This window comes from Microbacterium sp. CFSPD4_SD4, assembly GCF_057364585.1.
In genome coordinates this window covers 56,821-112,737 of record NZ_JBNFOC010000006.1, presented here as the reverse complement: position 1 = coordinate 112,737, position 55,917 = coordinate 56,821, and the positions used below count along the sequence as shown (strand labels likewise).

The following is a 55,917-nucleotide window of genomic DNA, read 5'->3' as shown; positions in this document are numbered from 1 at the left end:
GCGCTCCGCCGCCTCGATGAGGGCGCAGTCCGGCGCGTCGGGGAGGTGGGTGCAGCCGCGCGGGCAGTCCTCGGCGATGACGGCGAGCTCGGTGAAGGCGGCGAGGATGTTCGCGGGGTCGACGTGCCCGAGGCCGAAGGAGCGGACGCCGGGGGTGTCGATGACCCAGCCGGAGCCGTCGGCGCTCTCGTAGCGTAGCGAGACGGTGGAGGAGGAGGTGTGTCGCCCGCGGCCGGTGACCTGGTTCACGTGTCCGGTGGCGCGGCCCGCGGTCGGCACCAGGGCGTTCACCAGCGTCGACTTGCCGACACCGGAGTGTCCGACGAACACCGTCGAGTGGCCGATGAGTGCGGCGCCGATCTCGTCGACCGGCATCTCGTCCTGTGCGCTCGTGAAGACCCGGAGATCGAGGCCCTCGAAGTGCGCGAGGAACGGCGCGGGGTCGGCGAGATCGGTCTTCGTCACGACCAGGAGGGGACGGATGCCGGCGTCCAGTGCGGCGACGAGGTAGCGGTCGACGAGCCGGGCGCGGGGCTCGGGGTCGGCCGCCGCGACGACGACGAGCATCTGGTCGGCGTTCGCGACGATCACCCGCTCGACCTCGTCGGTGTCGTCGGCGCTGCGGCGGAGGAGCGAGGTGCGCTCGACGATGCCCACGATCCGGCCGAGCGTGCCCTCGTCGCCCGAGGTGTCGCCGACGACGCGGGCCCGGTCGCCCGTGACGATCGGCGTGCGCCGCAGCTCCCGCGCGCGCGCTGCGGTGATCGTGCGCTCCTGCGGGGTGTCCTCGTCGAGGAGCACGGAGTACCGGCCACGGTCGACGCCGAGGACGCGGCCGATCTGCGCATCCTCGTGCGCAGGACGGCGTTTGGTGCGCGGCCGGTTGGCCTTCGGGTTCGGACGCGTGCGGATGCTGCTCTCGTCGTAGTCCTCGAAGTCGTCCTCGAGGTCGTCGTCGTTCAGCCAGCTCACCCGTCAGCCTCGCAGCATCCGCTCCCAGAGCATGGTGAACTCCGGGAGGGTCTTGGCGGTGGTGCCGATGTCGTCGATGACCACGTCGGGGACGCGGAGGCCGATCAGCGCGCCGGTCGTCGCCATCCGGTGGTCGTGGTGCGCGGCCCAGGTGCCGCCCCGGAGTGGACCGGGAACGATGCGGATGCCGTCGGGGAGCTCCTCGGCGGTTCCGCCGAGCGCGCGCAGGTTCCCGACGAGCGCCGCGATCCGGTCGGTCTCGTGAAGACGGATGTGGCCGATGCCGCGGATGGTCGTGGGGCCGTCGGCGAAGGCCGCGAGACCGACGAGGGTCGGCGTCAGCTCGCTGGCGGCGGAGAGATCGAGATCCAGTCCGCGGATTCCGGAACCGGCCCGCACGGTGAGCACGCCGCCGTGACGGCTGACGTGTGCACCCGCTGCCTGCAGGATCTCGGGGAGCATCGCTCCGGGCTGGGTCGAGTGCGCCGGCCAGCCGGTGATCGCGACGGAGCCTCCGGCGACGAGGGCCGCCGCCAGGAACGGGGCGGCGTTGGAGAGATCCGGCTCGATCGGGATCTCCTTGGCGCGGGGGACTCCGGCCTCCACCAGCCATTCGCCCACCGCGGGGCGCTCGATGCGGATGCCGCGGCGGCTCAGGGCCTCGATGGTCATGTCGATGTGCGGCAGGCTCGGCAGCCGCTCGCCCGTGTGCACGAGGTGCAGGCCGACGTCGAAGCGCGGGGCCGCGAGCAGCAGCCCGGACACGAACTGGCTGGAGGCCGACGCGTCGATCTCCACGCGACCGCCGCGGATGTGGCCGTGGCCGCGGATGGTGAACGGGAGGGCCCAGGTGCCCTCGTCGTCGATGTCGACGCCGAGGTCGCGCAGGGCGCTGATGAGCCCGCCCATGGGCCGGTGCAGAGCCGTCTCGTGCGCGGTGAGGTGGACGTCCTGTTCCGCGAGGCCGGCCAGCGGTGCGATGAAGCGCATGACGGTCCCGGCCTGGCCGCAGTCGATCGTCGTGCCGCCGCGGAGCTTGCCGGGCGTGATCACGAGGTCGGGACCGAACTCATGACCGGCGTCGACCTCCTCGATGCCGACGCCGAGCGCGCGGAGGGCCTCCACCATGCGCTGCGAGTCGTCGGAGTGCAGCGGCGCGATCAGGCGGCCGGGGCCGTCCGCGATTGCCGCGATGAGGAGCTCGCGGTTCGTGAGGGACTTGGAGCCGGGGATCGTGAGCTCGGCGTGCACCGGGCCGTCGATCGTGGGCGCGGGGTAGGCGCCCTGCACACGGGTGGGGGAATACCTTTTGGCGCTCATCGGTTCTCACCTTAGTAAACGCAACGCCGTCCTCGTGAGAGGCGGCCCCCGTGCGAAGGGAAGAGGATGCCTGCGACGCTGGAACGCGAGGTGATCGACCTCAGCCGCCTAGACTGGCCGGTGATGGACGACACCGCAACCGCAGCCACCGTCGGCGACCCTCGGCGCGAGTTCGAGGAGCAGGCGCTCCCCTTCATGGACCAGCTCTACGCCGCCGCGATGCGCATGACGCGCAATCCCGCTGACGCTGCCGATCTCGTGCAGGAGACCTTCGTCAAGGCCTACGGCTCGTGGTCGACCTTCGCGCAGGGCACGAACCTCAAGGCGTGGCTGTACCGCATCCTCACCAACACGTACATCAACATCTACCGCAAGCGGCAGCGCGAGCCCTTCCAGGGCACCATCGACGAGCTCGAGGACTGGCAGCTCGGCGGCGCGGAGTCGACCACCGCTTCGCACAGCCGGTCGGCAGAGGCGGAAGCCATCGACCGCATGCCGGCGTCGGTCGTGAAGGACGCCCTGCAGGCGGTTCCGGAGGACTTCCGGCTCGCGGTGTACCTCGCCGACGTCGAGGGCTTCGCGTACCAGGAGATCGCCGACATCATGAAGACCCCCATCGGCACCGTGATGAGCCGTCTGCACCGTGGCAGGCGGATGCTGCGGGAGCTGCTGGCCGACTACGCCGCGGAGCGGGGAATCGCCGCGGCTGACCCGAGGAGCAAGAAATGAGCGACTGCGGCTGCGACAAGGCCCGTCAGGATCTGGAGGAGTACCTCCGCAACGAGGTGTGCAAGACCGAGCACGCCGAGATCCGCGAGCACCTGGAGAACTGCCCGGCGTGCCGGGACGAGGCTCTGGTGGCGACGACCCTCACCGAGGTCATCGCCCGCGCCTGCAAGGAGACCGCTCCGGAGGAGCTGCGCGACCAGGTGTTCGCCCGGCTCCGCGAGGTCCAGGCCGCGCAGCACTGAGCGCCCCGGGGCGCGGAGCGTCGGAGACCGCCCGTAGGCTGTGTGCATGGCCCTCATCGATGCGCGCGGGATCCCCGCTGACCAGACGTCCGTCGACCGCCTCGCGGGGGAGGGCCTCGAGTACCGGGTCCTCGATACGACGGATTCCACGCGCGTCGCCGCCTTCCAGCGGGCGATGGCCCGCGGGTTCCTCGGCGCCGACCCCTCGGAGGCGGCTCGTGAGGAGGGCGTGGGCACGCTGAGGAGCCGGCGCAACATCGGCGTGTACGAGCCCGACGCCCCGGCCGACCGCTTCCCGGTGGCGACCATCGACTCCTGGGTGACGCCGCTGACGATCCCCGGCGGCGAGATCGGGATGTGGGCGATCAGCGGGGTCACCGTAGCCGGCACGCACCGCCGCCGTGGCATCGCGCGCGCCCTGCTGGAGGGCGAGCTGCGCGCCGCCGTCGATGCCGGCCTCCCCGTCGCGGGCCTCACGGTGTCCGAGGCGACGATCTACGGCCGGTACGGCTTCGGCTCCGCCGTCCCCGTGGCGCGGTTCACCGTGGATGTGCGCCGCGCCGGCTGGGCGGGCCCCGTCCCGGCCGGCCGCGTGGAGTACCTCGAGCGCGAGGAGCTCGCCGAGGCGCTGGCGGAGGCGCACGAGCGCGCCCGTACCGCGCGGTCCGGTCAGGTCCCGGGGTGGGCGGCCCGCTGGGCGGGCATCAGCGGGCTCGCGAGCACCGACACCGACCGGGATCGGGTGCGCGGCGTCCGCTATCGCGACGAGTCCGGTCAGGTGCGCGGCGTGATGGCCTTCCACCTCAGCGAGCGCGGCGGCACGTTCCGGTTCGCAGCGCACGTGCGCCTGCTCGTCGGCGAGACGGCGGAAGCGACGGCTGCGCTGTGGCGGTTCGCGCTGCAGCACGACCTCGTCGACGAGGTGACCGCCGATCTCCGACCGCTCGACGACGCCCTGCCGTGGCTGGTCGCGGACCCGCGCGGCGTCACCCAGGAGGTTCACGACCACGGTTGGCTCCGCGTCCTGGACGTCCCCGCCGCGCTCACGGCCCGGACCTACGCCGCGCCCCTGGACACCGTGCTCCGCATCGAGGACCCCCTGGGATTCGCCGCGGGCACCTGGCGCCTGCGCGTCGACCCAGAGGGGCGGGCGCACATCGAGGACGCTCCGGGCGCCGAGGCGGACCTCGTCCTCGACGTCTCCGCGCTCTCGTCGATCTACGCCGGCAGCATCCGCGTCGCCGCGCTGCACGGAGCGGGCCGGATCACGGGCCCGGTGGACGCCGTCGAGGCACTGGACCGTGCGTTCGTCGCCTTCCCGGCGCCCTCCCTCGACATCTGGTACTGACCCACGGACCGAGAAGGGCGCCCCGGCCGAAGCCGGGGCGCCCTTCGTCGTCAGAGAGGCGGTCAGCCCAGGGTGACCGCCGCGCGGATGAGCGCGGCCTGCTCGGTCGCGTGCACCTTGGACGATCCCGTCGCCGGCGAGGCCGACGCCGGACGCGAGACCGGGCGGAACGAGCGGTCGCCGGGGACGTCCGCGAAGGCCAGAGCCAGGAACGGCCAGGCGCCCTGGTTCTCCGGCTCCTCCTGCACCCACACGAGCTCGGCGTTCGGGTACGAGTCGGTGATCTTCTTCAGCTCGTCGATGGGCGTCGGGTAGAGCTGCTCCAGACGCACCAGGGCGATCTCCGGGTTCGGGTTCTTCTCCAGCTCGGCGCGGAGGTCCCAGTGCACCTTGCCGCTGTGCACGAGCACGCGCTTCACGGCGGAACGGTCGAGACCGCGGTCGTCGTCGAGGACCGGCTCGAAGCGGCCCCCGGTGAACGCCTCCACCGGGCTCGTCGCGCCGCGCAGGCGCAGCATGGCCTTCGGCGTGAACACGATGAGCGGCTTGCGCGGACGGGCGTAGGCCTGCCGGCGCAGCAGGTGGAAGTGCGACGCCGGGGTCGATGGACGGGCCACGATCATGTTGTCCTGCGCGCACAGCTGCAGGAACCGCTCGATGCGTGCGGAGGAGTGGTCCGGTCCCTGGCCCTCGTAGCCGTGGGGGAGCAGGAGCGTGACGCTGGACTGCTGACCCCACTTCTGCTCCGCGGCGGAGATGTACTCGTCGATGACCGACTGGGCGCCGTTGACGAAGTCGCCGAACTGCGCCTCCCACAGGACCAGGGCCTCCGGCGCCTCCACGGAGTAGCCGTACTCGAAGCCGAGCGCGGCGTACTCGCTGAGGAGGGAGTCGTAGACGAAGAAGCGGCCCTGCGCGTCGGACAGGTTCGACAGCGGCAGCCACTCCTGGCCGTTCGCACGGTCGTGGAGCGCCGCGTGCCGCTGCACGAAGGTCCCGCGTCGCGAGTCCTGGCCGGCGAGGCGCACCGGGGTGCCCTCGACCAGGAGCGAGCCGAAGGCGAGCAGCTCGCCGAAGCCCCAGTCGATGTTCCCGTTGCGGCTCATGTCCAGGCGCTTCTCCAGCAGCTGCTGGATCTTCGGGTGCACCGTGAAGCCCTCGGGCTTGTTCACGAACGCGTCGCCGATGAGGCGGATGACCTCGGCGGGGACACCGGTGACCTCGGGGGCTCCGACCTGGTCCTCGACCTGCGGGGCCTCCTCGGGGGCGATCGGGGTCGCGCCGGTCTCGGCGGCGTGCGTCTCGGCGAAGGCGATCTCCAGACGGTTCTGGAAGTCGGCCTTGGCCTCGTCGTACTCCTCCTCGGTGATGTCGCCGCGACCGACGAGGGACTCCGTGTACAGGCGGCGGACGGAGCGCTTCGCCTGGATGAGGTCGGTCATCAGCGGCTGCGTCATCGAGGGGTCGTCGCCCTCGTTGTGCCCGCGTCGGCGGTAGCAGACGAGGTCGATCACGACTCGCGGTGGAAGCGCTCGCGGTACTCGAACGCGAGCTGCGCGACGTGGATGACGGCCTCGGGGTCGTCGCCGTTCACGTGGAAGACCGGCGCCTGGATCGTCTTGGCGACGTCGGTGGCGTAGACCGAGGTGCGGGCGTCGCTCGGCGTCGTGGTGAAGCCGACCTGGTTGTTGACGACCACGTGGATCGTGCCGCCCGTGCGGTAGCCGCGCAGCTGCGACATCTGCAGGGTCTCGACGACGACGCCCTGGCCGGCGAAGGCCGCGTCGCCGTGGACGAGGATGGGCAGCCAGGCGAAGGTGCCGATGGGCTTGCGGTCCTGCTTGGCGCGGACGATGCCCTCCAGCACGCCGTCGACCGTCTCCAGGTGGGAGGGGTTGGCGGCGAGGTACACCGGCAGCGCGGAGCCGTCGTCGGCGACGAACGTGCCCTCGGTGCCCAGGTGGTATTTCACGTCGCCCGAGCCGCGCTGGTTGCCGGGGGTCTGCGTGCCCTCGAACTCGCGGAAGACCTGGCCGTACGTCTTGCCGGCGATGTTGGTGAGCACGTTCAGGCGGCCGCGGTGGGCCATGCCGATCGCGGCGCCCTCCAGACCGGCCGTGGCCGCGCCCTGGAGGATCTCGTCGAGGAGGGGGATCAGCGACTCGCCGCCCTCGAGCGAGAAGCGCTTCTGGCCGACGAACTTCGTCTGCAGGAAGGTCTCGAAGGCCTCGGCCTCGTTGAGCTTGCGCAGCACGCGCAGCTGCTCGTCATGGCCGGGCTTCTGGTACTTGACCTCGACCTTCTCCTGGAACCAGCGGCGCTGCTCCGGGTCCTGGATGTGCATGTACTCGATGCCGAGAGTGCGGCAGTACGAGTCGCGCAGCACGCCGAGGATGTCGCGGAGCTTGGCGACGCGGCGTCCGCCGAACCCGCCCGTGACGAACTCGCGGTCGAGGTCCCAGAAGGTCAGGCCGTGGCTCTCGATCTCCAGGTCGGGGTGCGAGCGCTGACGGTACTCGAGCGGGTCGATGTCGGCCATGAGGTGGCCGCGCACGCGGAAGGAGTTGATGAGCTCCTGCACGCGCGACTGCTTGTCGACGCGCTCGGCGAGGTCGACCGCGATGTCGGGGTTCCAGCGGATGGGCGCGTACGGGATGCGCAGCGCCGCGAAGATGTCGTCGTAGAAGCCCCGCTGCCCGATGAGCAGCTCGTGCACCTTCTTCAGGAACTCGCCGGAGCCGGCGCCCTGGATGACGCGGTGGTCGTAGGTGCTCGTGAGCGTGATGGTCTTGCCGATCGCGAGCTCGTTGAGCGTCTTGTCGCTCGCGCCCTGGAACTCGGCGGGGTACTCGAGGGCGCCGGCGCCGATGATGCAGCCCTGGCCCTTCATGAGACGCGGGACCGAGTGCACCGTGCCGATGCCGCCCGGGTTGGTGAGCGAGACCGTGGTGCCCTGGAAGTCGGCGGCGGTGAGCTTGTTGGCGCGGGCGCGGGTGACGAGGTCCTCATAGGCGGCGAGGTACTCGGTGAAGGTCATGGTGTCGGCACGCTTGATGCTCGGGACCATGAGGGCGCGGGTGCCGTCCGGCTTGGGCAGGTCGATCGCGATGCCGAGGTTGACGTGCGCCGGGGCCACGACGGAGGGCTTGCCGTCGATCTCGGCGTAGAAGACGTTCTGGCTGCGGAACTCGTCGAGGGTGCGGATGAGCGCCCAGCCGATGAGGTGGGTGAAGCTGACCTTGCCGCCGCGCGTGCGGGCCATGTGGTTGTTGATGACGATGCGGTTGTCGATCATCAGCTTGGCCGGGACCGTGCGGACGCTCGTCGCGGTGGGGACGGTGAGCGATTCGTCCATGTTCGCGGCGAGGGTCTTCGGCAGACCGCGCAGCGGGGTGACCTTGTCCTCTTCGGACGGCTGCTGCGTCTCCTTGGACTCCTGCTTCGGCTTCGGCGCCTGGGCGGGGATCGGCGCGGCCGCCGCCGGCTTCGCGGTGGTGCGGGCGACGGGCTGTGCTCCGATCACGGGGATGGGAGCGGTCACGGGGTGCGCCGGGGCCGCGGTCGCGGCGGGAGCGGCAGCGCCTCCGGCGGCCGTGGTCTCGGAGTGGTACTTCTCCAGAATGGGCCACCACTCCTTGTCGACCGAGTCGCGGTTCTCCTTGAACTGCTCGTAGAGCTCTTCGACGAGCCAGGAATTGGCTCCGAACCCCCCGTCGCCACCGACGCCGGTCACCTGGTTCGACACGCTCTATCGCCCTCTTTCATCGCTGAAGATCTCCGATGCGGACGCACGACGCAGGATGCGCTCGGGCCCGCACACTCTCGACCACCAAGCCTAACCTGTTTCGACCGAGGAGACGTCGAACAGCACGACCCGTGGCGCGCCGATCTGGGTACCGTGGAGACATGGAGTTCTCAGGTGCGCAGCCGACCGTCGATCTGACCTACTCGGACGTCTTCCTGGTGCCGCGCCGCTCGGCCGTCACCAGTCGCCTCCAGGTCGATCTCGCTCCGCACGACGGCACCCCGGCGACGCTGCCGCTCGTCGCCGCGAACATGAACTCGGTGACCGGGCCGCGGATCGCCGCCGTGCTCGCGCGTCGAGGGGCGCTGGGCGTGCTGCCGCAGGACCTCCCGCTCCAGGAGCTCGACGCCGCGATCCGCGACGTGAAGGGGCAGCCGGTGCTCTGGGACACGCCGCTCGTGCTGCCCCCGGAGGCGACCGTCGCCGACGCCCTCCGCCTGCTCCCCGCCGCCCCCGGCCACGGCATCGTCGTGGCCTCCGGCGCGGCGCCGATCCCCGTCGACCGCATCGTCGGGGTGCTCCCGGCCACCCGTCTCGCGACCGCGCTGCCCGACGCGCAGCTCGGCGACCTCGTGCACCGGGGCACGCCGTCCATCGACGCGGACGACATCGGCTCCGAACGGCACGCCTTCGACGTCATCACCGAGGCGGACGTCGAGGTCGTCACGGTCGTCCACCACGGCCACCTCGTCGGGACGCTGAGCGCCCGCAGCGCCCTCCGCGCCACGCTGTACCGGCCGGCCGTGGACGCCGGCGGGCGCCTCGCCGTCGCCGCGGCGGTCGGCATCAACGGCGACGTCGGGGCGAAAGCGAAGGCGCTCGCGGCGGCCGGGGTGGACGTGCTCGTCGTCGACACCGCGCACGGCCACCAGGAGGGCATGCTCCGGGCGCTGCAGGAGGTCGCGTCCCTCGGGCTCGGGCTCCCCATCGTCGCGGGGAACATCGTCACCGCGGACGGCGTGCGGGATCTCGTCGACGCGGGCGCCTCGATCCTCAAGGTCGGCGTCGGACCAGGGGCGATGTGCACGACGCGGATGATGACGGCGGTCGGTCGTCCCCAGTTCTCCGCGGTGCTGGAGACCGCGCAGGCCGCCGCCGAGGCCGGAGCGCATGTCTGGGCCGACGGCGGGGTGCGCTACCCGCGGGACGTCGCCCTCGCGCTCGCTGCCGGTGCGGCCTCCGTCATGGTCGGCTCCTGGTTCGCCGGGACGATCGAGGCCCCGGGCGAGCTCCAGCGCGACACGGACGGTCGTCTGTTCAAGGAGTCGTGGGGGATGGCCTCGACCAAGGCCGTGCAGGCGCGGTTCGGTCGGCTCGACGCCTACGAGCGCGCGCGCAAGGAGCTGTTCGCCGAGGGCATCTCCTCCTCCAGGATCTACCTCGACCCGCTGCGCCCGGGCATCGAGGACCTGCTCGACATGATCACGTCGGGCGTGCGGTCGTCCTTCACCTACGCCGGGGCCGCGACCGTGCCGGAGTTCCACGACCGCGCTCTCGTCGGACTGCAGTCGGCGGCGGGCTACGAGGAGGGCAAGGCGCTGCCGGTCAGTTGGTGATCACCTGCCGCGACCACAGTCCGCTTCTGTAGAATCGAGCGCACTATGGACGACCCTCCCAGTTGCCGAACATCGCCCCACCGTCCCGTTCTCTCCCCGGAGAGGAAGATCTGATGGACTACATCATGTTGGGCGTGGGGCTTCTGCTCACGGTCGGCACCGGCCTCTTCGTCGCGAGCGAGTTCGCCCTCGTGAACCTCGACCGCGCGGATCTGGAAGCGCGGCAGGCGCGAGGCGAGTCTCGCCTCTCGCTGACGATCAGCGCCCTGCGGCACACCTCGACGCATCTCTCCTCCGCACAGCTCGGCATCACGCTGACCACGCTGCTGACCGGATACACGATGGAACCGGCGCTGTCCAACCTCCTGCGCCCCACGCTGGTTGCCTGGAACATCCCGGAAGCTGCCGTCGCTCCCATCGCGACCGTGGTGGCGATGTTCGTCGCGACGGTGCTCTCGATGATCCTCGGCGAGCTCGTCCCGAAGAACTTCGCGCTGGCGCTGCCCCTGGCCACGGCGAAGCTCGTCGTCCCGTTCCAGATCGCCTTCACGACCGTGTTCAAGCCGGCGGTGGTCGTGCTCAACGGCAGCGCCAACGGGGTGCTGCGCAGCATGGGCATCGAGCCCAAGGAGGAGCTCTCCGGCGCCCGTAGCGCGGAGGAGCTCTCCTCCCTCGTGCGACGGTCGGCGAGCGCGGGAGTGCTGGAGGCCGACACCGCGACGCTGCTGGACCGCACGCTCACGTTCTCGCGGCTCACCGCGGCCGACGTCATGACGGCGCGCCCGAGCATGCACGCGATCGCCGCCGGCGACTCGGTCGACGACGTGATCCAGCTGGCGCGGCGCACCGGCCACAGCCGCTTCCCGGTCTTCGACGAGGACCTCGACGACATCACCGGCGTCGTGCATCTCAAGGCCGCCATCTCGGTGCCGCGGGAGCGCCGGGCAGAGGTGCCCGTCGGTGCTCTCGCGACCGATCCGCTGCGCGTGCCGGAGACCGCCCACGTCGACGCGCTGATCTCCGACCTCCGCGGTCGCGGATATCAGCTCGCGGTCGTCGTGGACGAGTACGGCGGGACGGCGGGGATCGTGACGCTGGAGGACCTCGTGGAGGAGCTGGTCGGCGAGGTGTCCGACGAGCACGACCGGACGAGGGCCGGCATCATCCGCAACCGCGACGGGGTGACCTTCCCCGGCGAGCTGCGTCCGGACGAGCTGCGCAGCCGCGCAGGCGTCGAGGTGCCGGAGGGCGATGTGTACGACACGGTCGGCGGCTACGTCATGAGCGTCCTCGAGCGGGTGCCGGTCGTCGGCGACGAGGTGCCCCTGGAGAGCGGCACGCTGCAGGTGGTCCGCATGGACGGCCGCCGCGTGGATCGGGTGCGCTACGTCCCGAGACCGGATGCCGTCGTCATCGAGGGGGTGTCCCTGTGAGCGATTGGGGAGGCCTCGCCTGGCTCGTCGTCCTGCTGGCGGCGAACGCGTTCTTCGTCGGCGCCGAATTCGCGGTGATCTCCGCGCGGCGCTCCCAGATCGAGCCGAAGGCGGAGCGCGGGTCGCGCCCGGCCAAGACGGCGCTGTACGCCATGGAGCACGCGACGCTCATGCTCGCGAGCTCGCAGCTCGGCATCACGATCTGCTCGCTGCTCATCCTGAACGTGTCCGAGCCCGCCATCCACCATCTGCTCGCCGTGCCGCTGCACGCGCTGGGCTGGTCGGACGGCGCGGTGGACGTCGTGTCGTTCACGATCGCGCTGCTCATCGTGTCGTTCCTGCACGTCGTGTTCGGCGAGATGGTGCCGAAGAACCTCGCGTTCTCGATTCCGGACCGGGCCGTGCTGCTGCTGGCGACGCCGCTGGTGTGGGTGTCGAAGGTCTTCATGCCGGTGATCTGGCTGCTGAACGCGGCGGCGAACGGCGTGCTGCGCCTCTTCCGGGTGGAGCCGAAGAACGAGGCGGCGTCGACGTTCACCCTCGATGAGGTCGCGACCATCGTCAACCAGTCGCGCCGCGAGGGCGTGCTCATGGACACCGCGGGCACGGTGACGGCCGCGGTCGAGTTCACCGACAAGAAGGCGCGCGACGTGGCCGTTCCGCTGAGCGACCTCGTCACGCTGCCGCAGACGACCACGCCCGACGACATCGAGAAGGCGGTGGCCCGCTACGGGTTCTCGCGCTACGTGATCGTCGACGACGAGGACGTCCCGATCGGCTACGTCCACCTCAAGGACATCCTGCGGGCCTCGGAGGGCCCGGATGCCGAGGCCAAGGTGCTCGAGCCGATCCCCGGCAAGCGCATCCACCACATGGTGCCCGTGCAGGAGGACACCGATCTGGAGGACGCGCTCGCCGTCATGCGACGGGCGGGTCGCCACCTCGCCAAGGTCCGCGACGCCCGCGGGGAGACCACGGCCGTGCTGTTCCTGGAGGACATCCTCGAGGAGCTCGTCGGCGAGGTGCAGGACGCGACCCGTCGCGTCCGCGGCCACTGACATCCGGATACGCGAAGGCCGCCGGCTCCCTCGGGGACCGGCGGCCGTCGTCGTGGGCGTCAGCGCCAGTGCGCCCGCTCGTACTGCGGCGGCCAGGCGACCTCGTCGCCCAGCTCGTGCGCGGCCCGGAGCGCGAAGTGCGGGTCGCGCAGCCACTCCCGTCCGGCGAAGATCGCGTCGGCCGCCCCGTCGGCGAGCACCTGCTCGGCCTGGGCGGCGGCGGTGATGAGACCCACGGCCGACACCGGGATCCGCCCGCCCTGGCGGACGGTCTCGGCCAGCGGGACCTGGTAGCCGGGGGAGACGCTGATGCGCTGGTGCGCGACGAGGCCGCCGCTGGAGACGTCGATGAGGTCGGCGCCGCGCGCGGTCGCCCAGCCGCCGACCGTCGCCGCCTCCTCGGGCGTGAACCCGCCCTCGGCGTGATCCGTCGCCGAGATCCGGACGAAGACCGGCACACCCTCGCCGGCTGCCTCGCGCACCGCGTCCACGACGCGCAGCAGCAGCCGGGCCCGGTTCTCCAGCGAGCCGCCGTACTCGTCCTCGCGGAGGTTCGACAGCGGCGACAGGAACTGGTGCAGGAGGTAGCCGTGGGCACCGTGGATCTCGATGACGTCGAAGCCCGCCTCGAGCGCCCGACGGGTCGCCGCGGCGAACCCGTCGACCACGCGGTCGATGCCCTCCGCGTCCAGCGCGACCGGCGCGGCGAACCCCTCGTAGGCCACCGCGGACGGGGCGGTGGTCGTCCACCCGCCCGCGGCGGCGGGGACCGAGCCGCGCTCGTCGGCCCAGGGCCACCAGGTGGAGGCCTTCCGCCCCGCGTGCGCGAGCTGGATGCCCGCGGCCGCCCCGCGGTCGTGGATCGCTCGGACAATCGGGCCGAGGGCGTCGCGCTGGGCGTCGTCCCACAGCCCGAGGTCGCGCGGGGAGATGCGCCCCTCCGGCACGACGGCCGTGGCCTCGGCCACGATGAGCCCGGCGCCGCCCGAGGCGAACTGCGCGAGGTGGGTGTGGTGCCACTCCTGCGCCACGCCGTCGACGGCGCTGTACATGCACATGGGGGAGACCCAGAGGCGGTTGCGGAACGTGGTGGACCGGATGGTCAGCGGGGAGAAGAGAAGACTCACCGTTCGACGGTACCGCCGACGCGGACGGGACAGGGCCGTCGGGCTAACGTGGAGTCATGAGCGACGTGCGCGAGTGGTCCCGCAGCGACGCGGCGCGTTTCTTCCGCGCGCCGACCGCCGAGGACGACAAGTACTCGCGGGGCGTCGTGGGCATCCGCACCGGATCGGCCGCCTACCCCGGCGCGGCGGTGCTGGGCGTCGAGGCCGCCTGGCGCACCGGCGCCGGATTCGTCCGCTACGTCGGCGCGCCGCCGGCGGTGGCGGCGGTGCTCGCCCGGCGCCCGGAGACCGTCGGTGGGCCAGATGCCGGACGCACGCGGATCGGCGCCTGGGTGATCGGCTCCGGGACCGATCCGGACGACCGGAGCGCCACGGAGGCGCAGGCGCTCCGGGAGATCGTCGACGGCGACGTCCCCGTGGTCATCGACGCCGGAGCGCTCGATCTGGCGCCGACCGCCCGCGCCCCGTTCGTCGCCACGCCGCACGGCCGCGAGTTCGCGCGACTGCGCGAGCGTGTCGGCATCGACGGGACCTCGGACGACCTCGCCGACGTCCGCGACGTGTCCGCCGCGATCGACGGCGTGGTGCTGCGCAAGGGCGCGCGCACCGTCCTCGCCGCACCTGACGGCACGCTCATCGCCGTCGAGGCGGGGACCGGCTGGCTCGCGACGGCCGGGACGGGGGACGTGCTGGCCGGGATCGTCGCCGCCGTGATCGCCGCGAATCCGGACGGCCCGCTCGTCGAGTCCGCCGCGGCGGCCGTCTGGCTGCACGGGCACGCCGCCCGCCTCGCCGCCGCGGCGACCGCGGGTGCGAGCGGTCATCCGATCGTGGCGCTCGACGTCGCGGAGGCGCTGCCCCGCGCGGTCGCGGACCTCCTGTCGTGAGGACCACGGCCCGGGGGAGCGTGCTCGCGCTGTGGATCGCCTTCCTCCTCGTCCACGTCCTCACCGCATGGCTGGGCTGGGTCTACCCGAGCCAGCCCATGGGGGACGTCGTCCTGGTCTACGAGCCCTGGGCGACGGCCGCGTGGAGCGGCGGGGAGATCGTGGGCGTCACGGAGTCCTGGGTGTATCCGCAGCTCGCGCTCCTGCCGATGATGCTCGCGGCCGTGCTCGCCGCCCCATTCCTCCCGCTGCTCGGCGTCTCCGGCGCCTACCTGATCGGGTGGGTGCTGCTGGTCACGGTGCTCGACGCCGTCGCCTTCGCCGTCCTCGTCGGGCGTGGACACGTGCGGTCGCGGCGCACCGCCGCGTGGTTCTGGTGCGCCGCGCTGCTGCTCCTCGGACCCATCGCGCTGTACCGCATCGATGCCGTCACCGTGCCGATCGCCGTCGTGGCCGGCCTCTGGCTGGTGACCCGCCCGACCATCGCCGCGGCGCTGCTGGCCATCGGCGCCTGGATCAAGATCTGGCCCGGTGCGCTCCTCCTCGCGGCGGTCGTGGCCGGGAGGGCGCGGCTGCGGATGCTCCTGGCCGCCGCGGTCGTCACCGCCGGTGTGGTGGTGGTGCTCCTGCTGCTCGGTGCCGACACCGAGATCCTCGGCGTCCTCACCGCGCAGACGGGCCGGGGACTCCAGATCGAGGCGGTCGCCGCGACCCCGTTCCTCTGGATGGCCGTGACGGGGGCCGCCCGCATCGAGTACAGCTACGACATCCTCACCTTCCAGATCGTCGCGCCGGGCGCGGAGGCCCTCGCGACGATCCTCACCCCGCTCCTGGTGCTCGCCGCCGCCGTCGTCACCGTCGTCGGCGGGGTCAAGGCCGTCCGTGGGGCGTCGTTCGCGCGACTCTTCCCGCCGCTGGCCCTGCTCCTGGTGACGGTGCTCATCGCCCTGAACAAGGTCGGCTCGCCGCAGTTCCAGACCTGGCTGCTCGCCCCCGTGATCCTGTGGCTCGTGCTCGACCGCCGCCGGGCGCGCACCGCCGCCGCCCTCGTGCTCGCCCTGTGCCTGCTCACCTGTCTCGTGTATCCGCTGAGCTATGACGGGCTGCTGCGTGCCGAAGCCGCCCCCGTCCTGCTGCTCACGATGCGCAACGTCCTGCTCGTCGTCCTCGCCGCCGTGAGCGCCGTCGCGCTCGCGCGGGTCCCCGCCGTCCGTCGTCCCCGAACCCAGGAGTGAACCCATGCTGATCGCCTTCTCCGTCGCCCCCAGCGGCACGCCCGCCGACGGTGCCGAGCGCACCGATGCCTCCGTGCACGACGCGGTCGCCGCGGCCGTGCGCGTCGTCCGCGCGTCGGGCCTCCCGCACCGCACGACGAGCATGTTCACCGAGATCGAGGGGCCCGACTGGGACACCGTCATGGACGTGGTCAAGCGCGCGACCGAGGCGGTGATGCCGTTCGGCTCCCGGGTGTCGCTCGTCCTCAAGGCGGACATCCGCCCCGGGTACACGGGAGAGCTCGACGCCAAGGTCGAGCGCCTGGAGGCGGCGATCGAGGAGTCCGACGACCGGTAAGCTGAACCGGTGAATCCCTCGACACCTTCGAGGGGTGCGGCGAAGTGGGCGCTCCTCTCCCTCGCCATAGGCAGTTTCGGCATCGGCATGACCGAGTTCGTGGTCATGGGCCTGCTGCCGAACATCGCCGCCGACCTCCTCCCGTCCGTCTGGGCGTCGAGCCAGGAGGAGGCACTGAGTCAGGCCGGCTGGCTGATCTCGCTGTACGCACTCGGCGTGGTCATCGGCGCCCCGACCATCGCCGGCTTCGTCGCCCGCTATCCGCGGCATCGGGTGATGATCGTGCTCGCCCTCGCGCTGACCGTCTTCAACGCCCTCACCGTGGTGCTGCCGACGTTCGAGCTCGTCGGGGTCTCGCGCTTCCTCGCCGGGCTCCCGCACGGCGCGTACTTCGGCATCGGCGCGCTGGTCGCCGCCGACGTGATGGGGCCGGGAAACCGTGCCAAGGGCGTCGCGTTCATCCTCACCGGTCTCACGGTCGCCAATGTCGTCGGCGTGCCACTGGGCACCTACCTCGGCCAGGAGTGGGGCTGGCGGGCCGCCTTCGCGGTCGTCGCGCTCGTCTTCGCGCTCGCCACTGTCTTCATCGCGCTGTTCGTGCCCGCGCACCCGGGGAACCCCGGACGCACGATGCGAGCGGAGCTCGGGGTGTTCCGCATCGGTCAGGTCTGGTTCACGCTCGGCGTCGGGGCGATCGGCTTCGGCGGGTTCTTCGCCGTCTACAGCTACATCGCCCCGCTCGTGACGGAGGTGGCCGGATCGCCGGACTGGGTCGTGCCGATCGTGCTCGTGCTCATGGGGCTCGGCATGACGGGCGGGAACCTCGTCGGCGGTCATCTGGCCGACATCGACCTCCGCCGGACGCTGCTGCTGGGCCTCGCCGCGATGGCCGTCGTGTTCGCCCTCCTCGCCGTGCTCTCGTTCTGGATCGTGAGCCTGAGCCTCGTGGTCGTCCTCGTGGGGTTCGTCTCGTCCGTGCTCAGCCCGACGATCCAGACGCGGTTGATGGACGTGGCCGGCGACAACCAGTCCATCGCGGCGGCCATGAACCACTCCGCCCTGAACCTCGGCAACAGCCTCGGCGCCTTCCTCGGCGGCATCGTGATCGCGGTCGGCTGGGGCTACACGGCACCGGCGTGGACCGGGGCAGTGCTCGCGGTGGCCGGACTCCTCATCGCCCTGGTGTCGTACCGCGTGGAGGCACGGCGGATCGCGCAGACGCCGGTCCTCGCGTCGTAGAGTGACGGGGTGACCGCTCCCGACGACGACCTCCCGCTCGCCGGAACCGTCGTGCTGCTGCGCCCGAGTCCCGGGGGCTTCGAGGTGCTGCTGCTGCGCCGTCCGTCGCGCGGCTCCTTCGCGGACGCCTGGGTGTTCCCCGGGGGGAAGGTCGAGCCGGAGGATCGGCGGGCGGGCGCGGCGGACGTCGAGGACGCGCGCCGGGCCGCCGCCCGGGAGACCGCGGAGGAGGTCGGACTCGTCGTCGACGACCTGGTGCTTCTGTCGGAGTGGCGCCCGCCCGCGGAGGCGCCCGTGCGGATCCGCACCTGGTTCTTCCTCGCCCTCGCGCCGGACGTCGAGCCGTCGCCTGCCGCCGACGAGGTCGTCGAGCTCGCCTGGGTGTCACCGGACACGGCCTTCGAGCGGCACGCGGCGGGGGAGTGGCGGCTCTTCCCGCCCACCTGGCTCACGCTGCACCGGCTCTCCGCCTTCACCGACGTCGAGGCCGCGCTGGCCTCCGGCGGGGCGGTCGAGCTGTTCCAGACGGAGGTGCGCGACGGGGGCCGGGCGTTCGGCTGGGCGCAGGGGACCCTCCACGCCCACACCCTGCCGTGGCGGTTCGACCCGGCCTGACGCGGGTCAGGCGTCGAGCAGGCGCCGCAGGTGCGTGCCGACGGCCTCGGTCTCGATGAGGAACCCGTCGTGGCCGAAGTCGCTCGTGAGCACCACCGCCTCGCCGTCGATCACGTTCCGGATGCTCCGGGCGATCCGCTGCTGACCGTCGACGGGGAAGAGGCGGTCGCTGTCGATGCCGAGGACGAGGGTCGTCGCGGTCACCGCCTTCAGGGCCTCCTCCACGCCGCCGCGGCCCCGGCCGACGTCGTGCGAGTTCATGGCCTCGACGAGGGCGATGTAGCTGTTGGCGTCGAAGCGGCGCGTGAACTTGTTCCCGTGGAAGTCGAGGTAGGACTCGACGGCGAAGCGTCCGCCGTGGCCGAGCGGCGATACGTCCGACTGCCAGGAGCGCTGGAAGCGCTGGTTGAGCTCGATCGGGCTGCGGTAGTTCAGCAGCGCCATGCGGCGGGCGAGGGCCAGGCCGCGGTGCGGGCCGTCGCCGTCCGCGAGGTCGTAGTACTCGCCGCCCTGGAACCGCGGGTCCATGCGGATGGTCTCGAGCTGCACGGTGTTGAGCGCGATCTGGTCGGCGGTCGTGACCGGAGGCGAGGAGAGCACGGCGAGGCGCTGCACGCGGTCCGGCTGCGTCACGGCCCACTCGAGCGCATGCATGCCACCCATCGAGCCGCCGATCACCGCCGCCCAGCTGTCGATGCCGAGCGCGTCGGCCAGGCGCACCTGCGCGGCGACCTGGTCGCGGATGGTGAGGTAGGGGAAGCGCGACGCCCACTCGTAGCCGTCCGGGGCGATGCTCGCGGGGCCGGTCGATCCCTGGCAGCCGCCGAGCATGTTCGGCGCGATCACGAACCACTCGTCGGTGTCGAGCGGCGCACCGGGGCCGACGACGTCCTCCCACCAGCCGGCGGTCGGGTGGCCGGCACCGGCCTCTCCGCGCACGTGGCTGTCCCCGGTGAGGGCGTGCAGGACGAGCACGGCGTTGTCGCGTGCGGCGTTGAGCTCGCCCCAGCTCTCGTACGCGAGGCGGATGCCGGGGAGCTGGGCTCCGCTCTCCGTGTCGAAGGCGCCGAACGCGGCGAACCGGCGGCCGCCGACGGGGTCGCCGTCGCGCCAGGCGCCGGTGGCCGGTGGCCGGGCACGGAGCAGCCGGACGTCGGCCTCCGTCACCGGTGCCGACGGCACCGTGTCCTCGGAGGTCGTCTGCCAGTCCATGTCTCCATTCTCGCCTGGCCGGTCGGTCCCGGCCCGCAGGTTACGACACCGGGACGACGAAGGCCCCGGACCGTGCGGTCCGGGGCCTTCGCGGAGAGGGTGCTCAGGCGCGCGCGGCCTCGGAGACGGCGCGGGCGGCGGCGAGTGCCTGGTCGAGATCGGCCTTGAGGTCCTCGATGTTCTCGAGTCCCACGGACAGGCGCACGAGGCCGGGGGTCACGCCCGCGGTGAGCTGCTGCTCCGGGGTGAGCTGGGCGTGCGTCGTGGAGGCCGGGTGGATGACGAGCGAGCGCACGTCGCCGATGTTGGCGAGGTGGCTGAACAGGGAGAGGCTGTTGACGAACTCGCGTCCGGCCTCGACACCGCCCTTGAGCTCGAACGACAGCACGGCGCCGACACCCTTCGGGGCGTACTCGTTCGCCTTGGCGTACCAGGGCGAGGACGGCAGGCCGGAGTAGTTGACCGCGGCCACGTCGTCGCGGCTGTCCAGCCACTCGGCGATCTCCTGGGCGTTCTGCACGTGGCGCTCGATGCGCAGCGACAGCGTCTCGACACCCTGGATGAGGTTCCACGCGCTCTGCGGGGCGATGGCCGAGCCGAGGTCGCGGAGCAGCTGGACCCGGGCCTTGATGATGTAGGCGAGCGGGTCGCCGACCGCGGCCGTGTAGCTGGCGCCGTGGTACGACGGGTCCGGCTCGGTGAGTCCGGGGAACTTCTCGACGTTCTCCGACCACGCGAACGAACCGCCGTCGATCACGACGCCGCCGATCGTGGTGCCGTGGCCGCCGAGGAACTTCGTGATCGAGTGGACGACGATGTCGGCGCCGTGCTCGAACGGACGGATGAGGTACGGGGTGGCGATCGTGTTGTCGACGATCAGCGGGACGCCGTTCTCGTGCGCGATGTCGGCGACCGTGCGGATGTCGAGCACGTTGATCTGCGGGTTGCCGATGGTCTCCGCGAAGAACAGCTTCGTGTTCGGGCGGACGGCGCGACGCCACTCCTCCGGGTCGTCCTGGTTCTCGACGAAGGTGACCTCGATGCCGAGCTTGGCGAGGGTGTACTTGAAGAGGTTGTAGGTGCCGCCGTAGATCGAGCTCGACGCGACGAAGTGGTCGCCGGCCTGCGCGATGTTGAGGATCGCGAAGGTCGAGGCGGCCTGGCCGCTGGAGAGGACGAGGGCGCCGGTGCCCCCTTCGAGCGCGGCGAGGCGCTGCTCCAGGACGTCCTGGGTCGGGTTCTGGATGCGGGTGTAGATGTTGCCGAACTCGGCGAGCGCGAAGAGGTTCGCGGCGTGGTCGGCGCTGTCGAACACGTAGGACGTGGTCTGGTAGATCGGCGTCGCCCTGGCCTTGGTGACGGGGTCGGGGGCGGCGCCCGAGTGGATCTGCTTGGTCTCGAAACGCCAGGTCTCGGGTGCGGACATGTGTTCCCCCTGGAACGGTCGGAAGGTCGGATGGGCTGGTGCCCTTGCAGCGAGAGTACGGAATATCGGTCCGTGTCAACAACGACCGGGAAATGTGACGTAACACGGCGAGGGGGCCGGGAACGGGCGGAACCCGCGCGGACATCGTACGGTGGAGGACATGGCCAACAGACGTGCAGTGGTGACAGGTGCGAGTTCCGGGATCGGTCAGGCGACGGTGCGGGTGCTGCGGTCGCGCGGGTGGGACGTCGTCGGCGTCGCGCGCCGTGCCGACCGGCTCGCCGCGCTGTCCGCGGAGACGGGGGCGTCGACCATCGCCTGCGATCTGACCGACGACGCGGCGGTGGCGGCGCTCCTCGGGGAGCTCGAGCGCACCGGACCCGTGCACGCCCTCGTCCAGGTCGCCGGTGGCGCGCGGGGGACCGACCGCGTCGAGGATGCCGCGCTCGCCGACTGGCAGTGGATGTACGACGCGAACGTCCTCGCGACCCAGCGCCTCGTCGCCGGATTGCTCCCGATGCTCCGTCGCACCGCGGACGTGGACGGCCATGCCGACCTCCTGTTCGTGACCTCGACGGCCGCGCAGACCGCCTACCCGGGCGGCGCGGGCTACAACGCGGCGAAGGCGGCCGAGGCGATGCTCGTCCGTGCGCTGCGTCAGGAGCTGAACGGCGAGCCGCTCCGGGTGGCCGAGGTCGCTCCCGGGATGGTGCACACGGAGGAGTTCACGCTGAACCGGCTCGGGGGCGACGCCGTCGCCGCGGAGGCCGTGTACTCCGGGGTCGAGGCGCCCCTTCGCGCCGAGGACGTGGCGGACGTGATCGCCTACGCTCTGGACGCGCCGGCCCACGTGAACCTCGACCTCGTCACGATGCGGCCCGTCGCCCAGTCGGCGCAGCACCTGCTCGCGCGAGGCCCGCTGCGGGTCCGGCCGGTCGAGTGAGCGGAGGACGCACCCTCGCGGAACTCGCCGACGAGGGACTGATCGACGCGGGATGGGCGGAGGCGCTGGCCCCGGTGCAGGACACCATCACGGCGCTCGGCGAACGGCTGCGCGCCGAGCGCGCGGCCGGGCACGGATATCTCCCGCGGGGCCGAACGTGCTGCGCGCCTTCCAGCGTCCACTCGCCGACGTGCGTGTGCTCATCACGGGCCAGGACCCCTATCCGACTCCCGGGCACCCGATCGGGCTGTCGTTCGCCGTGGACCGCGATGTGCGGCCCCTGCCGCGGAGCCTGACGAACATCTACAAGGAGCGGGAGGCCGACCTCGGCCTCCCGCCCGCACCGCACGGAGACCTCACCGCGTGGAGCGATCAGGGCGTGCTGCTGCTCAACCGCGTCCTGACGGTGCGCCCCGGAGCGGCCGCCTCCCACCGCGGCTGGGGATGGGAGCAGGTGACGGAGCTCGCGATCCGTACCCTCGTGGCCCGGGAGCAGCCGCTCGTCGCGATCCTCTGGGGGCGTGACGCGGCGAACCTCCAGCCCCTCCTCGGCGACACCCCCGTGATCGCCTCCGCGCATCCGTCCCCTCTCTCCGCGAGCCGTGGCTTCTTCGGCTCCCGGCCCTTCTCCCGCGCGAACGCGCTCCTGGAGGGACTCGGCAGTGCTCCGGTGGACTGGAGGGTGGAGGGCGAGGGGTCCGGCTCTCTAAGCTGAGCGCATGCAGTTCGAGCCGGGGGACCGCCGCCGCGTTCTCCCGCGTCATCTGCGACCGACGACCGCGCCGGACACGTTCTCCTACGTCATCAGGCCGGCACGCGCGGCGGATCTGCCGCACGTGCGGGAGATCTACAACCATTTCGTCAGCAATTCGGCCGTCACCCTGGACGAGCGCCGCAGCAGCATCCCGTACTGGCGGGACAAGTTCACCCTGCTGGAGCGGCTCGGGCTGCCGTTCCTCGTGGCGGTGTCGCCCTCAGGCGCCATCCTCGGGTATGCGCTCGCGCAGCCGTGGGCGGGCAAGAACGCGTACCGGTACACGGTCGAGGACTCGATCTACCTCGGTCCCGGCGCGGCCGGCAAGGGCCTCGGGTCGGCCCTTCTGCAGGCGCTGATCGCGGCGTGCGAGCAGCGGGGGCTCCGGGAGATGGTCGCCGTCATCAGCGACCAGGGTGCGGAGGCCTCGATCCGGCTGCACGAGAAGCTGGGCTTCGTGGAGGCCGGTCGCATGGGGCGCGTCGGCCACAAGTTCGGCCGCGACCTCGGCACCGTCTACCTGCGCCGGGTGCTCCGCCCATCCCGCCCTCGCCGTCGCCTCTCGCTCTTCCCGCGCTGACCCCTCGCCCCACCCCCTTGCGTGCCTCCCACCCCGTTGCGGGCGCACGCAAAGGGCCGGGGTGGCCGCAAAGGGGTGGGTCGGCGATCAGGCGTCGGGGATGACGGGGATCGCGGAGAGCAGGGTGCGGGTGTAGTCGGCGGTCGGGTGGAGCAGCACGTCGCGCGTCGGACCGCGCTCGACGATGCGGCCGTCCTTCATGACGACGACCGTGTCGCAGAGGTTCTGCACCACGCCGATGTCGTGCGACACGAGCAGCAGCGTGAGCTCGTCCGCGACGCGGAGTTCCGCGAGGAGCTCGAGGATCTGCGCGCGTACCGTGACGTCCAGCGCCGACAGCGGCTCGTCGCCCACGAGGATCCGCGGACGATGGACGAGAGCGCGGGCGAGAGCGATCCGCTGCCGCTGTCCGCCGGAGAACTCGTGCGGATAGCGATCGCCCATCTCGGGGTCCAGGCCGACCCGGGCGATGACCTCGCGCACCCGTGCCCGATGGTCGCCGTCGATGCCGAGGGCCCACAACGGCTCCCGCACGATCTGCCTCGCCGTCATCCGAGGGTCGAGCGAGGCATAGGGATCCTGGAAGACGAGACCTGTCTGCCGGCGCAACCAGTGCAGCGATCGCGCGGAGGCGCCGGCGTCGACGATCCGGCCGTCCACCGACACGGTGCCCGCGGTCGGTCGGTCGAGGCCCAGCAGGAGTCGCACGAGCGTCGACTTCCCTGAGCCGGACTCGCCGATGATCCCCAGGGAGGCGCCCTCGGGCACGTCGAGGTCGGTCGGCTGGAGCGCCGTCTGCCGCCGCGTGCGCTCGAACGCCGTCCGCTTCGGCACGACGAAGTCCCGTCGCAGCCCGCGCGCTTCGATGAGGCTCATGCCTCTCCTCCCTCGGGCCGCCACAGCGTCGCGGTCGCGTCCCGCAGCAGCCCCTGCGTGACAGGAGAGGTCGGCGCGGTTAGCAGCCGCGACACCGGTGCGCTCTCGACGACCCGACCGTGCTCCAGCACGACTCCCTCGGTCGCCACCTGGGACAGCACCGCGAGGTCGTGCGTGATGAACAGGAGCGACATGCCCTCGTCGGCGACGAGCCCGAGCAGCAGCGACAGGATCTCGGCCTGGATCGTCACGTCGAGGGCCGTCGTGGGCTCGTCCGCGATCAGCAGCCGCGGACGGCAGGCGAGGGCCATCGCGATCGCGACGCGCTGCCGCTGGCCGCCGGAGAGCTGGTGCGGATACCGGTCGACGATGGTCTCCGGGTCGGGGAGTCGCACGCGGGCGGCTTCCGCGATCGCCCGGTCACGGGCCTCGCGCCGGCCCAGGCCTTCGTGGATGCGGATGGACTCCGCGATCTGGCGGCCCACCGTCCGGATCGGGTTGAGCGCCGTCCGGGGTTCCTGGAACACGATGCCGATGTCGTCGCCGCGCAGCCGGGCGAGTTCACGGTCCGGCATCCCGATCAGCTCGGTGCCGTCCCACCGGATGCTCCCGCGTGCCGTCGCCCCCTCCGGCAGCAGCCCGAGCACGGCGAGCGCCGTGAGGGACTTGCCGGAGCCCGACTCGCCGATCACCCCGAGGCGGGTGCCGTCGGGGACCTGGAGCGAGACGCCGTCGACCACGCGGCGTCCGTCGATCTCGATGACGAGATCCTCGACCGTCAGACTCATGCGACCACCGCCGGTGTGTGCGTCTCGGCGGCGCGGTGCCGCAGGGTGGGGTCCGTGGCTTCGCGGAGCCCGTCGCCGAGCAGGTTGAGGGCGAGTACGGTCAGGGTGATCGTGAGCCCGGGCCAGATCACGGTGAGAGGGTGCACGCCGATGTAGCGCTGGAGATCCGCGAGCAGCAGCCCCCAGCTCGGTTCCACGACCGAGGCCCCGAAGCCGAGGTACGACAGGCCGGCCTCCGCGAGGACGGCCACGGCCATCGACCACGAGAGCTGCACGATGAACACCGGAGCCACGTTCGGGAGGAGATGACGGACGAGGCTCTGCGCGGGGGTGAGGCCGGACGCGCGCGCGGCGAGCACGAAGTCGCTCTGCTGCACGCGGCGGAGCTCCGGCCGCGTGACCCGCGCGATGTTCACGCCGAACCCGATCCCCACCGCCCAGATCACGACCCAGAGCGATCCGCCCCACACCGACGAGATCATCATCGCGATCAGCAGCACGGGGAAGGCGATGAGGATGTCGACGAACACGGCGACCGTCTCCCGCACGAGCCGGGTGGTCAGGGCGCCGAGGGCGGCGAGGGCGATGCCGACGACGGTGGCCACGAGTCCCGCGCCGACACTGACGAAGACCGTGGTCCGCGCGCCCGCCATGAGCAGGCTCAGGATGTCGCGTCCCGTGTCGTCCGTCCCGAGCAGGTGCGGCCAGCCCGGCGGCAGCCAGCGGTCGCCGATGTTCGAGGCCCGCGGGTCGAACGGCGTCCAGAAGAGGGACACGACGGCCGCCAGGGCGACGATGGCGATGACGATCAGTCCGAAGCGGCCGGTCGAGGTCCGCCAGAGCCGAGGGTACCAGCGCGCGCTCATGCGGCCTCCCGCTGTCGAGGGTCGATCGCCCGGTGCAGCAGATCCACGAGGAAACCGACCACCAGCACGAAGCCGGTCAGCACGAGCAGCTCGCTCTGCACCTTGACGAGGTCGCGGGTGCCGACGTCGGTCACGAGCATGCGGCCGATGCCCGGAAGCGTGAACAGCTGCTCGATCACGACCGAGCCGACGATGATCCCGGCGACCTGGAGGCCGAGGACCGTGATGATGGAGAGCCCGACCGCCGGGATGCCGTGCTGGATGAGGGCGCGGGTCTTCGTCAGACCCTTGGCGGCCGCGGTGCGGACGAAGTCCTGTCCGGCGGCCTGCAGGGTCGCGCTGCGCACGAAGCGCATCAGCATGGCGCCCTCGACGATGCCGATCGTGAGGGCGGGCAGCAGCAGCGCCTCGATCGCTCTGCCCGGTGTCGACCACCCGGTGCGGGGGAAGCCCTGGGGCGGCAGCCAGCCGAGCCACACGGAGAACACGACGATCAGCATCATGCCCGCCCAGACGACGGGGACGGCCGCGAGAGCCTGCGCGCCCACGCTGAGCGCCGTGCCGTCGCGGTGGCCGCGACGCAGGGCGGCGAGGATCCCGAACGGCACGGCGATGAGCACGGCGATCACCAGCGACATGATCCCGAGCGGAACCGTGACCTGTGCCTTCAGCAGCAGCTCCTCGCCGACGGAGGCGCCGGACAGCAGCGACGTGCCCAGGTCGCCGCGGAGGATGCCGCCGATCCAGTCGGCGTACTGCGCGAGCAGAGGCTGGTTCAGCCCCAGCGACTCCCGCAGCGCCTCGACCTCGGCGGGGGAGGCCTGGGTGCCGGCGATGAGCTGGGCCACGTCGCCGGGGAAGACGCGCAGCGTGAGGAAGATGAGCGCGCTCGACACGAGGAGCCCTGCGATCAGCAGGGCTCCTCGGACGAGCGCGTAACGCAGCACGGAGCGTCGACCGTCGTCAGCTCGCGGCGGAGACGGTCACACCCGCGAGGTTGATGCGCGAGTTGATCGAGTCCTCCGGGAAGCCGCTGACGACCGGATTCACGGCGGTGATGGTCTGACCGTTGTAGAGCCAGTCCGCCGCGTGGTCCTCGGAGACGATCCGGGCCGCCTCGGCGAGGAGCTTCGCGGAGGCCTCGGGATCGACCTCGGCCAGCGCCTGCGTGTAGAGGTCCTGCACCTCGGCGTTGTCGTAGCCGAAGTAGTAGTCCGGGTTGGCGAAGTTGCCGAAGTCCCGCGGCTCGACATGCAGGACGAAGCTGAGGTCGTAGTCCTTATTGGTGTACACGTCCTCGAGCCAGGTCGGGAACTCCACGGAATCGACCTCGAGGTTCACACCCACCTTGTCGAAGTCCGAGATGAGGACCTTCGGGACGGTGGTGCCGTAGAACGACGGGATCGTCAGGGTGAGGTCGAGGTCCTCCTGGCCGGCCTCGGCGAGCAGCTCCTTGGCCCGCTCGGGGTCGTAGGAGATGACGTCGGAGAGGTCCTCGTAGCCGGGGTCGAGCTCGGGGATGGGGCCGTACAGCGGGGTACCGGCGCCGACGGCCTCGATGAGCGCGTCGTGGTCGATGGCCAGGCGCAGCGCCTCGCGGACCCGGACGTCGTCCAGCGGAGCCTTCTTGTTGTTGAAGGCGAGCGTGGCCTTGTCGGTCGTGCGGCCCGTGGTGAGGGTGAAGTCGCCCGAGTCCTCGAGCTGCGGAGCCAGGTTCGGGTCGACGGCGGTGAGCACGTCGACGTCGCCGGCGAGCGCCGCGTTCACCCCGGCCGTGAAGTCGGGGATGTACTGGAACTCGACCTCGGCCACGCCGGCCGGCTCGCCCCAGTACTCGTCGTTGCGAGCGAAGGTGATCGTGCTGCCCTTGTTCCAGCGCGTGAGGGTGAACGGACCGGTGCCGTTCTCCGCGGTCTTCAGATCGGTGGTGTCGCCGTCCTTGAAGACGAGCCCGGCGGGGCCGGTGAGGGCGAAGAGGAAGTTCTGGTTCGGCTCGGACAGCACGATCTCGACGGTCGTGTCGTCGGGAGCCGAGATCGAGGAGACGGACGCGAACTCCGCGTTGCCCTGCACCGTGTCATCGGTGCGGACGGTCTCGTAGGAGGAGACGACGTCGGCCGCCGTCAGGGGCGAGCCATCGTGGAAGGTGATCCCGTCGTTGAGGGTGAAGGTGTACGTGAGGCCGTCGTCCGACACCTCGTACTCCGAGGCGAGCCGCTCCACGATCTCGTTCTCCTGGGTGCGGCTGACCAGTCCTTCGTAGATGTTGTCGATGAGGATCTGCTCCAGCGCGGCACCGCTGGTGTGCCGGATGTCGAGGTTGGTGGGCTCGAGCACGAGACCGACGTGCAGGGTGGCGTCGGGGTCGGGCTCGCCGCCCGTGGACGGGGCAGGCTCGGCGGAGCCGGAGCAGGCGCTGAGGATCACGGCGGTGGCCGCGAGCGCGGAGATCAGCGCGAGGCGTCGATGACGTCGGAACATGGGTGTTTCCTCTCGGTGCGGCAGGTGCTGTGTGCCGGTGGGACGAGCCTAGGGTCGGGCGGGATTCGGCGCGGCGGACGTGGAACGGAGCGTCATATTCCGGCCGCGGTCGCCGAACCGACGAGCAGGGCGAGGTCTCGGGGCGCCGTCTCCTGCACGTTGTGCGTGGCGTCCATCGCGACGACCCGCGCTTCCGGGAGGCGGTGCTGGAACTCCTCCGCGTCGGCAGCGCTCACGAAGCCCCGCTCGGCGCGGACGAGCGTGACGGGCGCGGTGACCGCCGCCAGATCGTCCCAGCCGGTCTCATGCAGGACCGACGGCGCCGTCGGGGTGCCGGGGTCGTGGGCGGCCAGAGCGGTGGCGGCGAGGTGGGCGAAGTGGTGCTTCCACTCGACGCGGCCGTCCGCGCGGACACGGGTGTTGAGGAAGACACCGCGCTCGGTCTCGGGGCGAGTGCCACCGAACCCCAGGGCCATCGCCTTGTCGACGAGCTCGTCGCGGGTCGCGAAGTCCGTGGGCCCGGCGTAGAACTCCCGGAGCGCCGCGGGGCCGGCGGACACGTCGATCCCGGGCGTGATGTCGACGACGATCAGAGCGGCCACGAGGTCCGGCCGCGCCGCGGCGACGGCGGCGCCGGTGAGACCGCCGAGCGACTGTCCCACCAGGATCTGCGGCGCGGAGACCCACGCGTCCAGAGCGGCGACGACGTCGGCGGCGAGGGTGCGGGGGGAGTAGTCCGCGTCGTCGCGCCAGGAGGAGTCGCCGTGGCCGGCGAGGTCGATCGCCAGGAGCGGCTGCCCCAGCGCCAGCGCCGTCGTGTCCCAGGTGTGGGCGTTCAGACCGGCGCCGTGCAGCAGGGTGATGCGCGGCGGCTCGGACCCGAAGCGCAACCCGCTCACGACGCGACCCTCGGGGAGGGGGAGCGTCAGGCGCTCCACGGTCGGAAGCGGAACGCCGAGCGCGTCGGCCTGCGCGGGAAGATAGGAGAACTCGCTGGTGTCGATCGCCACGCGGCTATTCTGCGCCCCGTTTCGACCTCGCGGGAAATGCCGGAGCAAACTGACAAGATGTGAGGGGGATTAACAGGGCGATATGCAGCAGGATCGCGCCCAAAGGTTGGCAGTGTGCATTTCGGTGAGGCCGGTCCCACACCGTCTCCCGCGCCCGGCGCCGAATATCATGGAGGTATGACCGAACAGCGCGTGCACCTGTCCAAGACGGAGCCTGCGGCCTATCAGGCCCTCGACGCCTTCTCGAAGACGGTCGGCACGATCTGCGCCGAGAACGGGATCAACGACCGCCTGAAGGAGATCGTCATGATCCACTGCTCGCAGCTGAACGGCTGCAGCTACTGCACGCGGGTGCACGTGGACCGGGCGGTCGCCGCCGGGCTGGACGTCGACACGATCAGCCAGATCGCCGTGTGGCGGGAGAGCGGTGTGTTCAGCGATCGGGAGCGTGCCGCGCTCGAACTGGCGGAAGCCTTCACCTTCATCGCGGAGGACGGCATCTCGGACGAGGTCTACGACCTGGTCGGGAGTGTGTTCACCGAGAAGGAGTACGCCGCGTTGAGCTGGGCGTGCGTGTCGATCAACGCCTTCAACCGCATCGTCATCGCCGGGCGCTACCCGGTGCCCCCGCGCGGCCCCCAGGCGGGCGCGTGACGATCCTGGACGTCGAGGGCGTCACGAACGTCCGCGACGTCGGCGGGATCCCCGCGGAGGGTGGACGCATCCGCCCCGGCGTCCTGCTGCGTTCCGGCCAGCTCTCCACGGCGACCACGAACGGCGCGGCGCTCCTGCGGGCGACGGTGCGTCACATCGTCGACCTCCGCGACGGGGAGGAGGTCGCCGCGGAACCGAGCGAGATCGAGGGCCCGGAGACGACTCACCTGCCGCTGTTCCTCGGGTCCGTGCGCTCCTTCTTCGAATCCGATACGAGTCTCGACGACCTGTACCTGCATCTCCTGGAGGAGAGCGGGGAGCGCCTGGTCGCCGCTATCCGGGTGATCGCCGCGGGCGAGCCGACCCTGGTGCACTGCACGGTGGGCAAGGACCGCACGGGCGTGACGGTCGCGCTGGCGCTCTCGGCGGTCGGCGCCGATCGTGATGCCGTCATCGCCGACTACGCCCTCACCGAGTCGCAGCTGCCCGCCGAACGGTCGCGGCGCATCGCCGCCTATCTGCGGAGCCAGCACCCTGAGGCGCTGCACGCGGTGGATCTGGCCACCCGCTCGCCCGCCGAGGTGATGCGTCGCCTGCTGGCCCAGGTCGACGAGCGGTGGGGGTCGGCCGCCGGCTACCTGCGCGCGAACGGCATGACAGAAGAAGAGCTCACCGCGCTGCGCGAGGCCCTCGTCGAGCCCGTGACGGAAGAAGGCGTCGAAGGTTAGGCAAGCCTTCGCTTGGTGTACGATGGGATCACCATGGACACCACGCTCGACACCCGAGGCACGCGTGCGGCTCGCCGCGCGGCGCGCCGTCGCGCACACCACCTGGTGACCGCCGACGAGCACTCGCTGCTCGATCTCGAGGCGTTCCTCGCGACCCTCCCGCTGTGCGCGTCCGGTCGCATCTTCATCGAGGTTCCCGACGTCTCCGACATCGGCGTCATCCACGCGCCCGGTCGCATGACAGTCACCTGGCTCGCCCGCTCCGCTCGCTCCGGAGCCCCGGGAAGCGGTCGCGGCTGCGCGCCAGGGCAGGCCCTGGCCCGAGCCACCTGCGCATGGGCCGACGAGATGCTCGTCGACGACGAGGTCGAGACGCACGTCACGCTGCTCGGGGGCTACCTCGGCACGGCCGACATCGTCGAGCACCTCACCGACCGCCTCGGCGTGGCCGTGAACCGGATCCGCGTGCCGGAGCGCTTCGGACTGCTCCCCGTCGAGGGCTGAGTCAGCGGGGGCGGCGCACGTAGTTGCCGTCTTCCAGCCCCGCTTCGATCTCGAAGCGGTTCCGCAGCGGGTCGCGTCCTGCGAACAGATAGAGCACCGGCATCAGGAAGCCGTAGCGCAGCCACTGCTGCTTGTGCACGGCCTCGTGGCGCAGCACCGCGTCCGTGGGCCGCGCGTCGCCGGTGAGGAAGCACCCGCCCACGCAGACGCCGCCGCGGTGGAAGGTCCATCGGGGCATACCCCGGAACACCCAGAGACCGCCGCGCCGTTCGATCGGGCCGGTGCTCCACAGAGCGCCCCAGATCCAGCCGACGGCCGTGCCCCAGAGGTAGCCCAGGCGGCTGATCGGGGAGCGCAGCAGGAAGGAGGGGATGCGGCGGTCCGACCGTCGTCCGCGGGCGAGGCGTCTCGCCGCGACGGCCTCCCACCCCGGCGCCGGGCTCACGCGACGGCTCCGACGAGGCGCAGGATCGCTCCGAGGTCGTCGACGGCGTCGGCCGGAGTGCGGGGGGCGAAGCCCGCGATGGTCGCCCCGGCGAGGGGGACGCGGCTCCGGAGCTCCCGGATCGCCGTGCTCAGGGACGCGGGGGTCACGCCGAAGGGCACGGCGGCGGAGACTCCGGTGAACGACGCCGGGTCGAGGACGTCGACGTCGATGTGCACCCACACCCGCTGCGCTCCCGTCGCCTGCACGGCGTCGGCGAGCGCGCCGGGGGCGTCCAGATCGGCCACCCCGAGATTCCGGAGGCGGTCCCATTCGCCGGTCTCGGCCTCGTCGAGGTTCCGGACACCCACGGTGACGACACGATCCCGGGGGATGCCGGGGGACAGGGCGAGCTGCGGTTCTCCCTCACCGAGGACGGCACGCAGCGCCATGCCGGAGAAGGCCCCGGACGGCGAGGTGTCCGGCGTGTGCAGATCGCCGTGCGCATCGCACCAGACCACGGCGAGGTCGTCGGTCCCGCCGGGGAGCGTGTCGAGGGCGGCGACGGTGATGCTGCAGTCGCCGCCGATCAGCACGGTTCCGGCTTCGAGATGTCCGGCGACGAGCTCCCGCGTACGTGCGAGGGCGCTGAGCCGCCGGACGCCCGTGCCCAGCGCCTCGCCGGCCTCGACCGGAACGTCGAGGACGGTCGTCGCCGCACGCGGCAGATCGCCGGCGATCGCCGACGCGCCGTCGACGAGGAGCATCGCGCGCGCGGCGGGCGAACCCTGCCACTGCGGCACGACCAGGAAACGCACCATGGGAGACCTCCCGGAGACGGAACCGCGGATGCCCGGGCGTGCGCCGGGCATCCGCGTCGGTGTCAGTTGCCTTCGAGCGCCTGGCGCGGCGCGGTGCCGCCGGCCTTCAGCTCGGCGAGGCGCGCCTCGACCTCGGTCAGCTCGCCGAGATCCTCGAGGCTCTCGAACTGGGCGTCGAGGCTCGACGCGGCCAGCTCCGCCTTGCCCTGGGCGAGAGCCTCCTGGCGGCGGACCTTGTCCTCGAACCGGCCGAGCTCGCTGGTGGGGTCGAGCACGTTGATGGAGCTGACCGCGTCCTGCACCTTGGTCTGCGCCTCGGCGACCTTGGCGCGGGCGAGGAGCTCGCTGCGCTTGTTCTTCAGCTCGTTGAGCTTGTCCTTCATGCCGTTCAGGCCGCTCTTGAGCTTGTCGACGATCTCCGTCTGGGCCGCGATCTGCGGTTCGGCGCTCGTCGCCTCCCGCTCGGCGCTGATCTGGCGCTGCAGGGCGATCTTCGCGAGGTTGTCGAACTTGTCGGCGTCGGCGGTGTTGCCCGCGCCGCGCATCTCGTCGGCCTTGCGGCTGGCGGCGAGGGCCTTGTTGCCCCACTCGTTGGCCGCCTGCACGTCTTCCTCGTGGTCGCGCTCCAGCAGCCGCAGGTTGCCGATGGTCTCCGCGATGGCGGACTCGGCGTCGGCGATGCTGTTGGTGTAGTCGCGGACGAGCTGGTCGAGCATCTTCTGCGGGTCCTCCGCAGAGTCCAGGAGGGCGTTGATGTTCGCGCGGACGAGGGTGGAGATCCGTCCGAAGATGGACTGCTTGGTCATGCGTGGTTCCTTTCAGAGGGGCGTCTTCGAGAGCTTGGCGTATGTGTCTGTGCGGGGGATCAGAAGCGTCGACCTCCGGAGCGTCCGCGTCCGCCGCCGCGGGATCCGCCTCCGCCGAAGCCGGAGCTGCGGAAGCCGCCCGAGGAGCGCCAGCCGCTGCTGCGCCGGGACGAGCCGCCGCCCCCGCCGCCGGCGAGCAGTCCGCCGATGATCCCGCCGAGGATGTCCCCGCCGATGCCGGAGCCGCCGGAACGGGACCCGGAGCCGCCGAAGACTCCGCCCCAGCCGTCGTCCGGATAGCCGCCGGGGGTGTATGCGCGGAGATCGGCCTCCGCGGCGGACGTGGCCTGGCGCGCGAGGTCGAGGGCGCGCTGGGCCTCGGCCAGGGCGTTCTCGACATTCGACGTGCGCAGGGTGAGGGCCTGGGTCAACGCGGTGTCGGCGGTCGCCAGGCGCGTGCGGGCGGTGGAGCCCACGGTGCCGCGGCGCGTCTCGATGAACTCCCGGGCGGCGCGGATCTCGGAGGCCGCCTGGGCGAGGGTCTGCTCCAGGAGCTGCTGGGCCCGTCGGGCGCGCTCCATGGCTTCGTGTCCCTGCGCGATCGCGCCGTCGATCTGGGCGTTCGCCGCCGTGAGGGCGTCGAGGGCCCGCCGCGGGTTGCGTGGCGTGGCGACGAGGTCGGCCTGCGCCGTCTGCAGCTGTGCGGTCACCGCGTGGGACGCACTCGCCAGGGCGCCGGTCGGGTCGGGCAGTTGTGCCGCCGCAGCCACATCGCCCTGGAGCTCGGTGACGAGCGCCTGCGCCTGCGCCTCGATCCCGGTCAGCTCGGTGCCGAGCGCGGTGATCGCCCGGACAAGCTGCGCCGCCTGCGCCACCGCCTGCTCGGCCGTGCGGATCGCGAACGCCGCTTCACCGGTGCGCCCGTTCGCGAGGGCCTGGGCCGCGGCGTCGATCGCCCGATCGGCCAAGGCTGCGCGCTCCTGGGCCTGCGCCGGGTTGTCCGTCACGGTGCTCAGGGCGGCCTTGTCGTAGGTCGCGACGAGAGCGGCGAGGGAGGGAGCAGCCGAGGCGAGGAGCGGCGTCAGATCGGCGCGCTCTCGTCGTACCCGCTCCAGCTCCTGCGGTGCGTTCTGCTCGAGCCGGCGCAGCTCGTCGAAGGCCTCGGTGTTGTCGTCGAGGATCTCGTCGATCTCGTCGGCCAGCCGGATGATGCGGATGTGCCACGCACGGCGGTCGTGGACGGAATCCTCGATCTCGTCGTCGAGCTTCTGCCGCAGATCGAACGCCTCGGCGATCTTCGCCTTCGCCTCGTCGATGGCGCGGGAGAACTCCGCGGTCGCGCCCTCGCCGTACTGCGCCACGGCGAATCCCAGCTCCTCCCGGCTGGAGGTGATGGCGTCGTCCGCGCGCACGAGCGCGACGCCGGCCTGTTGCTCGACCTGGGCATCGGTGAGCGTGGAGAACGGATCGGCGGGATCCGGGGTCTCCGGCATGGCGCCTCGCTCGCGGATGGCTGCGGTGCGGCGTGCGCGTCGGACCAGAGCGACGACGAGCCAGATGAGCAGGGCGGCCGCGACCACCCCGACGACGATCAGCGTGACGCGGAGCGCCCCGGCGCCCCCGTCCCCCTGGATCTCGTCGGCAGCCAACGTGATCGCGCCGACCCAGTCGCCGTCGCCGGCGAGGGGGGCGATCGCGTCTTCGATGGCGGCGAGCTGCCCGTCGCTCAACGGCCCGGAGGAGTCCGCGGAGATGTAGAGGCTGCGGCCGTCCACGGCGATCGCGAGCAGGTACTGATCGGGGCCGAGCCGGTTGTCGTTCGCGACCTGATCGGCCCATTCGACGCTGTCGTTCGGGTCGGTGAAGTCGTCGACGAGGACGACGAAGAGATCGGCGGAGGAGTTGTCGGTGAGCTCCTGCAGGCGGGACTCGACCTGTTCTTCCTCGGCGGGGGAGAGGACATCAGCCTGGTCGGTGACGTACCCGGAGTCGAGCGTGAGCGGATCGGTCGCGGACGCCGCCGAGGCGGACAGCGCACCCGTCGCGACCGCGAGGGCCAGAGCACCCAGCGTCAGCCACCGTTTCGTCATCGTGTTCCCTCCGACCGGCAGCCGAGCCCCATGTGTCGAGTCTATGCACTGGGTCCGACACGCGACAGCACTCGCGCGCGTCTCGGCGTTCGCCCTCAGCGGAGACACATACGCTGGAAGGCATGGACGACAGGTACGGATCCGACGTGCTGGCAGCAGGCTGGCGTGAGCGCGGCGTGAAGCCGGTGCCGCAGGTGCCCGCCGAGGTCGACCTCGTGGTCGAGGTCGCGGCGGACGGATTCTGCGGCGCCGTGACGAAGGTGCAGGGCGGTGCCGTGGAGCTCGAGGACCGCGTCGGGCGACGGCGGCTGTTCCCCCTCGGCGGCGGCTTCCTCATCGACGGGGCTCCGGTGCGCCTCACGGTGCCTGCGGCATCCGCGCAAGGACCGCGCCGCACCGCCTCCGGATCCTTCGCAGTGGCGGATCAGCGGGCGCGGACGGCGCTGCCCAGCCGGATCCTCGTCGAAGGACGGCACGACGCCGAGCTCGTCGAGAAGGTGTGGGGGGCCGACCTGCGCGTCGAGGGCGTCGTCGTCGAGTACCTGCAGGGCGTGGACCTGCTGGACGACCTCCTCGCGGCGGAGCCGCCGAGTGCGCGCCGGCGGTACGGCGTCCTCGTCGACCATCTCGTGCCCGGGTCGAAGGAGTCCCGCATCGCCGAGGCGGTGGCCCGCGGACCGCACGGCCGGCACGTCCGCATCGTCGGCCACCCGTTCGTCGACGTCTGGCAGTGCGTGACCCCGCGGGCCCTCGGCATCGCGGCGTGGCCCGAGATCCCGCGCGGCGTCGACTGGAAGACGGGCATCTGCCGTGCCTTCGGCTGGCCGCACGAGACGCAGGCCGACACGGCCAGGGCCTGGCAGCACATCCTGTCGAAGGTGACGACCTACCGCGACCTCGAGCCCGCGCTCCTCGGCCGGGTGGAAGAGCTGATCGACTTCGTCACCGAGCCCGCGGGCTGACCGCGTCCGGCGGTGGCGGCCCCGGCGGCTACCCTGGATCCATGCCCGAACCGCGTACCTTCCGCGACGAGCCGGTGTCCTTCGTGCGTCGGAGCGGCCGGATGTCCGAGGCGCAGGAGCGCGCCTTCAGCGACCTCGCCCCGCGCTATCTGCTGGATGTGCCGCGCGCCGTGGCATGGACCTCCGTGCACCCTGAGGCGCGGTTCGACGTCGCCGCCGAGTACGGCCGGGAGGCGGACCTCTTCGTCGAGATCGGCTCCGGCCAGGGGCATGCCATCGTCGCCGCCGCGTCGAGCCGGCCGCACGACGACTTCCTCGCCGTCGAGGTCTTCCGCGCGGGCCTCGCCCGGACCATGCTCGACGCCGACCGTGCGGGCGCACAGAACCTCCGCGTCGTGGAGGCCAACGCGCCGGAGGTGCTCTCCTCGTACCTGCCGGAGGCCGCGGCGGCCGAGGTGTGGATCTTCTTCCCCGATCCCTGGCACAAGAAGCGCCACACGAAACGTCGTCTGGTGCGGCCCGGATTCGGTGACACGGCGGCCAGGGCGCTGCGCGACGGCGGCCTCCTGCGGCTCGCGACCGACTGGGAGGACTATGCGCTCCAGATGCGCGAGGTGCTCGACGCCGAGCCCCTGTTCGAGCGGGCCTTTGAGGGCGACTGGGCCGAGCGGTTCGACGGTCGGGTCATGACCGCGTTCGAGCGGAAGGGTCTCGCGAAGGGGCGCGACATCCGCGACCTCGTGTACCGCCGACGGGATCGTGCATGACGCAGGCCCCTCCGAGCGCGCCCGTGGGGGTGCGCCTCGTCCCAGCGGCGCTGGTGTGTGCGGCCGCCCCGGCCTTCTTCGTCGCAGCGCTGCCCTGGCTCGGCTGGGTGCTGCTGGCGCTGGGCGTCGGCGCCGCCCTGCTCGTGGAGCGCCGCGGCGAGCCGCTCACCGGGGCCGACGGGTCCCGGCGGCCGTCGCTCACGCGAGACCTCTCGCTGATCGCGCTCGGCATGCTCATCGTGAGTGTCATCCCGCTCGCGGCGGAGCTGGACAACCTGGCCATGCTGCGCTTCACGCTCGCGCTCGGCGGCGCGGTGCTGGTGCCGTATCTGGTCTCGCGGTTCGTCTATCGCGACCGGGCGATCCGGTTCCCCTGGCGCACCGGGCAGCGCTGGGGAGTGCTCCACTGGGGCTGGCTCGTCGCGGTGCTGGTGCTCGGCTGGCTGATCCTGCCCTTCTACTTCATCACCAGCGGCGTCTATCAGAACTGGCCCGTGGTGGACACGCCCGATCTCGTCGCGCGGCTGTTCGTCGGCGTCGGCGCCGTCGGCATCTGGGATGAGCTGTTCTTCATCTGCACCGTCTTCGCGCTGCTGCGGCGCCATTTCCCCGATGCGCTCGCGAACGTGCTGCAGGCCGTCGTGTTCGTCTCCTTCCTCTGGGAGCTCGGGTACCGCGAATGGGGCCCGCTGCTGACCATCCCGTTCGCGCTCCTGCAGGGATTCATCTTCCTCCGGACGCACTCGCTGGCCTACGTCGTCACGGTGCACCTCCTCTTCGACGCGGTCGTCTTCGCCGTCCTCGTCCACGCCCACAACCCCGGGCTCCTGCCGATCTTCCTCGTGTGACGGGGTGACTTCCCCGGCGTCAGCGGCCACACTCGATGCATGGCCGAGTGGGTGCTGCACGTCGACATGGATCAGTTCATCGCCGCGGTCGAGGTGCGGCGTCGGCCGGAGCTGGCCGGGCGGCCGATCATCGTCGGGGGCCGCGGTGATCCGACCGAGCGGGCAGTCGTCTCGACGGCGTCGTACGAGGCGCGTGCGTTCGGCATCGGGTCGGGGATGCCACTGAAGATCGCGGCGCGCAAGGCACCGGAGGACGCGGTGTTCCTGCCGGTGGATCACGCGGAGTACGAGCGGGCCTCCGAGGAGGTGATGACGGCGTTGCGGACCCTGCCGGACGTGGTGCTGGAGGTGCTCGGATGGGACGAGTGCTTCCTCGGCGTCGCGACCGACGATCCGGAGAGCGTCGCGCGGGCCGCGCAGCGGGCGGTGGCGGAGGCCACGGGCCTGCGCTGCTCTGTCGGCGTGGGCGACAATAAGGTGCGCGCGAAGATCGCGACGGAGTTCGGCAAGCCGCACGGCGTCTTCCGGCTGACCGCCGACAACTGGTTCGCTGTGATGGGCGACCGGCCCCCCCGCGATCTCTGGGGCGTGGGGCCGAAGGTGCAGAAGCGGCTCGCGGCTCACGGCATCGCCACGGTGCGCGAACTCGCGGCGGCCGACGAGGAGACCCTCGTCGCGGAGTTCGGCCCCAAGATGGGGCGGTGGTATCTCGGCCTGGGCTCCGGGCTGGGGCCGCGGATCGTCGACGACACTCCGTGGGTGGCACGGAGCCACAGCCGGGAGACCACGTATCAGCAGAACCTCACGACACCTGAGGCGGTGCAGGACGCGCTGCGGGAGCTCGCGGGACACGCGTTCGACGACTGCGCCGCCGAGGGGCGCCCGGTCATGCGGGTGCATCTCAAGGTGCGGTACGCCCCGTTCGAGACGAGGACCTTCGGCCGGAAGCTCCCGGCTCCCACGGCGGATCGAGAGGACGTGGTCGCGATGGCGCTCGCGCTCGGTGAGACCCTCGACCCCGCCCGGGAAGTGCGTCTGCTCGGCGTCCGTGCCGAGATGACGATGCCCGACGAACCGGACGGTGTCGAACGCACCCCCGTGCGCGGTCGCATCTGACTCAGTCGCGGATGGTCGCGGCGATCGCGCTCACCTCGATGAGGGCTCCGGGCACGCCCAGGCCCGCCACCCGGGCGGCGGTGACCAGCGGCGGGGCGCCGTCCCTGGCGAGGGTGGCGGCCACGGCGCCGTACGCCGCGCGCAGATCGGCATCCTGATCGATGAGGATGGTCCAGCTCACGACGTCGTCGAGCGTCGCCCCCGCCGACTCCAGCGCGACCCGGGCGTTGTCGAGAGCGCGAAGCGCCTGCGCCCCCACGTCCGGGGAGACGACGGCGCCGGAGGCGTCGACGCCGTTCTGCCCTCCGATGTAGACGGTGGTCGCCCCGGGAGAGATGACGGCGGCATGGCTGAAGGCGGGGCTGCGGACGAGGCCGTCCGGCTGCAGGAAGGTGATGTCCATGCGCAGATCATGCCCGAGGGCACCGACATCGCGCACCCCGTTCTCACACGGCGTCGGACGGCACGAGGGGTGGCGGGGCCGGGACGCTGGTGACCGTGCCGGTCGTGCCGAGAGCGCCGAGGGCGTCGAAGACCGCGACCACGACCGCGGTGCTGACGAGGGCGCCGTGCAGCGGGTGGTGCCAGAACTGCAGGCGGGCGATCAGCCGGTCTCCGCTCACGCCGACCACGAGCGCCCGCACGCCCTCGTGCCGGTGCACGCCCTCCGCCGTCCGCGCGGCGTCGACGAGCGGTGCGAGCACGCCGTCGATCCCGGTCGTCCCGTCCCGTCGCACCCTGACCTCCACCTCGCTGCGCCGGGCTCCGCGGGTGGAGTCGTTGACCACGGGGTCGGAGAGCAGCCGCGCGTTGGGGATGTGCAGGGTGCGCCCGTCGACCGTGTGCAGGATCACCGCGCGGGCGTTGAGCTCGCTCACCGTCCCCGCGATCACGGAGTCCAGCGCCTCCACGACGATCTCGTCTCCGATGCGGACCGTCTGCCGTGCCTGCAGCAGCACGCCGGCCGCGAAGTTGTCGGCGACACCGCGGAGGACGAGGATCGCGACGACGCCGAGGATGACGACGATCGCGAGTAGCGGTTGCACGTTGGCGCCGAGCATCGCGAGCGCGATGCCGAAGCCCAGCAGGAGGATGGCGTAGCCGACGAACTGCGCGATGGCCGTCCCGACGGCGGCGGAGATCCCGGGTGCACGCCGGAGCAGGGCGGTGGTGCCCCGGCGCGCGAACCGCGAGATGATCCAGGTCGCGAGGGCGACGAGCAGGGCGAGCAGCAGCTGCCACCAGTCGATGTCGGTGGGCAGGAGATCCTGCAGGTCCATGCCGCGGGCTCCTCGCGATGGTGCGGTCCGGGCTGCGCCTTACTGCAGCGCCTTCGCCTTGATGAGGGAGTACTCGTCCGGCGTGATGGTTCCGGCGTCCAGGAGCGCCTTCGCCTTCGCGATCTCCTCGCTCGGACTGCTGCCGGCGACCTGCTGGATGTAGGCGTTCGCCGCCTCCTGCGCCCGACGCGCCTCGGCGCTGCTGCGTTCGGCCATGCCGTTGCCGCGGGCGATGAGGTAGACGAGGGCGGTGAGGAACGGCACGAAGATCAGGAAGAAGATCCACACGGCCTTCCACCAGCCGCTCAGCTTGTGATCGCGGAACAGGTCTCCGATGATCGCGAACAGAGCGAAGAGGTATGCGGTGAAGGCGAAGATCCACAGGAACCACCAGATGATGTCCCAGAACGATGCCCAAAATCCCATGACTGCTCCTTTCTCGGTGCCGCCGTCTCCGGGGGCACGCTCGGACCATACCGGCGGGCGCGGTCGCTGCGCACCGCTTCCGTCGGGAGTTCACCCGGGTGACTCACGGCCCGTCCGGAGTCCCCGGCGGGCCGCTGCGGGAGCGTCGGCAGTACGCTTCCCTCGACGGCGGAAGGAGCCCCCATGAGCGCAGCGCGCAGACCGTCCTGGCTGCTGAGCACGCTGGACGGGTACCAGCGCCGCTGGATCGTGCGCGACGTGCTCGCCGGCCTCTCCGCGGGCGCCGTCGTGGTGCCGCAGGCCATGGCGTATGCGACGATCGCCGATCTCCCGGTGCAGGTCGGCCTCTACACCTGCATCGTGCCGATGCTCGTCTACGCCCTTCTGGGCGGCAGCCGGGCGATGAGCGTCTCGACGACGTCGACCATCGCCACCCTCACGGCGACCACGCTGGTCTCGGCGGGGGTCGCCGCGGGCGCGGACGACGCCATCGGGGCGCTCATGATGCTCACCCTCCTGGTGGGGGTGGTGCTGCTGCTCGCCCGGGCGTGCCGCCTGGGCTCGCTCGTCGAGAACATCAGCGGGGCCACTGTTCTCGGGTTGAAGATCGGGGTCGGGGCGACGGTCGCCGTGGGGCAGCTCCCGAAGCTCCTGGGGGAGTCCTTCGACTTCTCCGGCCACGGCTTCCTCCGCTCTCTGGTCGCCGTGGGGGAGGCGCTCGGCAGCGTCAACATCCCCACGCTGCTCCTCTCGATCGGCTCCATCGCCACCCTTCTGCTCCTCAAGCGCTTCGCCCCTCGGGTGCCGGGCACCCTCGTCGTCGTCGCGGCCGGCATGCTGCTCGTCGGGGTCGGCGGGATCGATGATCTCGGGGTCGACCTCATCGCCCCGGTGACCGGCGGTCTGCCGGTTCCCGGGATCCCGGACCTGTCCGCGGCCGCGGCTCTCGTGCCGGGAGCGCTCGCCATCGCCGTCATGGCGTTCCTCGAGTCCGCCGCCGTCGCGCGCAGCCTCCGTCAGGCGACGGAGCCGCAGATCGACAGCGACCAGGAGCTCTTCGCCACCGGCGCGGCGAACACGGTCGGCGCGTTCTTCTCGGCCATGCCCGCGGCGGGGGGATTCTCGCAGAGCGCCGTGAACCAGGGGGCCGGAGCCCGCTCCCAGCTGGCGACGCTGACCACGGTCGCGCTCGCCGTGGCGGTCGCGCTCTTCCTCGCCCCGGTGCTCAGCCTGCTGCCCGAGGCCACGCTCGCGGCGATGGTCTTCACGGCGGTGGCCGGACTCGTCAACATCCCGGAACTCGTGCGGTGGGCGCACATCAGCCGGATCGACTTCTGGGTCGCGACGGCCGTGGCGGCGATCGGGCTCACCGCGGGACTCCTCCCCGCTGTCGCCGTCGGGGTGGTGGTGACCCTCGTGCTCGTCCTCCGGGAGCTCAACATCCCTCGGATCCGGGTGGTGGGGAGGAGGGGGAGCGCCCTCGGGGTGGAGCCGGAGCGGGGCCTGTACACGGCGAACGCGCTCGCCAACCAGCGGCTCATCGTCCAGACCGTCTCGGCTCAGGCCGAGCCGGTCCGGACGCTCGTCCTCGGGCTGCCGCAGCAGGTGGTGATGTCCATCACCGTGCTCGACACCCTCGAGGCGCTCGACCGGGAGCTGTCCCAACTCGGCGTGCTGCTCCACCTCGCGGCGGTGCCGGAGGCGGCGGCGGCCGTCGCGGCGCGGACGCCGTGGTACTCCGGGCTGGTGGAAGCCGGCCGGGTGCACCCCACCGTCGACATCGGGCTCCGGGCCGCTGCGGATCGGGAGGGGAGCGGAGGCGTTCACCCGGGTGAAGTGGCCGACGAGCGGTGACGTGCGGTCATCGCCTGCCTAGGCTGACGGCACGGAGGATCCGAGGGGCGACCGAGAACGGGGAGCGCATGCCCGACCGCAGCCGGAGCCGGAGAGCGAGACGGTGATGGCGGCGCGCGGGGGACTGACCTGGCGGTGGTCGCGGTTCGGTCTCGGCCTCCTGTACGCCGTGCCCTCGATGGCGGTCGCCCCGTTCGACCCTGCCGTCGCTCTGGCCCTCAGCATCGGCGTCCTTCCCGCGGCCGCCATGGGACTGCCGGCGCGGCGGCGGGCCCGGTCGGCGATCCCGGTGCTCGGGACGCTGGTCGCGCTGGGGCTCCTGCTCGGCGCGACCCTCGCGCTCGCACCGGTCCTCGCCGTGCCCGCCCTCGCGGTGCTGGCGGTGCTGGCCAGCATGCTCGCCGCCCGCGAGCGTGCCGGCCCGCTCGCGCTGACCCTGGTCCTGCCCATGGTCGGGCTCGGTCTGAGCTTTCCTCTCTCGGCGACGACCATCCTCCTGGCGGGCGCGATCGTCGCGGGTTCGGTGTACGCGTGGCTCATCGCCCTGCTGTGGCCGGAGCACGGGGCGGGCGCGCGGGTCCCGGCCGCCATGCCCAAGGGACGAGCTCTGCTGGTCTACGGCGTCCTGCTGGCTGCGGCCGCGGGGACGGCCGCCGCGATCGGCTTCGCGACCGGGGTCGAGCACGTGGGCTGGGCGACCGGCGCCGTGCTGCTCGTGATGCGTCCGGTGCGCGGGCAGCTCGTTCTGCGCAGCGTCGGTCGGGCGGCATCGGTGCTCATCGGGGCCCTGGCCGCCGCCGGTTTCGCTTTGCTCTCTCCGAGCGGCGTGGTGGTCGCGCTCGCGATCGGTGTCGTGGTGGGCGGCCTCGGCGCGGTCCAGGAGAGTCGGTGGTACGTCGCGCCGGCCTTCACGACCTTCCTCGTGCTCTCCCTGCTGCTGTCGACGTCGGACGAATCGCCGACGTCACGGTTCCTGGAGCGGACCCTTGAGACGCTGCTCGGTGTGGCTCTCGCCCTGTTCTTCGGCGCCCTCGTGCCGGCGCTTCTCGCGATGCGGCGGCCGTCGCGGGCGGACGTCTCCGAGTGAGCCCCTCTTGCGGGACCGCTCCCACCTTGCAATAGACTGCCCGCGAGGGGGAGCAAGATCGAAATCGGGGGGTTTCGAGTGCTGCACAGTGCAAGAACGGCGGGAACGAGCGAGAGCCCGGGACCCGCGGCGGTGAAGGGCGAGGTCCGTCGAGAGCGCCTGCTCTCGCGGTTGACGGCCGCGATGGACGGGCCGTGGACGCTCACGCTCGTGAGCGCGCCGGCGGGATCCGGCAAGACGAGGCTGCTGTCGCAGTGGGCGCAGGGTCTGCGTGCCGATCCCGGCATCGACCTCGTGTGGGTGTCCCTGGAACGCGGCGAGGCGGACCTGCCGCTCCTGCGTGCCGCCCTCGAGAGGATCGACGATCCCGGACTCCAGGACGCGCTCGCGGCCGTGCCCGCCGTGCGCTCCGCGACGACGGCGCGTGCGTTCGCCAGGGCCCTCCGAGAGGCGAGGAACCGGATCGTCCTCATCGTCGACGACGTGCACCGCGTCGAGGACGAGCACACCGCGCAACTGATCTCGACGTTCGTGCAGAGCGCTCCCGGTACGGTCCACGTCGTGCTCTCCGGGCGCGGGACGCGGGCGATCCCGCTGGCACGACGCCGCATCGCCGGCGTGGCGCTCGAACTCGACGCCCGTGCGCTCGCCTTCACCCCGGCCGAGGTCCGCGCCTTCTTCGGCGCGCGAGGTCTCCGGCTCTCTCAGGGCGAGGTCAGCACCGTGCTCGCCCGTACCGAGGGGTGGGCGACCGGGCTGCAGCTCATGATGCTCGACGCCGCCGGGGCGCAGACCGTCCTCGGGCCCACGCTGCGCGGGGACGCCCCCGAGGTGGCGGACTACTTCGTCGAGGAGGTGCTCGCCGACCTCGACGGTGAACTGCGCTCCTTCCTCGAGGCGACCGCGGTCGTGGACCGCTTCACCCCCGAGCTCGCCGCCGTGCTCTCCGGGGCCGATTCCGTGACCGCCATGATCGACCGGCTGCTCCGCCTCAACGTGCTCGTGGGCCCGGACGCCGAGGATCCGTCCCGCTACCACTATCCGCTGCTGCTGCGGGAGTTCCTCCTCGGCCGGCTGCGGGAAGGCGGTGCCGGCCGTGAGGAGCGGCTCCACCGGCGGGCCGCCGACTGGTTCGCGCAGCAGGGGCAGCCCCTCCGCGCGCTGCAGCACGCCGTCCGTGGCGGGGAGACGGCCTGCACGGCCGGCGTCCTGCGGCGCTGCGGGATGCAGCTCGTGCTGGACGGCCGGGCGGACACGGTGCGGCGGATGATGGCGGAGCTGCCGACCGCCCTGCGCGCCGTGCCCACCGTCCGGATGCTCGTCGCCGCGGCGGAGCTGTCCTGCGGAGATCCGTCGGCCGCCGTGATCGTGCCGCCCGTGGGCGCGGGGGAGTCCGACGCCGACCGGCGCTGGCGCCGCGGGATCGAGATGCACACCGCGCTGCGGCGGGGCGGGATCGCCGAGACCCTCGACGGCGCCGGAGCCGAACTCCGCGATCTCAGCGGAGAGGAGCAGCTCGACACCTATGCCCTCCTGGAGACCGCGACGGCGGAGCTCTATGTGGGACGACTCGATCAGGCGGAGGCGACAGCGCGCCGTGCCGGTGACCTCGCCCGAGCGATCGGTGCCCGCGCGGCGGAGCTGCAGGCGGAGGCGGTCCTCGCCACCAGCGTGCTGTTCCGCGGCCGGCTCCGTGACGCGATCGAGGCGGGAGCCGCCCTGGAGCGCCGCTGGCACGAGTTCGGCGAGCCGGACAGCCCGTTCTTTGAGGTGACCAGGGTGTGGCGTTTCTGGGGCCCCTACGAGGGCATGCAGATCCTGGAGGAGGCCGAGACCCTGGAGTCCTCGGCGCAGGTGATCGCCGCGGGCGGAGAGACCGCGATCGCGCGGGGCCTGGAGGGGATGCGCGCGCTGCTCGGCGCGGAGCAGGGCGGCGATCCCCACGACGCGGCCGTGCGGCTCCTCGACACCCTGACTCCCCGTGACGATCTGCCGCTTCCGCCGCACTGGTACGCCATGATGGGGCCCTTCGCGGTGCACGCCTTCGACCGATTGGGGGAGCCGACGCTCCGCGACCGGCTCATCGCCGACATCGAGGATGCGCTGGGGGACACGGGAGACGTGCTTCTGCTCCGGGCCATCGCCGCCGTGCACGACCGCCGTGACGGCATCGCCCGTGGCGCGCTGGCGCCGGTGCTGGAGGGCGCCATCCCGTGTCTGCTCCCGGCGTCGATGATCGACGCGTGGCTGGTCGAGGCCGAGCTCGACGTGCACGACGGGGAGCCGGACCGGGCGCAGCTCGCGCTCGCCACCGCGCTCGCCCTCGCGGAGCCGGAGGACCACGTGCGCCGCGTCGCCGAGGCCGGCCCGATCGTGTCGCGGCTGCTCGCGGCACGGGCGACGGCGGGCGCGCGCACGCACTTCGCCGATCGGGTGCGCGAGCGGCTGTCCGCCGCCGGAGTCCTCGTCGAGGAGGAGCTGACGCAGCGGGAGCGCATCGTGCTGAGCGCGCTGAGCCGGAATGCGACGCTGCGGCAGATCGCACAGCAGGAGTACATCTCGCCGAACACGGTGAAGACGCACGTGCGGAACATCTACCGCAAGCTCGGCGTCTCGGATCGGGACGGCGTGACGGCGGCCGCCCAGGCCCTCGGACTGCTCTGAGGGCCCGGGCGGCCGCGGGGCCGTCAGTCGCGGGCCATTGCTGCCGCCAGGTGCGCCTCCAGGTCGATGTAGGCGTCGTCGGCGACGTCGAAAACGACCTGCGTTATGTGGCCGCCGCGGAAGTCGAACCCGTAGCCGTACAGGGACGACACGGGGTCGGCGCTGTCCCGCCCGATCGTCAGGCCTTCGCCGCAGAGCGAGAAGTGGCCGAGAGTGGTGTGGAGCTCCATTTCGCCTACGACGGCGTCATTGATGTGAAGTCGGAGGGGGCCCACGGCCTCCAGCGAGTCTCCAGTGTGCGTTTTCGTGAACTCGATCCCGACGATGTGGGAACCGGGTGCCGGAATCGGTGCAGATACGTGATTCTCAGGAGGGATGCCGAGGTAGTTGTAGACGTAGTGCACTTCGCCGTCCTTGACGAAGAGTGTGTGTCCGCCGAAGCGGGAGCCGTGCGCGAAGATGACGCCCTCGGTGTCTGGCGTGAACTCGACCTCCGCGGCGATCTTGAAGGAGACGCCGTGGGTGTTCGCCGCCGATCGCTCGGGCACCTCACTGGTGCCCGGGTAGTAGACGAATCGACCGGACGGCGGTACGGGTTGGTGGAACTCCATGTTGAGGAAGGTCTGCAGGTCTTCGGGGTTGCCGATGATCTGGAGGTCGTTCAGTGGGAGCACCGCGTTCGCCTTCGCCTCCTCCATCCAGAGGGCCTTGAGCTCCTCCAGCTTGTCGGGATGCTCGGCGGCGAGGTTGACGGCCTCGGCGCGATCGACGTCCGTGTGATAGAGCTCCCACTCGTCGTCGAGAAAGTGGCCGCCCCCGCTCATCGGGCCATGCACGGCCACGGCCTTCCACCCGTTGTGCCAGATGCCGCGCTGTCCAAGCATCTCGTAGTACTGCGTCTCCTTCGCTGTCGGCGCGTCTGGGGCGGCGTCGAACGAGTAGGCCATCGAGACGCCGGAGAGCGGCGTCTGCTCGATGCCGTTGTAGACCTCCGGGAACTCGACGCCGCAGGCTTCGAGGATCGTCGGCACGATGTCGGTGGAGTGGTGGTACTGATGACGCACCTCGCCGCGGGCCTTGATGCCGGCGGGCCAGTGGATCACCAGCGGATCGCACACGCCGCCCTGGTAGGTGTAGCGCTTGAACATCTTGTAGGGCGTGGAGAAGGCCGCGGCCCATCCGGTCGGGTAGTGGTTGTAGGTGTCAGGGGACCCCAGCGCATCCCTCATCGTGATGTTCTGCGTGATGTCGTCAGGTACCCCGTTGAAGAACTTGCCCTCGTTGACGGAGCCGTTGGGGCTGCCCTCGCCGGACGCGCCGTTGTCGGCGCAGTAGATGATGAGGGTGTTGTCGAGCTGCCCGGACTCCTCCAGGTAGTCCACGATGCGGCCGACCTGGGCGTCGGTGTACTCGCTGAAGCCGGCGTAGACCTCCGCCATGCGCGAGAAAAGTGCCTTCTCCTCGTCGTTCAGGGTGTCCCAGGGACGCACCTCGTCGACAGGTGTGAAGGTGCCCTCCGGCATCGGGTTGAGCGCGGTGAGCTCGGTGCCCTCCGGGACGATGCCCTTCTCGATCATCCGGGCGAGGACCCACTCGCGGTAGGCCTCGTAGCCGTCGTCGAACACGCCCTTGTACTTGTCGATGTACTCCTGCGGCGCGTGGTGCGGGGCATGGTTCGCGCCGGGGCAGAACCACATGTACCAGGGCTTGTCCGGCTCGGTCTGCTTGACGTCGCGGATCATCGACAGCGCGCGATCGGCGAGGTCCTTCGAGAGGTGGTAGCCGTCCTCGGGGAGGTAGGGCTGGTCGATGTAGTGGTTGTCCTCGGCGAGGGACGGATACCAGTTGTTCGTCTCGCCGCCGATGAAGCCGTAGAAGCGGTCGTACCCCTGCGCCAGCGGCCAGTGCTTCTTGGACGCGCCGGCCGTCCACTCGTCGATCGGGACGTTGTGGTTCTTGCCCACCCAGAACGTCGACCAGCCGGCGTCGCGGAGGACGTGGGCCATCGTGGTGTTCGAGTCGGGGATGTGGGAGTTGTAGCCGGGGAAGCCGGTCGACGACTCCGAGATCGTCGCGAAGCCGTTGAGGTGGTGGTTGCGTCCGGTGAGGAACGTCGAGCGGGTGGGGGAGCACAGCGCCGTCGTGTGCCACTGCGAGTACGTCAGACCGTTCTGCGCCAGGCGATCCATGGTCGGCATGTTGATGCGTCCGCCGTACGGGGACCAGGCCGCCATGCCGGTGTCGTCATAGAGGACGACCAGCACGTTGGGTGCTCCCTCGCGGGGCTTCGCCGGGAGGAACGCCTCCCAGTCGGCCTCCGAATCGCGGACGTCGAGTTCGATTCTGCCCTGGAAGTCACGGGCCATGTCCATCTCCTTCATCTCTGCCGAACCGCCTTTCCCCGCACAGTACTGCCGGGTCAGGGCCGGGGTCACGGGTCCCGTGATGCGTTCATCCGGGTGATCTCCGTGGCGCGGCGGCGGCGCGCTCAGAAGCTGCCGATGCCCTTGCCGATCAGGGACACGCCGATCACGAGCAGCAGCACGGCCATGATGACCGCGTTCTCGGCGGCGAGCCATCCGCGCAGGGCGTCGAGCGGGGCGCGCAGCCGTGCGGCGGCGACGAGGTAGCCGACGACGGGCACGAGCACGGTCGACGCCCCGATCAGGGTGAAGACGGCGATCACGAGGATCGTGGACCCCCCGTCGAGCGCCGCGCCCCCGATGTCAACGCCGGCTCCGGCGGCCAGGAGCAGGTTCTTCGGATTCACCGCCGACAGCAGGAACCCCAGTCCGAGCGCCGTGCCGAACGACATCGTGTCGATCGCCTTCATCCACGACGGCAGGGCCGCGGGGTGCCCCGCCTTCGGGCGCTTGCGCCACTGACCGACCGCCAGCACCAGCAGCAGGAGTCCGAGGACGAGCTGGATGACGCCGCGGATCGGGCGGGAGGCATCCGGATCCTCCTCGGGGAGCACCGCAGACAGCAGGGTGAAGAGGCCGACCGCCACGACGATGCCCGCGATCCAGCCGAGCAGGAATCCGACGCTCGTGACCCGTGCCTTCGGGGACAGGAGCATGAGGATCGCGGCGATGATCGGCACGGGGCTGATCGCGACGCCCACGGCGAGGGGGAGGATCTCCCCGATGACGGCACCCATTCAGCTGCCCTTCCTGTTCGGAGCCGGCGAAGCGGCATCGGTCGGCGCGAGCTCGGTGATGGCGGCGCGGTTGGTCGCGTAGACCGGTTCCCGGTCGAGGATCCCCAGCGAGCGGAGGCGGCGGAGCGTGTTCGGCCGGACGCGGCTGAAGGCGAGGGAGATCGACTGCGCGTCGAGCCACTCCCGCAGCGCCTGGAAGGCCTCGGCGCCCGTGACGTCGACGTCCGTCACCGCCTCCATGTCGACGACGACGTGCTGGACGGCGGACGGGCCTGCGGCGCGGACCGCCTCCTTCACGGCGGCCGAGAACACGGCGCCGTTGGCGAAGAACAGGGGTGCCGCGAGCCGGACGACGATGACTCCCGGCGCGGTCGTCGTGCCGGCGGGAGCGTCCTCCAAGAGGGATTCGCCGGGGTCGCCGGAGGTCTCCAGCACGTCGATCGCCGGGTGCGAGGCGCGTTGCGCGAGGTTGACGAGGGCGAGCACGAACGCCACGAGGATTCCCGCGATCGAGCCGACGAACAGGGTCACGAGGAAGCAGACCGCACCGATGACGAACTCGAACCGGTCGAGGCGCCAGAGGCGGATGAAGTCGCGGATGCCGAGGAGCGGGATGATCGCGACGCCGACGATGGCGCCGATCGCCGGGGAGGGGATGTCGGCGAGCAGCGCGGTGCCGAAGAGCAGCAGCAGGAGCGTCCCGACGGCGAGCACGAGCGCCGGGAGCTGGGTGCGCGAGCCGGCCTGGTCCATCGCCGCGGTGCGCGACGTCGAGGATCCGACGGCGAAGCTGCCCTGCGCGCCGGCGGCGACGTTCGCGACGCCGAAGGCGAGCAGGTCGCGGTTGGCGTGGAACGGGTAGCGATGCTTCTCGGCGTAGGAGCGCGACACGAGCAGGCCCTCCGCGGTGGTGACGAGGGTCAGGGCGATCGCGGACGGGACGAGAGCGAGCCACAGCGACCAGTCGATGATCGGCCAGGTGAGCGCGGGAGGGCCGGCGGGGACCTCGCCGAGCACATCCACACCCCGTCCGTCGAGGCCGGTGAGGACGACCGTGATGGTCGTGGCGACGAGCACGATCAGCGCCCAGGGAACGGCGCGGAGATAGCGCTGTCCGAGGAGCAGCACGGCGACGGAGACGGCGGCGAGGAGCACGGACCAGCCGTTGAGCGAGGGGAGGCCGGTCACCAACGCGACGACCTTGTCCACGAACTCGGCTCCGGAGTCGATCTTCACCCCGAGCATCTTCGCGATCTGGCTGATCATGATGTCCAGGGCCAGCCCGCCGACGAAGCCGACGAGGATCGGCTTCGACAGGAAGTTCGCCAGGAATCCGAGCTTGAAGACGGCGAGCAGCACGAACATCCCGCCGCAGAGGATCGCCTGGGCGAGGGCCAGGGTGGCGTAGTCGGCGCTGCCGGCGACGGCCAGACCGCCGATGGAGGAGGCCACGAGGGCCGCGGCGGCGGCATCGGGGGAGGCGACCAGCTGGCGCGACGACACCACGAGCGCGTAGACGACGGTCGGGACGATCAGCGCGTACAGCCCGGCGGTCGCGGGGAGCCCGGCGATCTGCGCGTAGCCGATGTTGAGCGGGATGGCGATCGCCAGGAGGGTGACCCCCGCGGTGAGCTCGGTCACGAGGGTGCGTCGGGTCAGGCCCGCGAGCGGACGCGGCATGCGCTCTCCCTTCGTCGCCGGTGGTGTCCGGCTTCACGATGGCATCGTCGGACGGCGACGACCAGAGCGGCGGGCAACCTCGCCCTGGTGATTTCGCGGTGCGGTGCCGGCGGAGCAGCGTCAGCGTCGGCGGAACCGGCGCCGGGTCGGCGCCGCGGACGGCTCCGGCGTGGGCTCGGGGACGGCCGTGCGGTCGCCGGTGACCCAGCGCGCCCAGGTCGCCCCCGGGTCGCCCTCCAGCACGACGGCGCGCACGAGCAGGGTCAGCGGGATCGACAGGATGGCGCCGAGCGGACCGATCACGAAGGTCCAGAAGATGACGGAGAAGAAGCTCAGGGTCAGGCTCAGGTCGACGGCGTCGCTGACGAACTTGGGCTGGACGAGGACCTGGAGCACGACGTTGACCACGCAGTACACGGCGATGACACCGAGCAGCAGCGGCCAGCCGCCCACGACGAAGGCCAGGATCGCCGGCGGGATGAGCCCCAGCGCGAACCCGATGTTCGGGATGAAGTTCGTCACGAACGCGAGGATCGCCCAGACCACCGGGGCGGGGACGCCCATCCACCACAGGGCGAGGCCGTCGACGATCGCCACGACGGCGCCGAAGGCGGCGTTCACGACGTAGTAACGACGGACCCCCGTCTGCAGCCGAGCGATGCGCTGCAGGGCGGGGCCGTGCGTGGCGCCGAAGAGCGCCGGAGCCGTGCGATAGCGGGCAGCGTCCGCGGCGAGGAAGATGATGTAGGCGCAGACGAAGAACAGCGCTGTCGCCACCCCGAGCACCGCGCCGCCCAGGCTCCCGGCCAGGCCGAGGAGGGTCTCGGGGTCGAGGATCGAGGCCGCGGCGTCCGCCGCCTCCTGGTCCAGCCCGAGGGACTGCAGCCAGGCGACGATCTGATCGGCGGCGCGCACCAGGCCGTCCTGCGATGCGAGGTCGCCGACGAGCCGGGCGAACTGGGTGCCGGCGAGCCACAGCAGCGCCGCCATCGCCAGCAGGATCACGTAGGCGAGCACGATCACGGCGGTCGTCCCGATCCAGGCGGGCCGGCCGGGGCGCTGGAAGGGACGACGGACGGGTTCGCAGATCACCACGATGACGATCGCGAGGGCCAGCGGGCCGAACACCTCGCGCGCCAGCGAGATCCCGGCGAGGACGATCGCGCTCGCCGCCAGGATCAGCAGGGTGCGCAGAGCAGGGGCGGGCGCGTGGTCCGCTGCGGAGCGCGGAGGAGTGGGGAGCGAGGTCACGCGGCCAGCGTAGCCCGCCGCACTTTCATCCGGGTGATTGCGCCTCCGCCCCCTGGAAGGGCGCGCGGACGCGTGGTTTCGTGTTGCCATGTCGCCTCCCGTACGTTCCACGAGGCCGGGACCGGCGATGCGCTTCCGGCCGCCCGCCACGCCCATCGGCGTCGTGCCGCGGGAACGTGTGACCGCGGCGATCGCGGCTGCCATCGAGGCGGACGGGGTGACGGTCCTCAGCGCGCCCAGCGGCTATGGAAAGACCACCGCCGTCGCTGCCTGGGCGTCATCGCGCGACGACGTCGCCTGGCTCGCGCTGAGCGCGTCCGACGACGACCCCGCACTGCTGACCGCCGGTGTCCTGAACGCGCTGGCGCTCGCCGGGGAGCGTGCGGGGCGCGTGTTCGCCGCGCCGCGGGACATCGAGGATCCGGTGCGCGCCTACCGGCAGATCTGTGCGGCGTTCCAGGACGCCGAGCACCCGGTGCACCTCGTCGTCGACGATGCCCACCGTGCCGGGGAGGCGTGGAGCGATGGTCTCCTCGGGCTGCTGGCCGACCAGCCTCCGGACGGACTGCGGCTCCTCCTGGTGGGGACGACCCTGATCGAGGTCACCCTGTCCCGCCACCGCCTCATGAACCCGGGAGCCTTCGTCGGCGTGGACACTCTCCGGTTCTCGGCGGACGAGATCCGGAGTCTGACGCGGTCGGCGCCCGGTGGGCTCGATGCGGCCGCGGTGCGCGACGAGACCGGGGGCTGGCCCATCGCGGTGCGGCTGGTCCTCGTCGGCGGCTCCCTGCCGTCGAGCCCGGCGTCGACGGCCTCGTCCTTCCTCGGCGCGTACATCCGTGAGCACGTCCTGGACGCGCTGCCGCCCGCGCTCGCGGATTTCGTCCTCGAGGGGACGGCCTGCGCGGAGCTCACGCCCGACACCGCCGCACAGGTCACGGCGAGAGACGACGCCGCCGACCTCCTGGAGACCTGCGTTCGGCTCGGGCTGTTTCTCGACCGGTTCGACGGCCCGGAGGGCCCGACGTACCGCTGGCACCCCGCGTTCGCGCGTCGGTGCGCGGACCTCGCGCGGACGGATGCGGCGCGTTTCGCCACGGTGCACCGCCGGGCCGCTCGTGCTCTGGAGCACACGGATCCGATCGCCGCCGTGACGCACGCGCGGCGCGCCGGGGATCGGGCCGGTGCCAGGGCCATCCTCCTGCGGCACTGGCTGGGCCTCGTGGTCGGCTCCTCGGCCGTCGACGTGGAGCGGACGGCGACGGCTCTCCTGCGCGACAACCCGGATGATCCGCACCTGCTGCTCGTGCGGGCCGGAGCCAGCGACGTCCTCGGGGACCATCGCGTCGCGCGGGAGCTGTGTCGACGGGCGGAGGCACTCCTCGATCGCACGCCGGGGCAGGCCGACCCCGCCGTCCTGCTCATCGTCCGCCTGCTGCTCGCGGAGTCGTCCGTCGAGGTGGCCGCATCCGGTCCGGAGATCCGTGCGCTGCTGGATGCCGAGGACGACAGGATGTACGGCGGTCGGGTGGCGCTCAACCATCTGCTGGGGTGGACCGCGCTGCGCAATCGCGAATCGCCGGACCTCGCGATCGAGTACTTCTCGGCGGCGGCGCGCGAGGCGAGGGAGGCCGGCGATCGGGAGCTCACGTCCCGCGCCGTCGGACATCTCGCCTACGGCCTCGCCACCTCCGGCCGGCTCACGGAGGCCGCGGCCGTGCTCGCCGAGGCCGAGACCACCCGGGAGGCTCTTCTTCCGCGGAACACCTTCGCGCGCGGAAGCGCCGTGGCCGCCGCGGGGTGGGTGGCGTACTGGTCGGGCGAGGCGGAGGAGGCGGTCCGGATCTTCGATGCGGCGCGTGAGGAAGCCGCGTCCGGCCGCGATCTGGCCGGACATGCACGCATGATGGGAGCCTATGCCGCCGCGCTCACGGGAGACCCCGCGATCTGCCGCCGAGCGGCCATCAGCGTGCAGGAGCTCCCCATCGACGTCGTCCAGGGGGTGGAGTGGCCGGCGTTCCGGGAGTCGTCGGTGGCCCTGCTCGAAGAGGCGGTGGGGCGGAGGGAGCGCGCACTGCGCATCGCGAAGAAGTATGCCGGCGGTACCGACCTCCCGCTCGTGGGCGTCGCCCTGTCCGGGATCCTGCGTCGCGCCGAGGAGCATGCGGCGGCGCTGGAGATGCTGCGGTCGTTGCGGGGTGCGTCCGAGCTGTCGTACGTCAAAGCCGCCACGTTGATCACCGCGGCCACGCTCCGGAGGGCGACGGGGCACCAGGAGGACGCGCATGACCTGTGCGAGGCCGCCCTCTCGGTCGCGTCCGCGGAGAACCTCGCCGTGCTCTTCGGCCCGCGCGAGGTCGCGGTGCGCCGGCTGCTGCAGGCGCATGTGCATCACGGCACGCAGTTCGAGGAGTTCATCGAGACATGCCTCGCCCTCGACGCGGTCGGCTCCGTGACCGATCGGCTGTCGGAGCGGGAACGCGACGTCTTCCACCAGATGCAGACGGCGCGCACGCTGCCGGAGATCGCCCAGGAACTCTCCGTGTCGGTGAACACGGTGAAGACGCATCAACGAGCGATCTACCGCAAGCTCGGGGTCTCGTCCCGGCGGGAGGCCGTCCACGCGACCGTGTGAGCAGGCACGGCGTCAGGGGCTCACACCGAGGGTGGCGACGAGTGCGGCGTTCGCGACCGCGGAGGGGATCGCCTGTGTCGCCAGGATCCGGTCCCCGGCGTCCTCGACCTCGCGGATGAAGCGGACGTCCCAGCGCTGTTCGACGAGGATGACGGCCGCGACGGCGTCGGGAGGCACCCACGGGAGGAAATGCCGGACATCGTCGAGGGAGATCAGTCCCGGTGCATACAGGGGCAGGCCGGCGAGCGAGAAGTCGTCGCCGTCGATCTCCGTGATGCGCTGCCCCTCGGCGGCGTCGCGGCGGACGACGAGGAAGTCGAGCACGCGCAGCGTGCCGTCCTCGACCTGACGCAGCAGCGGTTCGAGGACGGGCGGTCCCGGGTGTGCGCTGCGGAGCTCGACCACGACGAACGCCACGTCTCCCAGCACCCGGCTCCTCATAGCCACCCTCGATTCGTCCCGTCCTCCGATGGTGACAGCCGCACGGAGAGGGAGTCCCGATTCCTCACCCGGAGCGGGTGAGGACCGGTGCGCGGGCGACGACGGCGGTGCCATTCTGGACCGCGGATGAAGGGTGGCGACATGAAGGAGTTCCGATTCGGGCCCGTCGAGTTCTATCTCGTGGCCTTCGACGGTGATCGGCCGGACCCGTCCACGTTCGGCGCGCTGACCGACCTGGTGTCGAAGGGCGTGGTGCGAGTGCTGGACTTCGTGCTGGTGACGCGGACGGCGGAGGGGGATCTCGACATCCTCGAGGTCGAGGAGGACGACGGGTCCGCCGTCCTCGACGGCCTCGAGCCGATCGTCGCCGGGCTCGCGAGCGAGGACGACGTCCGCGCCCTGGCGGAGGTCGTGCCGCCGGGACGGTCGGCGGCGGTCATGGTCCTGGAGCTCCTGTTCGCTCGGACCCTCGCCCAGGATGTGGCCGCCGCGGGAGGCCAGGTGCTGCGCAGCGAGCGCGTTCCGGCACCCGTCGTGAACGCGGTGATGGACATCCTCGAACAGGAAGGTGAATGACATGCCCTTGCGGAGATTCGGCCGGCCGGGGCTCATCGGTCTCGCCGCGCGGACCGCGGTGGTCGCCGGGACGGCGACCGCGGTGCAGGGAGCCGCGATGCGGCACCAGGAGCGCCGCGCACAGAGCCAGTACGAGCAGCAGCAGTACGAGGCCGCCCAGCAACAGGCCCGGATGGACGATGCGGCCCGCACCGCGGCCGCGCAGTATGCGCCGCCGACGAGCCCGCCGGCCGCGCCGCCCGCAGCGGCGGACGACCTGATCGCCAAGCTGCAGGAGCTCGGATCGCTGAAGGCCTCCGGCGTG

At 71.6% G+C, this 55,917-nt stretch carries 48 protein-coding genes and 3 pseudogenes (2 of these 51 cut by a window edge); 27 read left to right on the top strand and 24 right to left on the bottom strand.

Features of this window, described 5'->3' with window-relative positions; translation table 11 throughout:
- Nucleotides 1-972: pseudogene (gene rsgA, locus AC2W7E_RS10990) on the bottom strand (ribosome small subunit-dependent GTPase A) (it extends 95 nt beyond the left edge of the window).
- A 3-nt stretch (nt 973-975) separates the two neighbouring features.
- On the bottom strand, nt 976-2,292 hold the full coding sequence (gene aroA, locus AC2W7E_RS10985) for a 3-phosphoshikimate 1-carboxyvinyltransferase (protein ID WP_315109845.1): 1,317 nt from the start codon (nt 2,290-2,292) through the stop codon (nt 976-978).
- A gap of 123 nt (nt 2,293-2,415) precedes the next feature.
- Between aroA and AC2W7E_RS10980 the strand changes: the two genes are divergently transcribed.
- The 3 genes from AC2W7E_RS10980 to AC2W7E_RS10970 are packed head-to-tail and all read left to right on the top strand — an operon-like array spanning nt 2,416 to nt 4,611.
- The gene (locus AC2W7E_RS10980) at nt 2,416-3,021 is read left to right on the top strand and encodes a sigma-70 family RNA polymerase sigma factor (RefSeq protein ID WP_200839056.1); all 606 of its coding nucleotides are present in this window, start codon (nt 2,416-2,418) and stop codon (nt 3,019-3,021) included.
- Nucleotides 3,018-3,263 (top strand): zf-HC2 domain-containing protein, encoded by a 246-nt coding sequence (locus tag AC2W7E_RS10975; RefSeq protein WP_025103064.1) that lies wholly within the window; start codon nt 3,018-3,020, stop codon nt 3,261-3,263. The genes AC2W7E_RS10980 and AC2W7E_RS10975 overlap by 4 nt, the downstream gene beginning before the upstream one ends.
- A 46-nt stretch (nt 3,264-3,309) precedes the next feature.
- The gene (locus AC2W7E_RS10970) at nt 3,310-4,611 is read left to right on the top strand and encodes a GNAT family N-acetyltransferase (RefSeq protein WP_315104701.1); all 1,302 of its coding nucleotides are present in this window, start codon (nt 3,310-3,312) and stop codon (nt 4,609-4,611) included.
- A 62-nt stretch (nt 4,612-4,673) separates the two neighbouring features.
- Here the strand turns inward: AC2W7E_RS10970 and AC2W7E_RS10965 are convergent.
- Nucleotides 4,674-8,356 (bottom strand): annotated as a pseudogene (locus AC2W7E_RS10965) (multifunctional oxoglutarate decarboxylase/oxoglutarate dehydrogenase thiamine pyrophosphate-binding subunit/dihydrolipoyllysine-residue succinyltransferase subunit).
- 161 nt (nt 8,357-8,517) lie between these two features.
- On the opposite strand from AC2W7E_RS10965, the gene guaB1 reads away from it, so the two are divergent.
- The 3 genes from guaB1 (at nt 8,518) to AC2W7E_RS10950 (ending at nt 12,463) form a co-directional block, all read left to right on the top strand.
- Nucleotides 8,518-9,972, top strand: coding sequence for a GMP reductase (gene guaB1, locus AC2W7E_RS10960; RefSeq protein WP_249522071.1), 1,455 nt, complete (start codon nt 8,518-8,520; stop codon nt 9,970-9,972).
- A 113-nt stretch (nt 9,973-10,085) separates the two neighbouring features.
- A complete protein-coding gene (locus AC2W7E_RS10955; RefSeq protein ID WP_085607187.1) occupies nt 10,086-11,405 on the top strand; it encodes a hemolysin family protein in 1,320 nt (439 codons plus the stop codon).
- Complete coding sequence (locus AC2W7E_RS10950; RefSeq protein ID WP_485989092.1) at nt 11,402-12,463, top strand: hemolysin family protein; 1,062 nt, start codon at nt 11,402-11,404, stop codon at nt 12,461-12,463. Before AC2W7E_RS10955 ends, AC2W7E_RS10950 begins: the two co-directional genes overlap by 4 nt.
- Nucleotides 12,464-12,522: 59 nt before the next feature.
- Here the strand turns inward: AC2W7E_RS10950 and AC2W7E_RS10945 are convergent, their stop codons facing one another.
- Entirely contained in the window at nt 12,523-13,590 is a 1,068-nt protein-coding gene (locus AC2W7E_RS10945; RefSeq protein WP_249522070.1) for an NADH:flavin oxidoreductase/NADH oxidase, read from the bottom strand.
- Nucleotides 13,591-13,646: 56 nt separating this feature from the next.
- Between AC2W7E_RS10945 and AC2W7E_RS10940 the strand changes: the two genes are divergently transcribed.
- The 5 genes from AC2W7E_RS10940 to AC2W7E_RS10920 are packed head-to-tail and all read left to right on the top strand — an operon-like array spanning nt 13,647 to nt 17,903.
- Entirely contained in the window at nt 13,647-14,477 is an 831-nt protein-coding gene (locus tag AC2W7E_RS10940) for an ADP-dependent NAD(P)H-hydrate dehydratase (protein WP_485989091.1), read from the top strand.
- Nucleotides 14,474-15,712: a hypothetical protein gene (locus tag AC2W7E_RS10935; protein ID WP_485989090.1), complete on the top strand. Its 1,239-nt coding sequence runs from the start codon at nt 14,474-14,476 to the stop codon at nt 15,710-15,712. The genes AC2W7E_RS10940 and AC2W7E_RS10935 overlap by 4 nt, the downstream gene beginning before the upstream one ends.
- Nucleotides 15,713-15,716: 4 nt before the next feature.
- Complete coding sequence (locus AC2W7E_RS10930; protein ID WP_025103073.1) at nt 15,717-16,049, top strand: thiamine-binding protein; 333 nt, start codon at nt 15,717-15,719, stop codon at nt 16,047-16,049.
- 9 nt (nt 16,050-16,058) lie between these two features.
- Nucleotides 16,059-17,288 (top strand): MFS transporter, encoded by a 1,230-nt coding sequence (locus AC2W7E_RS10925; protein WP_485989089.1) that lies wholly within the window; start codon nt 16,059-16,061, stop codon nt 17,286-17,288.
- 9 nt (nt 17,289-17,297) lie between these two features.
- Nucleotides 17,298-17,903, top strand: coding sequence for an NUDIX domain-containing protein (locus tag AC2W7E_RS10920; RefSeq protein WP_485989088.1), 606 nt, complete (start codon nt 17,298-17,300; stop codon nt 17,901-17,903).
- Between the two features lie 6 nt (nt 17,904-17,909).
- Here AC2W7E_RS10920 and metX read toward each other — a convergent pair whose 3' ends face one another.
- Together metX and AC2W7E_RS10910 are read right to left on the bottom strand one after the other, a co-directional pair.
- Complete coding sequence (gene metX, locus AC2W7E_RS10915; RefSeq protein ID WP_485989087.1) at nt 17,910-19,115, bottom strand: homoserine O-acetyltransferase MetX; 1,206 nt, start codon at nt 19,113-19,115, stop codon at nt 17,910-17,912.
- 103 nt (nt 19,116-19,218) lie between these two features.
- Nucleotides 19,219-20,541, bottom strand: coding sequence for a bifunctional o-acetylhomoserine/o-acetylserine sulfhydrylase (locus AC2W7E_RS10910; RefSeq protein ID WP_025103077.1), 1,323 nt, complete (start codon nt 20,539-20,541; stop codon nt 19,219-19,221).
- 160 nt (nt 20,542-20,701) lie between these two features.
- Here AC2W7E_RS10910 and AC2W7E_RS10905 point away from each other — a divergent pair, with 160 nt between their 5' ends.
- The 3 genes and pseudogenes from AC2W7E_RS10905 (at nt 20,702) to AC2W7E_RS10895 (ending at nt 22,818) form a co-directional block, all read left to right on the top strand.
- Nucleotides 20,702-21,484, top strand: coding sequence for an SDR family oxidoreductase (locus AC2W7E_RS10905; RefSeq protein ID WP_172400126.1), 783 nt, complete (start codon nt 20,702-20,704; stop codon nt 21,482-21,484).
- Nucleotides 21,481-22,199 (top strand): annotated as a pseudogene (locus AC2W7E_RS10900) (uracil-DNA glycosylase). Before AC2W7E_RS10905 ends, AC2W7E_RS10900 begins: the two are co-directional and overlap by 4 nt.
- Before the next feature lie 4 nt (nt 22,200-22,203).
- On the top strand, nt 22,204-22,818 hold the full coding sequence (locus AC2W7E_RS10895; RefSeq protein WP_062635082.1) for a GNAT family N-acetyltransferase: 615 nt from the start codon (nt 22,204-22,206) through the stop codon (nt 22,816-22,818).
- 87 nt (nt 22,819-22,905) lie between these two features.
- On the opposite strand, the gene AC2W7E_RS10890 is transcribed toward AC2W7E_RS10895, so the two are convergent.
- From AC2W7E_RS10890 to AC2W7E_RS10865, 6 genes are all read right to left on the bottom strand, one after another.
- On the bottom strand, nt 22,906-23,694 hold the full coding sequence (locus tag AC2W7E_RS10890; RefSeq protein ID WP_485989086.1) for an ABC transporter ATP-binding protein: 789 nt from the start codon (nt 23,692-23,694) through the stop codon (nt 22,906-22,908).
- Nucleotides 23,691-24,482 (bottom strand): ATP-binding cassette domain-containing protein, encoded by a 792-nt coding sequence (locus AC2W7E_RS10885; RefSeq protein ID WP_126893894.1) that lies wholly within the window; start codon nt 24,480-24,482, stop codon nt 23,691-23,693. Before AC2W7E_RS10885 ends, AC2W7E_RS10890 begins: the two co-directional genes overlap by 4 nt.
- Nucleotides 24,479-25,348, bottom strand: coding sequence for an ABC transporter permease (locus AC2W7E_RS10880; RefSeq protein ID WP_485989085.1), 870 nt, complete (start codon nt 25,346-25,348; stop codon nt 24,479-24,481). The genes AC2W7E_RS10885 and AC2W7E_RS10880 overlap by 4 nt, the downstream gene beginning before the upstream one ends.
- A complete protein-coding gene (locus tag AC2W7E_RS10875) occupies nt 25,345-26,295 on the bottom strand; it encodes an ABC transporter permease (RefSeq protein WP_071328318.1) in 951 nt (316 codons plus the stop codon). Before AC2W7E_RS10875 ends, AC2W7E_RS10880 begins: the two co-directional genes overlap by 4 nt.
- A 16-nt stretch (nt 26,296-26,311) precedes the next feature.
- Entirely contained in the window at nt 26,312-27,829 is a 1,518-nt protein-coding gene (locus AC2W7E_RS10870; RefSeq protein WP_485989084.1) for an ABC transporter substrate-binding protein, read from the bottom strand.
- A 92-nt stretch (nt 27,830-27,921) separates the two neighbouring features.
- On the bottom strand, nt 27,922-28,839 hold the full coding sequence (locus tag AC2W7E_RS10865; protein WP_485989083.1) for an alpha/beta fold hydrolase: 918 nt from the start codon (nt 28,837-28,839) through the stop codon (nt 27,922-27,924).
- A gap of 177 nt (nt 28,840-29,016) precedes the next feature.
- On the opposite strand from AC2W7E_RS10865, the gene AC2W7E_RS10860 reads away from it, so the two are divergent.
- Genes AC2W7E_RS10860 through AC2W7E_RS10850 form a run of 3 tightly spaced genes read left to right on the top strand, consistent with a single transcriptional unit; the run spans nt 29,017 to nt 30,725 of the window.
- A complete protein-coding gene (locus tag AC2W7E_RS10860; protein ID WP_126893898.1) occupies nt 29,017-29,493 on the top strand; it encodes a carboxymuconolactone decarboxylase family protein in 477 nt (158 codons plus the stop codon).
- Nucleotides 29,490-30,221: a tyrosine-protein phosphatase gene (locus AC2W7E_RS10855; RefSeq protein ID WP_126893899.1), complete on the top strand. Its 732-nt coding sequence runs from the start codon at nt 29,490-29,492 to the stop codon at nt 30,219-30,221. The genes AC2W7E_RS10860 and AC2W7E_RS10855 overlap by 4 nt, the downstream gene beginning before the upstream one ends.
- 33 nt (nt 30,222-30,254) lie before the next feature.
- Nucleotides 30,255-30,725: an SIP domain-containing protein gene (locus AC2W7E_RS10850; RefSeq protein ID WP_025103089.1), complete on the top strand. Its 471-nt coding sequence runs from the start codon at nt 30,255-30,257 to the stop codon at nt 30,723-30,725.
- Between the two features lies 1 nt (nt 30,726).
- On the opposite strand, the gene AC2W7E_RS10845 is transcribed toward AC2W7E_RS10850, so the two are convergent.
- The 4 genes from AC2W7E_RS10845 to AC2W7E_RS10830 form a co-directional block, all read right to left on the bottom strand.
- Nucleotides 30,727-31,170, bottom strand: coding sequence for a Fe-S oxidoreductase (locus AC2W7E_RS10845; protein WP_126893900.1), 444 nt, complete (start codon nt 31,168-31,170; stop codon nt 30,727-30,729).
- Nucleotides 31,167-31,970 carry an arginase family protein gene (locus AC2W7E_RS10840; RefSeq protein WP_485989082.1) on the bottom strand — a complete coding sequence of 268 codons (804 nt, stop codon included), beginning with the start codon at nt 31,968-31,970 and terminating at the stop codon, nt 31,167-31,169. Before AC2W7E_RS10840 ends, AC2W7E_RS10845 begins: the two co-directional genes overlap by 4 nt.
- A gap of 62 nt (nt 31,971-32,032) precedes the next feature.
- Entirely contained in the window at nt 32,033-32,776 is a 744-nt protein-coding gene (locus tag AC2W7E_RS10835) for a PspA/IM30 family protein (protein ID WP_025103092.1), read from the bottom strand.
- Nucleotides 32,777-32,835: 59 nt separating this feature from the next.
- Entirely contained in the window at nt 32,836-34,866 is a 2,031-nt protein-coding gene (locus tag AC2W7E_RS10830) for a TPM domain-containing protein (RefSeq protein ID WP_485989081.1), read from the bottom strand.
- A gap of 122 nt (nt 34,867-34,988) precedes the next feature.
- On the opposite strand from AC2W7E_RS10830, the gene AC2W7E_RS10825 reads away from it, so the two are divergent.
- From AC2W7E_RS10825 to AC2W7E_RS10810, 4 genes are read left to right on the top strand one after another with little or no spacing between them, the layout of a single operon-like run.
- Nucleotides 34,989-35,828 carry a DUF3097 domain-containing protein gene (locus AC2W7E_RS10825; RefSeq protein WP_126893903.1) on the top strand — a complete coding sequence of 280 codons (840 nt, stop codon included), beginning with the start codon at nt 34,989-34,991 and terminating at the stop codon, nt 35,826-35,828.
- Between the two features lie 41 nt (nt 35,829-35,869).
- Nucleotides 35,870-36,595, top strand: coding sequence for a tRNA (guanosine(46)-N7)-methyltransferase TrmB (trmB, locus tag AC2W7E_RS10820; RefSeq protein ID WP_025103096.1), 726 nt, complete (start codon nt 35,870-35,872; stop codon nt 36,593-36,595).
- A complete protein-coding gene (locus AC2W7E_RS10815) occupies nt 36,592-37,443 on the top strand; it encodes a CPBP family intramembrane glutamic endopeptidase (RefSeq protein WP_485989080.1) in 852 nt (283 codons plus the stop codon). The genes trmB and AC2W7E_RS10815 overlap by 4 nt, the downstream gene beginning before the upstream one ends.
- Before the next feature lie 39 nt (nt 37,444-37,482).
- The gene (locus AC2W7E_RS10810; RefSeq protein ID WP_485989079.1) at nt 37,483-38,559 is read left to right on the top strand and encodes a DNA polymerase IV; all 1,077 of its coding nucleotides are present in this window, start codon (nt 37,483-37,485) and stop codon (nt 38,557-38,559) included.
- 1 nt (nt 38,560) lies between these two features.
- Here the strand turns inward: AC2W7E_RS10810 and AC2W7E_RS10805 are convergent, their stop codons facing one another.
- From AC2W7E_RS10805 to AC2W7E_RS10795, 3 genes are read right to left on the bottom strand one after another with little or no spacing between them, the layout of a single operon-like run.
- On the bottom strand, nt 38,561-38,962 hold the full coding sequence (locus tag AC2W7E_RS10805; protein ID WP_485989078.1) for a RidA family protein: 402 nt from the start codon (nt 38,960-38,962) through the stop codon (nt 38,561-38,563).
- A 43-nt stretch (nt 38,963-39,005) separates the two neighbouring features.
- Nucleotides 39,006-39,839, bottom strand: coding sequence for a mechanosensitive ion channel family protein (locus tag AC2W7E_RS10800; protein ID WP_485989077.1), 834 nt, complete (start codon nt 39,837-39,839; stop codon nt 39,006-39,008).
- A 39-nt stretch (nt 39,840-39,878) separates the two neighbouring features.
- A complete protein-coding gene (locus AC2W7E_RS10795) occupies nt 39,879-40,265 on the bottom strand; it encodes an SHOCT domain-containing protein (protein WP_025103101.1) in 387 nt (128 codons plus the stop codon).
- Nucleotides 40,266-40,448: 183 nt separating this feature from the next.
- Between AC2W7E_RS10795 and AC2W7E_RS10790 the strand changes: the two genes are divergently transcribed.
- The 3 genes from AC2W7E_RS10790 (at nt 40,449) to AC2W7E_RS10780 (ending at nt 45,870) form a co-directional block, all read left to right on the top strand.
- Nucleotides 40,449-42,119, top strand: a complete 1,671-nt coding sequence (locus AC2W7E_RS10790) for a SulP family inorganic anion transporter (RefSeq protein WP_366215942.1) — start codon at nt 40,449-40,451, stop codon at nt 42,117-42,119.
- Between the two features lie 106 nt (nt 42,120-42,225).
- The gene (locus tag AC2W7E_RS10785; protein WP_315104620.1) at nt 42,226-43,206 is read left to right on the top strand and encodes an FUSC family protein; all 981 of its coding nucleotides are present in this window, start codon (nt 42,226-42,228) and stop codon (nt 43,204-43,206) included.
- Between the two features lie 78 nt (nt 43,207-43,284).
- Nucleotides 43,285-45,870 (top strand): winged helix-turn-helix domain-containing protein, encoded by a 2,586-nt coding sequence (locus AC2W7E_RS10780; protein WP_485989076.1) that lies wholly within the window; start codon nt 43,285-43,287, stop codon nt 45,868-45,870.
- A gap of 23 nt (nt 45,871-45,893) precedes the next feature.
- On the opposite strand, the gene AC2W7E_RS10775 is transcribed toward AC2W7E_RS10780, so the two are convergent.
- The 4 genes from AC2W7E_RS10775 to AC2W7E_RS10760 form a co-directional block, all read right to left on the bottom strand.
- The gene (locus AC2W7E_RS10775; RefSeq protein WP_085607231.1) at nt 45,894-48,236 is read right to left on the bottom strand and encodes an arylsulfatase; all 2,343 of its coding nucleotides are present in this window, start codon (nt 48,234-48,236) and stop codon (nt 45,894-45,896) included.
- A 122-nt stretch (nt 48,237-48,358) separates the two neighbouring features.
- Complete coding sequence (locus AC2W7E_RS10770; RefSeq protein WP_315104613.1) at nt 48,359-49,030, bottom strand: GAP family protein; 672 nt, start codon at nt 49,028-49,030, stop codon at nt 48,359-48,361.
- Nucleotides 49,031-50,710: a SulP family inorganic anion transporter gene (locus AC2W7E_RS10765; RefSeq protein WP_485989075.1), complete on the bottom strand. Its 1,680-nt coding sequence runs from the start codon at nt 50,708-50,710 to the stop codon at nt 49,031-49,033.
- Between the two features lie 120 nt (nt 50,711-50,830).
- The gene (locus AC2W7E_RS10760) at nt 50,831-51,961 is read right to left on the bottom strand and encodes an AI-2E family transporter (protein ID WP_025103108.1); all 1,131 of its coding nucleotides are present in this window, start codon (nt 51,959-51,961) and stop codon (nt 50,831-50,833) included.
- A gap of 88 nt (nt 51,962-52,049) precedes the next feature.
- Between AC2W7E_RS10760 and AC2W7E_RS10755 the strand changes: the two genes are divergently transcribed.
- Nucleotides 52,050-54,596 (top strand): winged helix-turn-helix domain-containing protein, encoded by a 2,547-nt coding sequence (locus tag AC2W7E_RS10755; protein WP_485989074.1) that lies wholly within the window; start codon nt 52,050-52,052, stop codon nt 54,594-54,596.
- Nucleotides 54,597-54,608: 12 nt separating this feature from the next.
- Here AC2W7E_RS10755 and AC2W7E_RS10750 read toward each other — a convergent pair whose 3' ends face one another.
- On the bottom strand, nt 54,609-55,037 hold the full coding sequence (locus AC2W7E_RS10750) for a DUF6325 family protein (RefSeq protein WP_485989073.1): 429 nt from the start codon (nt 55,035-55,037) through the stop codon (nt 54,609-54,611).
- Nucleotides 55,038-55,178: 141 nt separating this feature from the next.
- Here AC2W7E_RS10750 and AC2W7E_RS10745 point away from each other — a divergent pair, with 141 nt between their 5' ends.
- Complete coding sequence (locus AC2W7E_RS10745) at nt 55,179-55,613, top strand: DUF6325 family protein (protein ID WP_485989072.1); 435 nt, start codon at nt 55,179-55,181, stop codon at nt 55,611-55,613.
- A 1-nt stretch (nt 55,614) separates the two neighbouring features.
- A protein-coding gene (locus AC2W7E_RS10740; protein WP_485989071.1) for an SHOCT domain-containing protein crosses the window boundary here: on the top strand, nt 55,615-55,917 show its 5' portion. It continues 48 nt past the right edge of the window; only the first 303 of its 351 coding nucleotides appear in the window; the start codon lies at nt 55,615-55,617; the stop codon falls past the right edge of the window.

Bases quoted from the DNA above. Each gene is read 5' to 3' on its own strand.
- aroA (WP_315109845.1), bottom strand. From the start codon at position 2,292: ATGAGCGCCAAAAGGTATTCCCCCACCCGTGTGCAGGGCGCCTACCCC.
- AC2W7E_RS10980 (WP_200839056.1), top strand. From the start codon at position 2,416: ATGGACGACACCGCAACCGCAGCCACCGTCGGCGACCCTCGGCGCGAG.
- AC2W7E_RS10975 (WP_025103064.1), top strand. From the start codon at position 3,018: ATGAGCGACTGCGGCTGCGACAAGGCCCGTCAGGATCTGGAGGAGTAC.
- AC2W7E_RS10970 (WP_315104701.1), top strand. From the start codon at position 3,310: ATGGCCCTCATCGATGCGCGCGGGATCCCCGCTGACCAGACGTCCGTC.
- guaB1 (WP_249522071.1), top strand. From the start codon at position 8,518: ATGGAGTTCTCAGGTGCGCAGCCGACCGTCGATCTGACCTACTCGGAC.
- AC2W7E_RS10955 (WP_085607187.1), top strand. From the start codon at position 10,086: ATGGACTACATCATGTTGGGCGTGGGGCTTCTGCTCACGGTCGGCACC.
- AC2W7E_RS10940 (WP_485989091.1), top strand. From the start codon at position 13,647: ATGAGCGACGTGCGCGAGTGGTCCCGCAGCGACGCGGCGCGTTTCTTC.
- AC2W7E_RS10930 (WP_025103073.1), top strand. From the start codon at position 15,717: ATGCTGATCGCCTTCTCCGTCGCCCCCAGCGGCACGCCCGCCGACGGT.
- metX (WP_485989087.1), bottom strand. From the start codon at position 19,115: ATGGACTGGCAGACGACCTCCGAGGACACGGTGCCGTCGGCACCGGTG.
- AC2W7E_RS10910 (WP_025103077.1), bottom strand. From the start codon at position 20,541: ATGTCCGCACCCGAGACCTGGCGTTTCGAGACCAAGCAGATCCACTCG.
- AC2W7E_RS10905 (WP_172400126.1), top strand. From the start codon at position 20,702: ATGGCCAACAGACGTGCAGTGGTGACAGGTGCGAGTTCCGGGATCGGT.
- AC2W7E_RS10895 (WP_062635082.1), top strand. From the start codon at position 22,204: ATGCAGTTCGAGCCGGGGGACCGCCGCCGCGTTCTCCCGCGTCATCTG.
- AC2W7E_RS10890 (WP_485989086.1), bottom strand. From the start codon at position 23,694: ATGAGCCTCATCGAAGCGCGCGGGCTGCGACGGGACTTCGTCGTGCCG.
- AC2W7E_RS10885 (WP_126893894.1), bottom strand. From the start codon at position 24,482: ATGAGTCTGACGGTCGAGGATCTCGTCATCGAGATCGACGGACGCCGC.
- AC2W7E_RS10880 (WP_485989085.1), bottom strand. From the start codon at position 25,348: ATGAGCGCGCGCTGGTACCCTCGGCTCTGGCGGACCTCGACCGGCCGC.
- AC2W7E_RS10870 (WP_485989084.1), bottom strand. From the start codon at position 27,829: ATGTTCCGACGTCATCGACGCCTCGCGCTGATCTCCGCGCTCGCGGCC.
- AC2W7E_RS10860 (WP_126893898.1), top strand. From the start codon at position 29,017: ATGACCGAACAGCGCGTGCACCTGTCCAAGACGGAGCCTGCGGCCTAT.
- AC2W7E_RS10850 (WP_025103089.1), top strand. From the start codon at position 30,255: ATGGACACCACGCTCGACACCCGAGGCACGCGTGCGGCTCGCCGCGCG.
- AC2W7E_RS10840 (WP_485989082.1), bottom strand. From the start codon at position 31,970: ATGGTGCGTTTCCTGGTCGTGCCGCAGTGGCAGGGTTCGCCCGCCGCG.
- AC2W7E_RS10835 (WP_025103092.1), bottom strand. From the start codon at position 32,776: ATGACCAAGCAGTCCATCTTCGGACGGATCTCCACCCTCGTCCGCGCG.
- AC2W7E_RS10830 (WP_485989081.1), bottom strand. From the start codon at position 34,866: ATGACGAAACGGTGGCTGACGCTGGGTGCTCTGGCCCTCGCGGTCGCG.
- AC2W7E_RS10825 (WP_126893903.1), top strand. From the start codon at position 34,989: ATGGACGACAGGTACGGATCCGACGTGCTGGCAGCAGGCTGGCGTGAG.
- trmB (WP_025103096.1), top strand. From the start codon at position 35,870: ATGCCCGAACCGCGTACCTTCCGCGACGAGCCGGTGTCCTTCGTGCGT.
- AC2W7E_RS10815 (WP_485989080.1), top strand. From the start codon at position 36,592: ATGACGCAGGCCCCTCCGAGCGCGCCCGTGGGGGTGCGCCTCGTCCCA.
- AC2W7E_RS10810 (WP_485989079.1), top strand. From the start codon at position 37,483: ATGGCCGAGTGGGTGCTGCACGTCGACATGGATCAGTTCATCGCCGCG.
- AC2W7E_RS10805 (WP_485989078.1), bottom strand. From the start codon at position 38,962: ATGGACATCACCTTCCTGCAGCCGGACGGCCTCGTCCGCAGCCCCGCC.
- AC2W7E_RS10800 (WP_485989077.1), bottom strand. From the start codon at position 39,839: ATGGACCTGCAGGATCTCCTGCCCACCGACATCGACTGGTGGCAGCTG.
- AC2W7E_RS10795 (WP_025103101.1), bottom strand. From the start codon at position 40,265: ATGGGATTTTGGGCATCGTTCTGGGACATCATCTGGTGGTTCCTGTGG.
- AC2W7E_RS10790 (WP_366215942.1), top strand. From the start codon at position 40,449: ATGAGCGCAGCGCGCAGACCGTCCTGGCTGCTGAGCACGCTGGACGGG.
- AC2W7E_RS10785 (WP_315104620.1), top strand. From the start codon at position 42,226: ATGGCGGCGCGCGGGGGACTGACCTGGCGGTGGTCGCGGTTCGGTCTC.
- AC2W7E_RS10775 (WP_085607231.1), bottom strand. From the start codon at position 48,236: ATGGCCCGTGACTTCCAGGGCAGAATCGAACTCGACGTCCGCGATTCG.
- AC2W7E_RS10770 (WP_315104613.1), bottom strand. From the start codon at position 49,030: ATGGGTGCCGTCATCGGGGAGATCCTCCCCCTCGCCGTGGGCGTCGCG.
- AC2W7E_RS10765 (WP_485989075.1), bottom strand. From the start codon at position 50,710: ATGCCGCGTCCGCTCGCGGGCCTGACCCGACGCACCCTCGTGACCGAG.
- AC2W7E_RS10755 (WP_485989074.1), top strand. From the start codon at position 52,050: ATGTCGCCTCCCGTACGTTCCACGAGGCCGGGACCGGCGATGCGCTTC.
- AC2W7E_RS10750 (WP_485989073.1), bottom strand. From the start codon at position 55,037: ATGAGGAGCCGGGTGCTGGGAGACGTGGCGTTCGTCGTGGTCGAGCTC.
- AC2W7E_RS10745 (WP_485989072.1), top strand. From the start codon at position 55,179: ATGAAGGAGTTCCGATTCGGGCCCGTCGAGTTCTATCTCGTGGCCTTC.